The sequence below is a fragment of the Nitrospiraceae bacterium genome, from assembly GCA_035623075.1.
Classification (GTDB): Bacteria; Nitrospirota; Nitrospiria; order Nitrospirales; family Nitrospiraceae; genus DASPUC01.
On sequence record DASPUC010000052.1, the window covers coordinates 1 to 57,671 of the forward strand.

Consider the following 57,671-nt stretch of genomic DNA (forward strand, 5'->3'; position numbering starts at 1 on the left):
GAGTTCGACGAGCAAAGCGCGCAATTCTTATTCCCGGTTGATGTCGCTCTCTATCCTGGTCGCATGCGAGCGATGATGCGGCAAGGGGTGGCAGATCCGACACCAGCCGAACAGAAGGACCGGCTCGATCGATTGACCGCAAGCGGGCTGCGCGCCCAGATCAGGACGGGGAGTCTCCTGACCGGCCAGATGTATGTTGCACTCGCCTTTTTCCCACACGTCGCACCAGCAAAAATCGATTGGACGAAAAAACCGCCGGTGTTTCCGACCGAACCAGGTGCCTTGATGGAATTGCAAGCCACCGTCATGAATATTTCGAAGAAAATCGAAAGCATGCCGCTCGATCGCATCGGCGAGGATCTACGGACGACGCTTCAATCGCTGAACCGTACGCTGCTCAGTGCGGAGCAAGCCGTGAAACGGTTGGACAGAGATATCTCTCCAACGGCCAAAGCCACGTTGGAAGATGCGCGTCGCATGTTGAATACCGCGGAGCGGACCCTGGCTACTGACGCGCCGCTACAGCAGGACCTCAGAGTGTCACTGCGTGAGCTCACCAGAGCCTCACAGTCCCTCCGAACGTTGACGGAACTGCTCGAGCGTCAGCCAGAGTCCCTGATTCAAGGAAAGAAGGAGACCAAACGGTGAGCCGAAAACCCGTCCAATCAGCATTGATGCTGCTTGTTATCTCTGCCCTGGCAGGATGCGGCAGCTCACCCAGGGAAAGCTACTATACACTTAGCGCCGCAGCCGTCATGAACAGCGCAGCTCCCACTAATGGAGCAGCTACGTACAGCGTCGCCGTTGGACCCATTACCTTGCCAGAAGTGGTGGATCGCCCGCAGTTGGTCCTTCGAGTCGGTCCGAACGAGGTCACCTTTGTTGAGTTGCATCGTTGGGCCGGCCCGCTCAAAAGCGAAATTCCTCGAATAATTGCGGACAATCTGGCCGGCTACCTGAATATCAGACAAGTTTCGGCATATCCGCAGAGCGCCGGTGACAATGCAGATATTCGAATCCTTGTGGATGTCCAACGGTTCGACTCCACGATGAGTGAGTCGGCTATGATCGATGCGCTCTGGACGATCAAACGTCAGTCTGACGGAGTTGCACGAACGGGGCGCTCGACCGCCAGGGAATCCATCGGCGGTGGAAATTACGATGCTCTGGTCGCCGCACATAGCCGCGCACTGGCGACGATCAGTCGAGAAATCGCCGACGGCATTCGTTCACTCAGTGCCGGATCGCCGCGTTAAATCGCCGCTCAGTGTGCCAGTACTTCGCAAAGGCGCACATGCAGGAGAGCCTTCCTTGACTTGGGCTTAGGCCCAGCGTACGATTCAGTCCGGTGCGGGCGTAGCTCAGTGGTAGAGTCCTAGCTTCCCAAGCTAGTTGTCGTGGGTTCAAATCCCATCGCCCGCTCCAAATCCAATCTGGCGAACCCGCGACAGGGGTTCCGAAGGGACGGGCCCCCGAGGGGATAAAGATCTCCGGTGATCGTTCATCCGAATCTGCGTACTCCGCATCGCATTCAGAGCCAACGTACTCTCTTCAATCTCTCACTTGTCTTGATGTTCCTTATGCTGAGCGGTTGTCACTATTACGAAGAATACCGAGTCCTCAAGTCGACCGCGGATATCCAAGATGAGAAAGCGGAACTTCTCCGGGCCTACCGATTATGTCTGGAGAAGTATCAAGACGATCCTCCAAAGGCAAAGGAATTGTGCGGACCCTATACACAGGCGTTGAGAGAAATCGAGGTCAAGCAATCACATCAGCGTTAGCTGTGTGATGCTGGAAAGGATGAACCGTGAGTCGAAATCAATTTGGCGTGGTACTTCTCGTAACGTTAATCGGGAGTTTCATCGGTGGGGTATTGGGTGGTCGCTGGACCGCCCCTTCACCTGCCGGTGCGGAAAAGGCTAATAGCGTCAATGCTGAGGAGTTCCTCCTGGTCGATCCCTCAGGGAAAGCACGGGCTGGCTTAGGCCTCGATCAGAACGGAGAAGTGGGGTTGATATTAACGAGTCGCGACGGTAACCGAAAACTCTCCCTTACTCCGGACGAACGGACGGTTATCAAACTTACCGAGCGGAGCGGGCGGCTTCTCTGGGGCGCGCCATAGGCGCCGAAAAGGGATGAGCGCTAGACAGACTTCTTGACTTTTCCACTCCGGAGGCAGCGTGTACAGACTCGAATGCGCTTCGGCGTGCCTTCCACCAACGCCCGCACGGTTTGAAGATTCGGATTAAAAACCCGCTTCGTCTTGTTATTGGCGTGGCTGACGTTATGGCCGCTCTGGTGCCGCTTCCCACATAGATCACATGAAAATGCCACGGTCTTACTCCTTCATCTAGCTAATCGAAGACTTTGTGTTCCGGATGCTATCACATGACAGAAGGGTGTGACAAGCCTCTGCCGTTGGATGTGAAAAGGCTATGATCGCGTTCGGCCGGCAATTGTCGAGCGGGATGAGTCTTTGGTGTCTGTCGACGTGATGGTCACCATGGCGGGAAGACTGATGTCAAAGGTGGAATCCCCTCCGTCGTCGAACCGATCCTTTCCCACGCTGTAGATTTTCTTTTGAGTTGGGCTCCACAACATGGGCAAACCGGTAAAGGGATCGAAGTAATTCGCCCCTACTTCAGCCAGTCGATTTGGAACTGTTGTGTTGGCGCTAGGACGTCGAAGAACGATCTGCAAGAATGCCAGTCTCAGTCTTGTGTCGGTTTCAATTAATTGCTGATGGAACGGGTCCCATTCCGGTTCAAATGTCCCTGAGCTGAAGGCATTGTCGAGAAACCCTCGGCGTGAAGACCGGGAGACCTCACGAAAGGTCGGCAGGGAGCCGCGACCAGATTCGGAAGCCGTAATGATGGCATCATCATAACTCGCATAGGTATCCCACATACGCTGTGTCTGGAGGGGAAAACCAAGAAAAGAACTCGCGGCAGGGTGCTCCACTCGACGAAAACTCTGCGGCGGAAGTGCGGCCGCGTCAACCAACCATTGCTCAGTCGCTTCGTCAGTTCCTTCGCCCCCAACGACTGCCAGTCCGTTGAGACGATCTCTCTGGACTCCGAGACTGAGCTGATGCTTGATCGGCCATCGAAGCGAATACTCGCCCGGAGTTAGAGGAGTCGCAATGCTTGCTCCGATGGGGAGAAGGGCTTTGTCGATGGCTGGACGGGCAAACACTTTTGACATGAGCTTCAGGTCATCGGCAATCATGACTTGAGCGAACACCTTCATCGGCAGTGTTCTTGCGTCACGAAGAATGATTCTCCAGGCACTGATATCCCTCTGGAGCCGGTCCATGCCAGAGGTCACCCGTTGGGAAAAACCGTCCGCGAGATAGAGACGATGTACCAACAGAATATCTTCACACCGTGGGATCGCCCGGTGGGCGAATCCTCGGTCGTCGAATTTCATTCCTAACCAATGGTCGTAGCGTGTAAGGAACAGGTTGTATTGATTCACCGATGCCCGCAATGCCGAGTCGCGTCGTCGTAATTCTGCGAAGAGATCGTCTGAATCCCAGATAGGCGAGAGAAAACTCGACACGCCGGTCAAGCGGGCGTCTGACCGGCCGGGTTGATCGTAATCAAACGTCGCCGTGAGAGGTTTTGCATCGGTCTCGTGCCATATGTCATAGCCTACCCACGCCGGATCGAGCGAAGGAGCGACGGTTAAGCCGAGGAGGTAATAATATCCGTTTTGGCGGGGATCGGAAATGTAATGGGGGGGAGGTTCCAAAAGTCGTGCAAGCGTCTCACTCGGCGGTTGTCCTTTTGAGGACCAAATCAGCCCAGAGAGCTGAAGGAATATCCAGCAAACCCCAAGTCCTATGAGAAGATATTTTATCGGCATCTACGTACCAACTCCTAGTTGTCCCGCTTGAGTGGTAAACCGGTCTGTCTTGTTGAACAGCAGTCTTCTTTAATTTCAGCAAGGCTTATGCCGGGTGTAATCGCGGCAAGTTATCGTTATCTGGCCGATTTTGACTGTCTCACACGGTTGTTGGATTCACGAGTTGTGCAAGCACCAAGGAGGCGGACAATAATGAACTTGACAAATTTCGGCGCTGTCTCCTAGAGTGCCGGCACATTGTGACTCTTGGGTAAAGGGAAGAGGGTGCGATTCCCTCGCGGTCCCGCCGCTGTGAATGGGGACGAAACCCGTGAGAGCCACTGTCTGAGGAAGCTCCTAGCTATCAGCAGTTAGCAATGAGCTGAAAGCTGATCGCTGAAAAACTGAGTGCGGAGAGCTTCTGAGATGGGAAGGCACGGGGAGTAGGGTGAACCATAAGCCAGAAGACCTGCCCAAGCAGATGACTATCGTTCCCTCGTGGGCTGGGGAGCGGGTGAGGATGAAGAAGCGGGTGCAATCCTCAGGGTCTTTCCTAGGCCTTGGGGATTTTTTATTTTGAGGGCGTTGCAAACGCTTTCCAGCTGCGTTCTCGTGTCGCTCAACGCCTGCCACGTACAAAGGAAAGTACGTCTCGGCGTTTCGCTCCCTGTGGCCTTGCTCGGGAGAAGGCGAGTCTTGACGAGCCGGGGTCGGGTGGGTGAAGACGACAACCGTTGTGAGCGCGCTGACGGCCTGCGTTTGGTTATCGGATTGTGTTTCGTGTTGATTTTGTCCAACGTTCATGTAGCACTTTCAGAGGCTGACAGATCACCAATGAAACGACGGCAGCAAGGGATTTTGACGGGAATGCCGTTCATGGCGCACGTCTCCTCCCGGTCCTTTGTCGACGATGCCGGTCGCAAGATTTATCTCGCAAAGCCTCCCACCCGAATTATCTCACTGGCGCCTAGCGTGACCGAGGTGCTTTTTGCAATTGGTGCTGGCGATCAGGTCGTCGGTGTCACGCAGTTTTGCAACTATCCTCCCGAGGCATTGAACAAACAGAAGATCGGATATGCCAATCCGAATCTGGAATCGTTGGTGGCGCTTCATCCGGATCTCGTCGTGGGCCCAACCGACTTTCTCAAACCGGATGTGGTCTTGAAACTGGATCAGCTAAACATTCCTGTTTTTGCGCTCAATGAAAAGAACGTCGAAGACATCTTCATCCACATCCAAACGCTGGGACGCATGTTGGATCGAGCCACAGTGGCGAATGCCCTAGCCATGGAGCTTCGGCAACAAGTTACGCAAATCAAGCAGCGCACGGAGGAATTCCCTCCAGTCCGTGTTCTCTATGTGCTGAACAGTGAGCCGCTGATCACCGTTGGTCCCGGCAGCTACATCGATCAACTGATCGTCTTGGCCGGCGGTGTTAATGTGGCGGCAAAGAGCGGAACACCCTATCCTCGGCTGAGCATGGAAGCCGTGCTTCACGATAATCCGGAAGTCCTGGTGTTCCCGGTTGGAGAGAGTGAAGGCATCTCGGACAGCGAACAGCAAGCGTGGCGCCAATGGACAACCATAACGGCAGTGAAGCAAGGGCGGCTCCATCAGATTTCTGCTGATTTGCTGAATCGACCAGGCCCGCGAGTAGTGCGTGCGCTCGAGCTGTTGGCCGATATTCTTCACCCCAAAACCTCTTCGCATCGTGCGAATCAGTAGCGTGGATGCTGTGACACCCGTACTACCACCGTCGAGACAAGTCGAATCCGCAATGATTGATTCCCCTATGCTGCCACCAGCAACAGCACATGCCGTCTCACAGTGGACAAAGGCCGGAGCCATTGTGACTCTCCATCGGTGGCTGCTCGTCATAGGCGGGCTGATCGTGGCAAGTGTCGCCGTTCTTGTGATGTGCCTCCAATTCGGTGCAACCCGGGTCGAGATGAGGGCAGTGATGGAGGCCATCCTTACCGTATTCCACGGGGAGCACATTGATGCGGACGGGCTTGGAACGCCCGGCATCATCATGGTCCAGATTCGTTTGCCACGAGTCCTAATGGGTTTTCTTGTTGGGGGGAGCCTTGCGGGAATTGGGGTCACGTTACAGGCGCTGTTAAGAAATCCACTCGCCGATCCGTATGTCTTGGGTGTGTCAAGCGGGGCCGCATTGGGGGCGTCGGCGGCAATGCTGCTGGGAATTGGAACGGCGTTCAGTCTCGTGCCTGCTTTACCACTGTTTGGATTTTTAGGGGGGCTGCTCTCGTTAGTTCTGATCTATCGCCTCGCTCAATCACAGGGCCGACTTCCTGTCCATAGTTTGTTACTGGCTGGGGTGATTCTCAATGCCATTCTGACGGCGTTGATCATGTTCATTACTTCGATTATGGATCCCAATCGTTCCGCTGGACTTATGGCGTGGCTGATGGGTTCGTTGACAGCTCCCAGTTATCCCGCTCTTGGGGTGTTCGTACTCTATACAGTGGGGGTGTTGGCCATCCTGATGCACAAGGCGCAGACGCTGAACGTGCTGACGCTCGGTGAAGAGATTGCACGATCGTTGGGAATTGAAACCGAATGGGTCAAGAAGCAACTCTTTCTGCTGACGGCGCTCTTAACCGGGGCGGTCGTCTCGGTCAGTGGAATGATCGGGTTCGTCGGCATGGTGATCCCTCACGTCGTTCGCATGCTCATCGGATCAGACCATCGTCTGTTGCTTCCTGGGTCTGCGCTTATCGGCGGGATGTTCCTTGTCGTATCGGATACGATCGCCCGAACGCTATTGGCCCCATCGGAAATTCCCGTTGGAATTGTTACGGCATTGGCCGGGGGACCGTTCTTTTTGTATCTGCTGTTATGCCGAAAAGATCGGATGAATTGAGATGGGGAAGACAGCCGTTGAACTAGGTCATTCGGTGCTGGCTGAGGGAAATCCCGCTCTGCGAGTCGTCAATCTCTTCTTTCGATATTCTACAACATCGGAGCAAGGGAGGACCTGGACCCTTGAGCAGGTGTCGTTTCAGGTTGCGGCAGGAGAGATTCTTGGAATCGTCGGGCCCAACGGGTCGGGGAAGTCATCGCTTTTGAAAGTCCTGGCTGGACTGCTTCGTCCGCGCAACGGAATAGTCCTCCTAGGAGGGCAACCAACCAGACAGCTTTCCCAACACGACATCGCACGGGTTATGGCTGTGGTTCCCCAAGAATACGTACAGGTGTTTCCGTTCACCGTGGCTGAGACGGTGTTGATGGGACGATTCCCTCACCGGACACAACATTTCTGGAGCATCGGGCTTGGAAATGATACTGACAAGGACCTCGTCTGCGCTCACCAGGCCATGATTGAAACTGACGTGTTGTCTTTGGCCGATCGACTTGTGTCGGATCTGTCAGGAGGAGAGCGGCAACGGGTGGTCATTGCCAGAGCTTTGGCTCAGGAACCTCAGATTCTTCTCTTGGACGAACCAACCGCCTTTCTCGATATCAGCCATCAGATAGAAATCTGTTCGTTGATCGCTCGACTCAGGGCCGAACGCCAATTAACCGTCGTGTTGGTCTCGCACGACCTAAACATCGCGAGTCAATATTGTGATCGTGTGCTGATGTTGAAAGAGGGAAAACTATGCCGGATTGGGACGCCAGGCGAAACCATTAAGCCTGACGTCCTTCGATTTGTGTATGGGTGTGACGTGGTCGTTGATGCCCACCCGCAGACAGGGAGGCCCCGCGTCACCATGCCCATGGGCGTCAATCCAACAAGATAGTGTAGCATGGGTCACGTCCCTGGCCCGGGTGTCCTTCCGACAAAGGGACTGTGTCATTTTCATAGAAGAAAGGGCGTTTTGGAGAAACGACGCTGGTGACGGGGAAGATGGTGCAAATCCATCACGGTGCCGCCACTGTAAGCGGGGAGTGACTCTGCTTCATGCCACTGTCAGGAGATGCTGTTAGCCGTCAGCAATGAGCCAGGGGCTGATTGCTGAAAGCTGAGTGCTGATAGCTTCTGAGATGGGAAGGCGCAGGGGAACAAAAATCCGCAAGTCAGGAGACCCAGCCGGCTGTTCGTTCGACTCAACCCTTCGAGCACAAGGGAGGTAGTCATGCCGTTTCCACTCGCGTGGGGGGTTTGGTGCCTGTCGGTCCTGGGTTTGCTCCTTCCTGCCGGTACGGTTTTCGCCCAAGAGGTGGCTCTCGCCGACACGGATGAGGTTATCGAGACGCCGGAAGTCGTTGTAAGCGCAACCAAAACTGAGATTCCCGTCAAGCAAGTCACGAGTGCAGTAGAGGTGATTACCGGCGAGCAAATGCAACAACGAAAGATTAAGACCGTCGCCGAGGCTCTACGCTGGGCGCAGGGAATGGCCGTTTTTCAAAGTGGGGGACCTGGCACAGTTACCAGTGTGCAAATGCGCGGAGGCACGTCGACCCAAACCCTTGTGTTGATCGATGGCGCGATTGTGAACAATGGTGCGCTCGGCGGGTACGATTTTGCGAATTTGACGACCGACAATATCGACAAGATAGAAATTCTACGTGGGAACCAAAGCATGCTGTGGGGCGCGGATGCGATGGGCGGTGTGATCAACATCACGACGAAGCGTGGCGCTGGTACACCGAGCGTCGGTGCCTTCACAGAATACGGCTCATTTAATACCATCCGTGAAGGGGCCAACATGAGCGGAAAGAAGGGGCTCGTCGACTTCGCTGGGTCGATCTCGAAGTGGGACACGGCTGGTTTCTCGGCGATTAATTATCGGCGGGGGGCGTTCGAAGGGGATGGATATCACAACTGGCAAGGTTCGGTCAGGCTCGGGGTTGATCTCCCGAAAGACGGGCGATTGGAATTTAGTTTCCGCTGGCTTGATGGAACGGTGAGTTTTGATGGATTTTCGAACGCCGGCAATCCCGCCGATGTCTTCGGCGCCGGAAGCAAAGATCGACAGTACGTTTACGCCGGTAATTACACACAGCCGATCACGAACTGGTGGTCACAAAAACTGACCATGGCGCGGGCAACCGATACGTTATCGTCTCATTCAGGTCCGACCGAGTTCGATTTGGTAACCGGCATCATAGAACCGGTCGCCGCCTTCAATATGTTTAACAGCATTTTGAGCACGACCAGTAACCGCATTGAATGGCAGCACAATGTTCAAGTCGCGAAACCTCTATTGCTGACGGCCGGATATCAATTTCGTGAACAAATGGGTACAAATACAAATCTGCTCGATTCCACGCAAAGCATTCCCAACAAGATCATCAGCAGCAACGCAGGGTTTGCCGATGCTCAGCTGAATTTGTGGGATCGGGTGTTTGGAACGGCGGGCATTCGGCAGGATGAGTACAATGTGTTCGGGAGTGCTACGACCTATCGCGTAACGGGCGGCTATCTGCATCAGGAGACCGGTACGAAACTACGCGGAAGCTACGCGACAGGGTTTCGAGCGCCGACGTTTAATGACTTATATTTCCCGGGTTTTGGAAATCCCAATCTGCAACCGGAGAAGAGTCAAGGGCTGGATGTCGCCGTCGATCAAAGCTTGCCCAATGATCGAGGCACGTTGAGCCTGGGCTATTTCTGGACGAGGTATCGTGATCTAATTACAACAGTGTTTAATCCAGTTACGTGTAACGCTCCCGGTTCGTTCGGTTTCTGTGCTCAGAATGCGGGTCTTGCCAGAGCGCGGGGGGTCGAAGCCAGTGCCAAGGTAAAACTGTATCGTGATCAACCATGGATCAAGAGTTTAGACCTGCAGTTACAATACACCTATACAAGCACCAATAATCTGACAGGGGGCCAAGATACTCGCCTTGCGCAGTGGCCACTGAATAAATGGTCAACCATCCTTAGTTATCAACCGATCGAGCCCTTGCGAGTCAATCTGGAGGGCCGGTTCGTTGGCCAACGATATAACACTCAAGGGAATATTCAATCGCTCCCGTCCTTTTTAGTCTGGAATGTGTCTGCCACCTATGATGTGAACAAACGCATTCAAGTCTACACCCGCATCGACAATCTCTTTAATGAGAAATATGAGGAGGTTCTATTCTATGGCACTCCGATCCGATCAGTTTTCGGGGGCATGAGAATGAATTTTGATATGCCGATTTAGAAACGAACACAAAACCCTTTGATTCAGGAAGAAACGAGATCGAAGGAAACGTTGTGAAAGGCCCTATTCAAAAGATCTGTGAACGGTGCCGACGAGCATTTGAGTGCGGGCAATATGAGTGTTGGTGCGGGACAATCGGCATCACGGAACAGCAGATGGATTGGATTTCGGCTCGATTCGGAGACTGTCTTTGTCCTGACTGTTTGGGCCTGGTGCTTCGAGGAGAGGCAGGATCGTTCGAGTCATCGTCGATTCCTTGAGGAGGGTGTAGGGATGCGGATTACAAAGGTCTATACCAGAACGGGAGATGGCGGGAAAACCCGTCTCGCCGGAGGCCAACAGGTATGGAAGGACAGTTTACGCGTCGAAGCCTACGGCACGATCGATGAAGTCAATGCTTCAATTGGCCTGGTGCGGGTGATCAATGCCGAAATGATGACGAGATGCGTGCAGGCTCGGCAGCTTGAAGAAGAGTTGCGATGGGTCCAAAACAAGCTCTTTGACGTTGGGAGCATTCTTGCGACTACGCCAGGACAGATTTTTAAAAATATGCCGCAGGTGACTGCAAAAGACGTCACACGATTAGAAAAGCTGATTGATCGGTGCCAGGAAGATTTGGAACCCCTGAAGGAGTTTATCCTGCCAGGCGGAGGAAAAGTGTCCGGCTTTCTTCACTACGCACGGACGGTTTGCCGAAGAGCAGAGCGACTGTGCGTGCGACTTTCGCGTGAAGAGTCCGTGGATGCGACGATTGTCAAGTTCGTGAACCGACTTAGCGATTGCCTTTTCGTGTTGGCGCGGTGGGTCGCCAAGACTCAGCAGGAGCCCGAGTTCTTGTGGGAGCGGGATGTCCATTACACGGGCGCCTAACAGGATCAACCGTCGGAGGTTTGCAGGAAGGCTTGTCTTCGTGCTCGGCGGATCGTCATCGGGCAAGAGCGAGGCTGCGATTCGATTGGCTGGGCGAAAGAGACCGAGGGCGTTTGTTGCGACGGGGCAGGAACTGGATGGGGAAATGGCAGCGCGGATCGCGCATCATCGAGCGACACGTTCGCCGGACTGGACTACTGCTGAGGTGCCGGTCGAACTCGCAGGGTGGTTCAAGCGACAAGGAAACACCTATCGGACCATTGTCGTGGATTGCGTCACGCTCTGGTTGAGCAATCTCCATGGGCGAAAGGACAATCATGTAGCCATTACAAAACGAGTCACGGAATTGCTGCGAGCAATCAGGACCATTTCGGCCAGAGTTGTTATCGTCAGCAACGAACTGGGCCTGGGGCTTGTGCCGGTTGAGCGATCAATGCGTGCCTTTCGTGATCTCGCTGGGCGTGTGAATCAACAGATCGCGACAGAAGCAGATGAAGTGCATCTGGTTGTCAGTGGGATACCGCTTCAATTGAAATGAAAGGCAAGGTGTGCAATGTCGTTGTGTGAAACCCTCGGTCGGATTCAACCACCCAATCGCCGCTTGCTAGAACAGGCGCAGTCGCGCCTGGATCGTTTAACGAAGCCGCTGGGTAGCTTGGGACGACTGGAAGAATTGGCGGCTCAGTATGTCAGGATCAGCGGGGAGTTGAAGCCTTCTGTGCCACGGGGAATGGCGGTGACATTTGCGGCCGATCATGGGGTGACGATTGAAGGAGTCAGTGCCTACCCACGAGAGGTAACGGCACAGATGGTGTTAAACTTTCTCCGCGGTGGGGCTGGTGTCAATGTGTTGGCGCGCCACGCAGGCATCGCTGTACGAGTGGTGGACATCGGTGTGGCGTATGAGTTTGGACAGGTCCCCGAACTTATACAGAAGAAAATCATGTGGGGAACCAAGAATCTTCTGCTGGAACCGGCAATGAGTCGTGAACAGGCGGAACAGGCCGTAACGGTGGGCATGGAAATGGCGACGATCGCTTCGCAGGAAGGGATTGGACTGATTGGGACAGGCGACATGGGAATCGGCAACACGACCCCCAGTGCCGCGATTACTTCTGCGATGACAGGGTTACCGGTGGATGCAGTGACGGGGCGGGGAACCGGTATCGACGATGCCGGGCATGCTCGAAAGGTTTCTGTAATTCAGCGAGCGCTAGATCTTCACCGTCCGGATCGGGCTGATGCACTGGATGTGTTGAGGAAAGTCGGTGGCCTGGAAATCGGCGGTCTCGCCGGATTGATCCTCGGGGCGGCGGCGGCACGGATTCCAATCGTGTTGGATGGCTTTATCGCTGGCGCCGCGGCGTTGATTGCGGTGGGATTGCAGCCACTGTGCCGAGATTACCTGATCGCGTCGCATCGGTCCGTGGAGCGTGGCCATCAGGCAATCTTGGATCATCTGCACTTAAAGCCTCTGCTGGATCTTGGCCTTCGCCTTGGTGAGGGAACCGGAGCCTGTCTCGGGATGAGCCTTGTGAGTGCCGCCATCAAGATCTATATGGAAATGGCCACTTTCGGCGAGGCAGGTGTCTCAGAAAAAGGTTGAGCGTCATGATCACGATTGCCAGACCGTTTGTCTTTGCATGGCATTTTCTTACTGCCATCCCCTTGAGTCGTGCACTTCATGAACCGACGACGCAGGAACTCGCAATGTCGATGGCCTGGTACTCTACCGTCGGTCTCCTGATCGGCGGCGTGTTGGTCACAGCCGATTTTGTGATGGCGTCGCTGCTAGCGTCCGAGGTAGTCAATGCCCTCTTGATTGTGCTGCTGGTTCTGTTGACACGCGGGCTCCACCAAGATGGTTTGGCAGATACATTAAATGGATTGGCTGGTGGCCGAACACAGGCCGAGCGGTTATCGATCATGCGTGATCCACGGATTGGGGCCATCGGTGCCACCGGCCTCTTCGCGTCATTAATTCTTCGATATGCCGGACTCATCGCGCTGCCGGATGAATTCAGGTTCCCCGCCCTTCTCTGCATGCCGGCTGTTGGGCGTTGGGCGATGGTCGTAACGGCTTGGTCGTCTCCTTACGCGAGAACAGAGGGGGGGCTCGCTGCGCCTTTTCTCACGCACCTGTCCTGGCCACACATAGGAGTGTCGACTTGTATCCTTGCCCTAGCCCTTGGTCTTGGATTTGGTCTGAAGAGTACATTGATGATGTTCATGATCGGACTTGGTGTGGTACTCGTGGCGCGGGCTGGATGCCGTGTTTGGTTTGGTGGGATTACCGGAGACACACTTGGTGCGACGAATGAACTGATGGAAATCCTCTTTCTTCTGGCTCTTCCGTTACTTGTGTTGCTGCCATGACAGGAAGCGATCTTCTGTTAGCTGCCGGTTTAGACATTGGATTGGGCGATCCTCGCTGGCTTCCCCACCCAGTCCGCGGCATGGGCCGTGTGATCTCGTGGTGCGATAAATACGTCAGGTCCTTGTGCCATGGCACTTGCACTCTCCGTTTGGCCGGCATCAGCCTCGCCGTCGGTCTACCGATTTTGGTTTACGCCCTCGGAGCAGTTGTGATCGAACAGGCTGGGGCCCTTTCCACATGGCTTGGGAATCTCGTCACGGTTGGGTTGGCGTTCACGACGTTAGCGGGGCGAGATCTGTTGGAGCATGTGCGCACTGTCAATCAGGCACTACTTGGCAAGAACCTGGCGGGGGCGCGCGATGCTGTGTCTATGATTGTGGGAAGGGACACCGAACAGTTGTCGGAGTCTGAGGTTGTCCGTGCGACGGTCGAAACGATTGCGGAGAGCACCTCCGACGGAGTCATTGCTCCGCTTATCTACCTGACGGTTGGAGGAGCACCGCTTGCTTTGGCATATAAGGCTATCAATACACTCGACTCTATGGTTGGGCATCGCGACGCACAGTATGTAGATTTTGGTTGGGCTTCGGCCAGACTTGACGACCTCGCGAACTGGATTCCTGCACGTGTGACTGCCGGTCTGATCGTACTTGCCGCAGGGCTGGTGACAGGGCGGTGGACTCGGACCAAGACGAGTTGGCGGATTTTGTGTCGTGATGGTCATAAGCATGCGAGTCCGAACAGCGGAAGGCCTGAAGCGGCGATGGCAGGCGCGCTGGGCCTGCAACTGGGTGGGATCAATTTCTACGACGGTCTTCCTCTTGAGCATCCGACGATAGGTGAAGGATTCAGAGTGGCGATGCCGCACGATATCGATCTTGCCGTCCGTATCATGGTGGCGACAAGTGGACTCGGGTTATTCCTGGCCGTCATGTCTTTGTGGGTCGCATGAAGGCGAACGGTCATGGGGGAGATGTGTATGCGGCATCGCGTGAGCTGCATCGTGGTCTTAACCGTCTGATCGATTTTAGCGCCAGCATCAATCCGCTCGGGCCATCGCCCGCTGCATGGCGCGCAATCACCAAGTCTCCGCACCTGCTTCAACACTATCCTGATCCCACATGTTGGGCACTTCGCAATGTTCTTGCGTCTCGATGGCGACGACCTCCGGATCACATCGTTGTCGGCAATGGCTCGAGCGAGTTGATCTATGCGCTCCCGCAGGCGCTCGATCTTCATCATCTCCTCGTCATTGGTCCGACCTTTTCCGAGTATGCCAACGCCATGACACGCTGTGGTGGACGAGTTACGATGATCCTAGCCGAACGGCAACAGAACTATTCTCCGCCTTTGGCTGAGGCGCTACGGCTGCTGAAGGGCGTTGGTAGCAATAGCCCAAGACGTGAAAGAATCGATGGGGTCATCCTCTGCAATCCCAACAGTCCGACCGGGCAAGGCTGTGAAGCCGATGCTGTTATGCGAGTGGTTAGTGCCGCCGAGCGGCATCGACTATGGATGATCGTGGACGAAACCTTTGCCGAGTTTTATGAGAGTGGATCGATCCTCTTACGTGCGGCTGCGTCGAGACGCGTGATCGTCTTACGGAGTTTGACGAAGTTCTATGGACTGCCTGGGCTGCGAGTGGGGTACGCGGTAACACACGATCATGTCTCTCGTCAACTACGCCAGCAACTCCCACCATGGTCCGTCAATGCGGTCGCGCAAATTGCGGCTGTGGCGGCATTACAGGACGACGGCCATGCTCGAAATACCCTGTCGTTTGTGACAAAGGAACGGTCGCGATTCACGAGGTTACTCGCAGAATTGCCAGGGTGCGTGGTGTACCCTTCGGTCGCAAATTTCATTTTTATGGAACTACCCGTCGGATGTCATGCAAAGAAAGTCGCCGCTATGCTCCGAAAAGATGGTCTCTTGATTCGTGATTGTTCTCGCATATCGGGTCTCCATCCTCGTTCCATCCGAGTAGCCGTGACATCAATGCAGCAGAACGATCGCTTGGTGAAGGCACTCTCACGAGTGCTTATGCATCAGTAAGAGATGAGAACGGAGAATTCACTGAAACTACGTACGAACTTCCGAGTGACGAAGAACACACTCGTCATTGATCTTCACCGTTCCGTAAAAGTACTCTCATCTGCTCCGAAAGGCGGAGGACTTCGATCTGCCCGCTACATTTTGAATCATCAGGTTAAGGCACGTGCTGGTTCGGACTCTGGGAGAGCCACAGCCGCGAAAGGACGGCACCCCGAATGTGGTGATCCTGCGCGGTATCTTCGCCGACAGGCGACTATCGTGGGGGTCGACGATAATTGTGTTGCTCTCATGACCGCCGTACCCATGAACCAACTCGTGGTTCATCATGAGGAATCTCACGGGGTCTGGGTCGAGTGTTTCGCAACGGTCGGAATTACGAATGCGGTTCGCGCCGGAGAGTGGCCAGTCGTTGAATCTGATCCAAAGAGGGGGACTGATCTCGGGACGATTAATCTCATTCTCGTAACGAACGCTGCCCTTTCCACCGCGGCCATGGTTGGAGCGGTGCAGGTGGCGACGGAAAGCAAGGCCGGAATTTTACGCGACCATGCCATTCCGAGTTGGACAGGTGTGCCCGGGGCAACGGGAACTGGGACAGACGCGGTAGTCGTTGCCTGTGAGCTTCGAGGAAAGGGAGCCCGAGTGTCCTACAGCGGAACACATACCAGTATCGGCGCTATGATTGGTCGGGTTGTGGCCGCGTGCGTGACGCAAGGTTTAGCTCGTGCAGACCACTGGTTTGCACGAGCTGCTAGACACGCACGGTCCGCTTCAACAGAGAAATCGGGCGACACGCGCTCACAAACCAACGACAATATCGATTTCCAAGACTGGCTCTAACATCGACAGGAGTGCTATGGCTCATGGGTTTGGGCCGTTGTTGATTTCTACAAGGTAAAAGTAGGCATGATGCCGGTCAAAGGTATGACGGGCTCGACCCCTATGTTGGCCGCATTCACACCCACCTGAATATAGCGCCGTCTCTGAAAGATCTTCCGCGTCACTTTCTCTCACCCTATAAGATCCCCATGTCCTACCTCGAATCAATCACGAAAACTCGTGCAACTCGTGTGTGTGCTGGGTTTCCTGTGGAAATAGGCTTCTGTTGTCGCCAACGGCATGAAGTCCAAAATTCGGCTGAATCGCACATCTGTGCACAAATGGGAAGGTGATGGTCAGAGTTATGACAGTTAGCAGCGTTTCCGACAGTTGTTGTTGATTTGACAGCATTTGTGTATGGCTACCGGGCGAATGCTAAAACCTTCTTGTGGGCAGTACGTAGAGTCGGCACGTAAGTTGCTGGACTTGTGCGCGGAACATAGGGCGCGATGTGCGCCGCTGCGGAGATCGTCCGTGCGCTGCGAGGGTCGCGAGGTGGGAAGGGTTCGAGAAGGAGAGGACTGCAGATTCTGTTGATTCACTTGCCAATAGAGAATGAAACGCTACACTCAGGTTTACGCAACAATGTCGTGAGTTGCATCGCGGCTGTTGATCCGACGAAGGAGGAAGGGTTATGCGAAAACTCGTGGTGGGGCTGATAGGCATAGGAATGGTAGGGCTTTCGTTTGTGTGGGCGTCGTCGGCGACAGCTGGAGATGAGGCAGAAACCGCCGAACTGTTGATTACATTGTTGAAATCGGGACGCGCAGTCGTATCTGAGAATCAAGGACTGATCAACGATCCTTCCAAAGGCAATAAAGGGTTCACCGACGATTTCTTTGCGCAACAAGCCATGGAGAAATTCAAAGCTAAAACCAAAATTGATCTGGCTAAAGCGAATAATCTCCCGCAAGGCCCGCTGCTGAAGGCTCTTCTCGATTCGGGAAAAGAAGTTGTTGCAGAAGCGCAAATGGTAATCAACAAGCAGGGCATCGCATTCAAGGGATTCCTTCCGGCGGTCTTTGGCAGAAAAACCGGGGAGAAGTTTTATCAGAAAACCGGTGTGAAACTGAGACTTACCGGGTTGGACTATCGGAACCCGGGCAACAAGCCGGATGACTTTGAACAGGAAGTCCTCCGGATGTTTGCTGACCCTCGTCATCCGAAAGGCCAACAATATGTGAAGACCACAATGCTGGCCGGGAAACCTGTTTTGCGCGTGATGGATCCGGAATATGCAGGAGCCACCTGCCTATCGTGTCACGGATCGCCCAAAGGGGAGCGCGACATCACAGGTATGAAGAAGGAAGGGTGGAAGGAAGGGGATCTGGCGGGAGCGATCAGTCTGACGCTTCCGATCAAATAAATAACAGAACACTACATAGTTTCCTTACAACATCAATAATCATCAGGAGGACACCGGACATGAGCAAGATTCTAGTCGTCGACGATTCATATGCAGAATTGCAGATGATCGAGGGCTATCTGAAAGGAGCGAGCCACACAGTCGTTTCCTTTCCCAATACGGAGAAACTCGAGGATAAGGTCGTTGCTGAAAAGCCTGACCTGATCGTCATGGATGTTGTGATGCCGGGACGCAATGGTTTTCAGGCCTGTCGTGATCTTAAGAATGACGATCGAACAAAAAACGTACCGATCGTGCTATGTACGTCCAAGGGCAACGAAAGCGATAAGTTCTGGGGACAACAGCAAGGGGCGAACGGTTATGTGACAAAACCCTTTAAGGCAGAAGATTTGCTTGCCGCAGTCAAGCGCGCCTTAGGCTGACTCAACTCTGCTTTCGTCATCGGAGAGCAATGGACCATCAACAGGAACTCACAGCGCAGCGGTTGTTAGAGACGGACCACCAACCGACGGGAAGGAACGCCTCCCGTATGTGCCTCATCAGCCTGGGTGGTGAATTGTTCGCGATGGACCTCGGCCACGTGAGTGAGGTTTTTGAAGTCGACTCGATCACGCCGGTTCCCGGAGCCCCACCATCACTCGTTGGTGTCGCCAATCTTCGAGGAACGGTCATTCCGTTGGCCGATCTACGTCCCTCGTTGGGACTGTCGGCAACGGATTCGTCGCTCAAGTACGCCGTGGTCGTGCGACATGGGAATCAACAGATCGGTATTCTCGTGGACACAGTACCTGAGATCAGGACAGTCCGACAGGATGAATTTCTTGCTGCACCGGCGCAAGGATCTGCGAACGCGCAACCATTGGTCTCCGCTCTGTTGCGTGTCGAAGAGCGAATGGGTGGGGTGATGGAAGTCCCACGCTTATTGACCACAGTGGGGTTGGGGTAAAGACGGTAGCACCGATTGTTGAACATGTCGATAGCATAGTTAATCGAGAAGGATCCGGTTGCTCGCTGCGACAGCGAGACATACCTCGGGAGAAGGAGGAGTGCAATGGCTAAGGCAGATTCTAGGATCGAGTCCAAGGGATCACACTTCAAGGGGAGATTTTATAATCTCAATACCAGGACGAAGCTGATTTCAAGCTTCGGTGTTGTCAGTCTCATCATCCTCGTCATGTCGAGCGTCGGTGTGTTGACGCTTCGTCAGTTGAGCTCTCAGTCACAAACGGTCTACACGGACTATACGGTCATGCTGGCAGAATTCGCTGATATGGGGACCGCACTGACGACCCATCACCAAGTTTTAACCAGCATGGCCACCATCACGCGGCAAGCGGACTTCGCCGCCGAGGTTGCTAGATTACCGCAGTATCGGACGAAAGCGAAAAAGGTTCTTGCCGACTACGAAGCCACTGAGTTTCGAGTCTCTCGTTCGGGTCGCGACGAAGCAAAGGACTATGCGCTTCTCAAGTCGGCCCTGCAACAGTACTTTCAGGAGGCTGATGGCGCCTTGAGCGCCATGGCCGACAGCTTCGACAAATCACTGACCGCGGAACAGGCTGAAAACATGCGAGGTCTCGGTGTCTTGGCGTTAACAGTGAATTTGCAACCGACATTCGACAAGACCGTTAAGTATCATAGTCAACAGATCTTGGATATGCAGGATGTCGCCAAAGATCTGAACGACGATGCACAAAAGGTTTCTGAGAATGGAACGCTCATTCTTATTGGTGGCGGGTTCATCGCCGTTGTACTCGGACTCGGCATCGGTTATTGGATGGCAGGCTTCTTTTCAAAAGGCCTGACACACATTGCTCAAGTTGCATCGCAGGCCGCTGCGGGCAACTATCAGGCCCGTGCCAAGGTTTCTACAAAAGACGAACTCGGTCAGATGGCTACTTCGTTCAATGCCATGTTGGATCGTATTACCGCGCTTGTGACATCGGAAGAAGAGCGCGACCTGATGCAAAAGCGTCTCATGAATTTCTTGGTTTTGGTGTCGGATGTCGGTAAGGGCGACTTGACGAAGCGCGGCGAGGTGACGGCTGATATGTTCGGGAACTTGGCAGACGGATTCAACCTCATGATTCAGCGGTTCGGCCAACTGCTAAAACAAGTTCGAGAGGCTGCGGAAAGGGTCAATAAATCAGCCGGGACATTGAGAGAAAGCGCGGGTCAGATGGCTGGTACAGCAAAACATCAGGCCGATGAATCGGTCAAGACGCTGGGCGCGGTCGAGCAACTCGCGACGTCGATGCGTCAGGTCGCGGAAACAGCCGGCGCATCCTCAGAATCAGCCAAGCAAGTGTTGCAAGCCACCGAGCGCGGTCGCGTGGCCGTGCAAGAAACTGTGCAAGACATGCAGAGCATCCGGGCCGCGGTGCAACGGATGTCTAAACAGGTCAAGGCACTCGGCGATCGGTCGTTGGAAATTTCGCAAATCGTGTCGACGATTCGTGACATCGCCAATCAAACGAACCTGCTCGCGCTGAACGCCGCCATTGAGGCGGCCGGCGCAGGTGAAGCCGGGGCACGATTCGCGGTCGTCGCCGATCAGGTCAGAAAACTGGCTGAAAGCTCAACGCAGGCGACACGTGAAATCGCCGATCTTGTGAAAGTCATCCAAACCGAGACCCAGGATGCGGTCGTAGCGATGGAACATGAAACACAGGCCGTGGAAGCTGGGTCGGCCTCGGCACTCCGTACGGGCGACGTGTTTAACGAAATTTCAACAATCGCACAGCGATCTTCCGAGCTGGCCCAAATCATTGCGAGTTCCGCTGCGAACCAGACGGCATCGACAGACCAAGTGGGCCGCTCGATTAAGGATTTCACCGGCGGCGCAGTTGCCACACAGAAAGCAACGGATGCTGCCCGAGTGACCGTCGAAGACATGGCCAAGCTTGCGGAAGGTCTAACGTCATCGGTGTCGCAGTTCAAACTGGCCTAGGTCGGTGAGCCGGGACGCCGATACGGCATTCCGGGTATGAAAGGACGGCATGAGCTCTGAGCTGGACCGACAGGCCCTCATCGACATCTTTGTCACCGAAGCCTCGGAAGCGATGGCAGCCCTCACGTCCGCGCTGAATCCAAGCGACGGATCGATCCCACAACCCCAGCAACTTCAAGAACAGTACATGTGGGCCCACAAAATTCGTGGGGCGTCCGCTTTATATGGATTCAACGGACTTGCCGTATTGGGCGCCCTCCTTGAGAGCACCCTCGAACAGGCATCCTCCATTGATGAAGGGATATGGCCGAAAGTCGTGGGAGCTTTGCGAGGGATGGTGGAAACGTTTCAAGCTCAGTTAACGGCGATTAGGAATGGGGGAAACGAAGACACAGCTGCCTGCGAACATTGGCGAACCGAGACTGACGGATTCCTCCCACAATCCTCCGAGGTAGCGTCGTCGGCACCGTCGTTTGGGCGATTGTCACAAGATTACCTGGTTCCTACCATCGACCCGGACGTCCTTTCATATTTCTCTCCAGAGGCCGACGAATATCTACACGCCATGGAATCGTTCCTTCAAAGACTCCAGGAGAATGCCAACGACCCTGACAATATTCAGACCCTCGTCCGAACCGCTCATACGCTCAAAGGCTCAGCAAAAACCATCGGGTTCCACGCGATCGGCGATATTGCTCATCCGATCGAAGACTGCATGGTCGCCGTACGTGAAGGACGTCTTGCCGTAACGTCGGATCTCGTAGGCGCGATTCATCAAGCGGTGGCGGTTATCCGCCTCCTGATGAAGCGAGATCCGGCGAGAGTCGCGCAGCTTGAGCAAGATGTGCCGCATGTCACCCAGACCTTGGAACGGCTGCGTGATGGCAAGCCTGTCGACGCGACCCACTCGGTCGCCTTGGAGATGGCACCAGTAACTCAAGTGGCGACGGCCGTGATGGATCCTGCTTCCGTGCCTGAGCAGAGTGCTGAGCAAAGCGACGCGGATATCGTACGGCTGACCGACGCCTATTTGCTGCCTCACCTGGATCCCGAAGTGCTGTCCTACTTTTCACCGGAGGCTCAAGAATATCTGGAATCTTTAGAGGCGCAGCTGCTCCGCCTTGAGAAAGAGCCTCAGAACCCTGAACTGGTTAACCAGCTGTTCCGAACCGCGCACACCCTCAAGGGGTCTGCCTATACAGTCGGTTTCCAATCAATTGGCGATCTAACGCACTATGTCGAAGACTTTATGGGATCGGTGCGCGATGGGCGAGTGAAAATTCTTCCTGGTCATGCTGATGTGCTGCTACGAGCGGTCGACGTGGTTCGATTGCTGTTGCGGCGCGATCCCATGCTGCTCGGTACCGTTCGACAACGTTTCAGCGCCTCCATGGCTGAATTGAAGCGTCTCGAGAATCCCACGGCAATGGAAATTGCGCCCATGGCGCCGGTGTCACAGTCGGGCATGGCCTCTGCCGATGCGGAGAACACCAACCAACAAGATGCCGATGCGTCCAAAACGAATGAGGCCAGAGCAGCTGATGCGAAAACTGGAGAAGAGCGTGAGGTAATTCGCGTCAGCCGTGACCGGTTGGAGCGATTACTCAACCTGGTTGGTGAGCTGGTCATCGGTCGAGGCCGGCTCGAACAGCGGCTCTATGTCCTGGAACAACTGTCGCAGCAAGTGTTGGGTTGTAAAAATCGACTGGTGGATTCGGTTCGTTCTTTTGAGGACAAACACACTTTTACCTTCCAAGCGGCTCCCTCCGGACCCAACAATGCTCCGACAACGGCGGCCTTCACCGGTCTGAGCGATTTCGGCACTCTCGAGCTCGACAAATACGATGACTTTAATATCCTGGCCCGTCGTATCAGCGAAGTGACGGCAGACATCACCGAATCGATGACTCAGTTGAGCGGGTCGATCCGGCGCTCTCACGAAGATATGAGCCAATTGCAGCAACTCACGCTGAGTATGCGGGATGAAATTGCTCGTGCCCGCATGGTGCCGGTTGGAACCCCCTTTACACGATTTCGTCGTGCGACCAGAGAAATGGCCAGGGCAACCGGCAAGGAAGTCTCCTTGGTGACCTCCGGTGAGCACACCGAAGTCGATACCGGCGTCGTTGAACGGTTGGTCGATCCTTTGATTCATTTAGTCCGGAATGCCGTCTCTCATGGGATCGAACCAGCGGCGGTTCGAATAGCAAAAGGAAAACCAGCGGCTGGGACAATCTATTTGCACGCCGCTCATCGCGGAAGCTCCGTGCTCATTGAAGTAGAAGATGATGGTGCCGGTCTTGATATCGGAAAGATTCGTGCCAAAGCAATCGAACGAGGACTCGTCCGTGCCGATGTCGCCAAGACTTTGCCTGAAGCGGAGGTCATTAAGTTTATCTTCATGCCGGGCTTCTCGACGGCCGACCAAATCGGCGATCAGGCTGGACGAGGCGTCGGCATGGACGTGGTGAAACGTGTCATTGAAAGCATGAATGGGCATATCGACGTTGAATCGATTCGCGGCGTCGGGACGAAATTCACGCTGCATCTTCCACTCACCCTCTTGATCGCTACCGCGCTGATGGTCCGCGAGGGCGGTGACCGATATGCGATTCCGCTCCCGAGCGTTCGCGAGGTCACCATGGCGACGACCGGATCATTGCAACGGATGGTGGACCGAACAGTCCTGCATCTCGGCGATGAAGCCATTGAGGTGCATCCTCTGCAGGAGTTGCTGCATGGAAGCGGCGGGATTATTGAGAATGGGAAGCCGATCGTGATCGTGCGAACGGGGATCGGTCCATTTGGACTGGCTGTGGACGAATTGCTCGGGCGACAGGAAATTGTCATCAAGCCGATCGGATCATTGAAAACATTAAAGCGGTCCTATTTCAGCGGTGCAACCATCGACCCGGAAGGCCGTGTGATTCTTGTGTTGGATCCCGCGCGTGTCGTCATACGCGAAGCCCAGCCGGTAGAGGGCTTGCCTGAATCATCCGAGACGGCGCTCATTCCGGATTCGTCAGTTCCTCAAGATGGCGCACAGTCTGAACAGAGCGGGGATCAGCCGATTCTCCTGATCGATGATTCATTGAGCATTAGAAAATTTGTCGGTCGGATGCTGGAATCAGCCGGATATCGAGTCGATACAGCGGTTGACGGGGAAGAAGGGCTGCGCAAGGCATCGACGCACTCGTATCGATTGATTCTCACCGATTTGGAGATGCCCAAGCTGAACGGTTATGAAGTCATCCAGGCTTTGCGGAGTCGTCCTCAGACTCAAAAGACGCCCATTATTGTCATGACAACTCGAGCTGGGGATAAACACCGGCAAATGGCCATCAGCATCGGTGCCAGCTCTTATATTGCCAAACCTGTTGAAGAGCGGGCACTCATTCAGGAAATCGAGCGTTGGATTGGCCGAGAATCCGCTGTCCGCAGCGTGTAGCCGGCCGACGCAGGTGTCTTGGTTGATGTGATCGTATGCGGGGCGTAGACGAGGTATATGTTCGATGAGCCTGCGAGGCCACCACAGGACTGAGTCGACCCACGAGCAGGGAATCAGTTTCTTAGTCGTCCGGCTCGGAAAAACTCGCCTGGCGTTGCCGGCTGATGGCGTGCGAGGTGTGTTGACGCCTGCTGAGGCAGGAGTCGGCGACTCTATCAAAGCGGTCGGGATTACCTATCAACATCTCGACCTCGTCGGTTTTCTCATGATCTCGGCTGATTTCGATACGGCCGATACACGCGTTGTTCTGTATTCAAACGGGCGATCACACGCAGCAGTGAGAGTCGAACAGGTCTTTGGTCTGACAGAAGTCGAACCGGTCCAATGTATTCCCCTGCCAGCCCATTTTCGAGCCGACGAGCGAACATGGTTTTCAGGAATGATTCTTCATGGGGAAGGGCTCGCGCTTATCGTAAACCCGACGTGGCTCCTCGGAGAAGTCGCCGAGGTCGTGTCTATGACGCCGGGCGGCATGTTGCGATAGCATGCAGAGCGAACCGGTGGGAGTACCGCGTTATGCTGAGAGCTTCGAAGCAACAAGAAAAGTCCGTCGATATCAAACGATCGTGGAATCTTCTCATTTTTTCGATCGGGGGGGAACGATTAGCTGTTCGCACAGATGATATTGGCGGGATCGCCCACTGGACAGACAGTATTGCAGTGCCGAGTCGGACGCCATTTGTGCAGGCTATGCTCCGACGCGAGAAGGAGTTGATGCCGGTCTATGATCTGGCCGCGCGGTTGAATCGTACGTTGGTCGGAGATCCGTTGTTGTGCCTTGTCGCGAAGCATCTCGACGGGTTAATGGCAATCTGCATTGACGGCGACATGCCATCGCTTCACACCATCGATGCTGGTGCGCTGCAGTTCAGCACCAGGGCGGATATTGAAACGATTGGGAGTTTTAACGACGGCGACGGGGAGATTCCGGTTGTCGCACTGCAGACGCTCGGGGGATCGAGCGCGAGCCATAATGGACACGCGACCGGGTTGTAAAGGAGAAAGGAAGTTCGTATGCCGAAGGTGCTAGTGGCCGACGACAGTATCGCCGTTCGGAAAGTCGCAGAACGGCTGCTGACGGAAGCTGGTTTGGGAGTAACCCTCGCCGCGAATGGCGAAGAAGCTCTCACATCTCTGGCAAAAGAATGTCCAGATTTGATCGTGTCCGACGTGATTATGCCGGACAAGAGCGGGTATGAGGTCTGCGCATTTGTCCGGTCACAAGCTGCATTTGCCGCGATTCCCGTCCTGCTAATTTCTGGAATCGTGAACGATGAGGTCACCAAACAAGCCGAATCGTGCCGTGCGGACGGAGTTCTGAAAAAGCCTTTTCAAGGAACTTCGCTCAAGGATCGCGTGCTCGAGCTTTTGGCCAAACGCGAAAGCCCGGAGGCTGCGCCGCCGAAGGCGAAGGAAGAAAAAGCTCAACCTCCAAGTTCGGCGAAAATATCTCCACACCTGTCCGATGAGCAATTGGTTGCCAATCGGCAGGCGGTTACCAAGCTCAAGCAGATAGAGGATGAATTGCAGACCGAGCGGCAACGAACGGCACAACTCTCTCGTCGAGTGGCGGAATTGGAGGGCCAAGGGGGGCGCCTGAAGGAGCTGGAGTCGGCTTTGGCATCAGAGCGAGACCAGTCCGCCCAGTTTAAAAAGCACGCTGCCGATGCCGGAAATTTGGCGACCCGGGTGCAAGAATTGGAAGCGACCGTCACGGCGGAGCGGGAACGATCGGCTCAAGCCGCAAAAAAGCTGTCGGAAGCTGCCGGTCTATCCAGCCAAGTTCAGGAGCTGGAAGGCGCCTTGAAGAAAGAACGGGAGATGAATGGACAGTATGCCGTTCGGATAAGCGAGTTGCAAAAAGGTGCGGCCCGTGCTCAAGAGTTTGAAGCAGCTCTGAATGCTGAACGCCAAGCCGCAACGCAATTGGTACAACAAATGACGGGGCTGGAGAAAACGGCCAACAAGGTTCAGGAGATGACCCAGCAATTGAACAAGGAACAACAACAGGTAGCGGAGCTGACCCGTCGATTGAACGAGACCGAACGAGCAGCAACGCGAGCTGCTGCGCTCGAACAAGAAATTACGGAAGCCAAACGTAAAATTGGCGAGCTTACCGCCCGTCTTGGCGAATCTGAACGAACTCAAGTCAAGATTCAAGAATCGGAAACATTGCTACAAACGGAGCGGGATCGAAACGCTGTGCTGGCACGGCGAATTACTGAAGCAGAGCAAGCCACTATTCAAGCAACCAAGCGCTTTGAAGAGATGGCCAAAAAACTCGGCGAAATTGCCGGGTTGGCATCGCAGTTGGGGAATGGGACGCGGCGGTCCTGATCGCGAGCGATCCAGCTCCAGGTGGACCGCCGTCGCAAGGGACTGGCTTGATGTCTGTCGATGCAGAAGACGATTTTCAGAAAGAGCTGGTTGACCTCTTCGTCCAAGAGGCCCACGAGTGGTTACAAAACATTCATGTGGCGCTGGACGAGTTGCAGCAGGGACCGGGTCCAGATCGTCACCAGAAGCTCATTGAGATTATTAGAGGTGGCGTAAACAATCTCGGCGGCTCAGCCGCCACAATCAATCTTCCAGTCGTCGAGCAAGCGAGTTTCGCCGCGCTCCCATTCATCGACGCGATTCGAGACCCTCACAAGACCTTCTCCGTTCAGGATTTCCTTTCCCTGTGCAAACAACTCGGACAGATCCACACCGCATTGACGAAAACGACGGGTGTCTCGTTCGATGAGACAAGCGAGACGGCTGCTGAGACGATTCGACAGACGATCCCCATTCCAGACTTTGTTCAGGCGCTTCAACTTCTGCAACAGACGCATCAGCTCTCCGGTCGCAACCTTGTACAGGGACTGATCGACCAGATGGAGAGCCAGCTCCGTGCTGGCGTCGATCAGGTCGACGTGCGAGCGCTGCACGATTTCTTAGCCAGGGTTTCGGATGCGGAAGAGGCGTTTCTGCGAACAGTTCAACAATCCTTGCCCGCTCTGGCTGACAAGGTCCGCTCTCTTGTGACAGATGGGATTCCGGAGCGGCAGGATACGGAGATTATCGAGGCGTCGTTGCGCGATGTTTCTCAGCTTCGCACAGATGCGCAACAGGTCAATGCCGCTCCGGTGATGATCTTTCTGACCGGTCTGCAGAGTCTGCTTTCCGTGGTCAATCAGCACCGGGTGCTCGTGACGGCAAAGCGGCTGGCAGCGGTTGAAGGGCGTGTTCGCTCGATGGCCGGAATCATTCAGCAATGGGTTGAGCTTGGGCAGGTTGAACGTGCGGCAATCAACAAACTCCTTCCGAACACACAGTAGCACTGGTGGAATGATTCCGTGTAACGGACTCATCCCTTGACTTGTTCATGTGATGAACGCATGCTGAAGTAAACGATACGACACGGAGGAGAATATACGCCACCGAGCACAAACGGTTTTCCGTCATGGCAGGAATGAGGTGCCGAAGACAACGTTAATGAAGCATCACTTTTGATCGGGTCTATAGTGTGATCGACCAACATTCAACACAATGGTATCAGAGCGCAGTCGAACGGCTGACGCAGGTTGCTGCAGAAATTCAGCGGCAGGACGTCCTCGATCTGAAGGGCGTGTCAGTGCTCGCGTCGAACATCGTCGAGTCGCTTGGCAAGAGCGATCAATTGCTGGTCGAAGCCCTTGCCGGACCGAGCGGCCCACCACTTCTTACAAATCTGGTTAACGTCGGAATCCTGGCAACAAAGGTGGGAGTGGGGCTCGGCTATTACGGACGAGAACTAGAACGACTGGCTTTGGCTGGGCTTATGCACGACGTGGGCTTATTCGCTGTTCCGCAGTCTTTGGTCACCAAGTCTGGCCGTTTGACTCCTGAAGAGCGCATGCTGGTCGAACAACATCCAGAACTCGGGTACCAAGCGTTGCGCAAGCTCGGACCGACGCATGACTGGCTGGCCCAAGTCGTCCGCCAAGCCCACGAACGGTGGAACGGGCGAGGGTACCCTAACAAACTCAAAGGCCGCCAGATCACCGAGTTCGCTCAAATCATCGGTGTCGTGGACGTGTTTGACGCACTGGTCAGCCCGCGTCCGTATCGCCGACGTTTCTTTCCTCATGAGGCGGTACGCGAACTCATGGTGGTTGAGCGGACGGCGTTCCCGCGAGAAGTCATGAAGGCCTTGGTCGAACAACTCTCGGCGTATCCGATCGGTACGTCGGTTCGGCTCTCGACCGGTGAGTTGGGCACAGTAATTCGAGTCAATACACGCTATCCACTCCGCCCGGCCGTCATGATCAGGGAGACAGAACCGGAGGGCCTTGAATCACGACACGTTGATCTGAGTACGTTACCGCTCGTAACGATCATTGAGACCGTGGAACCTCCCGATATCGCAAGACTTTCATTTCCGACACAGGCCAAAAAGACTGAGCCTATGGCATCGGTTTCGGATCAATTTTCATCCTTGCTGGAAAGTCTTGATGCAATAGCGAGCGCGATTCAGGGTGTGGTTGAGTCGGCCGGACCTGGCCGCCATGAAAGCGATAACTCTGCTCGAGATGAATCATCGCGAGCGCAGGGACGAACCGCTTCCCGAGAACTTGTCGATGCGTCTTTTGAAAAAGAAGTGGTCGGATTATTTGCGCTCGAAGCGCATGAGTGGTTGGCGCAAATTCAGACGACGCTCAAAAAGTTGAGTGAAGGGGCCAACCAAACTGTTCGACCAAAGCTTTACGGGATCATCCTCCAGGGAATCACCAATCTCGCGAAATCAGCCGCAACGGTTCAGTTATCGGCGATTGAGCAGATGGCGTCGAATCTCTTGCCAATCTTGCAGGAGGTCGGACGACAAGAGCCACGGGCAGCGGCTGCGGCACTGAACTCACTTCATGAAGGGCTGGCACGTATCAGCATGGCCGTTCATCGTTTGACCGGCGGGCAGGGAGACGAATATCCCGCACCAGTTCCTGTCAGTGAAGGGCCAGCAGTTGAACCTGCATCGTCCAGTTCACCGGCCAACCATGAAAAAGTGGCTGCACCTCGGTCAGTGATCCAGGCATCGACGGCTGGTGGCCTCCCGCTTCTGACAGCTTTGCGGGAACTCCATCAGGCTAGGGCGAGGTCCGTCCAACCAACCAGAGACGTCTTGGAGGCCGTCATTCTCATGGCTGAACATGAGGGTGGCGATCTAGAAGCAACTTCAATTGATCGTATTCTCAATGAGTTAAACATCCTTGATGAAGAGTTTGTTGAAGAAGTTCGAAAAAGGGTTCCTGTCATTATACGAGAGCTTCACAACTTGCGCAGTCAGGAAACAACCGATTTTGTGACCGCCACTCAACTTGACCCGATTGTGCGAGAGGTTGACACACTGCACGACCTGGCAAGCCGAGTTCAGGCCTCAATGATGACGATGTTTCTCCAAGGACTACAATCGTTCTTACTCGTGACAGCCTACAGAAAGGCATCAACGCTGCCGCAACGACTAGAAATGGTCGAAGCACGGATGCAGGCCCTCATTCCAATGGCAGAACAATGGGTCAACATTGGGCGGCTTGAGCGGGCCGCCATCAGCGAAATTCTGCCTGCCTAACTCGTCGAATCTTTCTATCTACTCCTTACGTAGCGTTGCCGAACACGTCGTAATTCCAACTCGGTCGTCCCGACTGTATAATGTCCCGTCAACGTCTTCGCTATGCCAAAACTGGTTACCATCTGGCGCGAAAAGGAGATTCTAGAGCAGGCTCGTCACTACGTCCGGTCATATATCCTCCTTCCAGCCGGAGTCGTGGGACTTGTCTGTATGGTCGGTGCGCTTGGAGGCCTTGGTTATCAATTTATCGGCGCCGACGGTTACACAGGAGCAACCTTCTGGCAAAGTTCAGGGTTGATCATAGGTGGGGCCTTCTGGGGTTGGATTCAGACACGTTATCATCGATACCTTCTGACGAGGTTTCCTGAAATTTTTGCATCCCGCCTGCGCACCGCTGTGCGGCAGCAAGGAAAAAAGGCCAAGGGCGACCAATCCGCGCAGCCGACCACCACTCATCCCGGTCGGCAGCTGGTTCCAATCGTCTATAGTGCTGGTTTACTCATGTTATGGGGAGCGTCAGCCGTGACGTTACGGTATGGACATGTGGACACGCTCCCCGCGCTATTGATGCCTTGGGCTGGGTTCTACTGGGCGAAATTGTTCTTCTGGCGAGGAGTGGTTTCGTAGGGTTCTGACGGCTGATGTTAACGCGCGCGAGATTTTCTCTTCGCCCTCTTGACCGATGGTGCGGATGGCCTGGCTTCCTCTAGCCTGTTAATTCGTTCCTCCAAGGTACGGACCAAATGCCGGAGCTCCGGGAGGCGGGGGATCACTGCCTGAGCCTTCAGCCATGTGTCGTGCGGCATGATCGGAGCACCGGAGACGATTTGATTCGACGCCACATTCCGGTTCACTCCTGCTCGCGAAGCAATAATAACCTCATCTCCAATCTGAATGTGGTTTGCAAGTCCGGCCTGTCCTCCGATCGTTACATGATGACCGGTCGTGGTACTGCCAGCAATTCCAACCTGCGCGACAAGAATGGAATGTTCACCGATGGTGACGTTATGTGCAATCTGGACGAGATTGTCGACTTTGGTGCCTTGCTTGATAGTCGTATAATCACGCGGCATTGTTGCGCGATCAACAGTTACATTGGCGCCCAATTCGACGTCATCTTCAATAATCACGCCGCCGAGTTGCGGCCTTTTGTAATGCTTGCCCTGCTCTTGGACATAGCCAAACCCGTCACTACCGACGACTGTGCCGCTGTGGATGATCACCCGGGCACCGATTACACACCCTTCGCGAACGACGACGTTGGGATAGAGGACCGTGTGGTCACCGATTGCCGAATCATCGCCCACAAAAACTCCGGGATAAATGGTGACAGAAGAGCCGATTCTGACTCGGTCACCGAGGGTAACACCAGGCCAGATTGAGACGTCGAAGCCGATCTGCACGTCCGCTCCTTTGACTGTACTTGGCGCGACCCCACGCGAAGTAGTAGCCGGGCAGAAGAATGTTCGGGTAACACGGGCAAATTCAAGTGAGGGATTGGAGAGAATGATATGAGGGCAGCGCACTTCAGTCAGACGACGATGGGCGAGGAGTGCACCGGCTTGGATTGGTTCGTTGGTCTTGAGCCAGCGGTCTTCCGCGACAAATGCTAGGTCTGTGGATCGTGCCTTATTAAGACTTGCAACGCTCGTGATCGTCACATCAGGAGACCCAATAAGTTCTCCACCCGTTACCTGATGAATCTGGGAGAGGGAGATGGGGGTCTGTGGACGGGGAACAGCCATAAGCCGGTTACGATCGTTTCTTGCTGGATGCCTTGGAAGGTTTCCTTGATGCACTTGTGCTCTGCGTGTTGCCTAGTCGTTTATCAACATAAGCGATCACGTGCCCAACCGTGGTCAAGCCGACGAGGTCTTCATCTGGAATCTGAATATTGAATACCTCTTCAATGCGATAGAGCAGTTCGATCACGGCCATTGAATCAAGACCCAAATCATCCCGCAAATGATGGCTCTCGATGATCGAACTGGGATCGCGCTTGAGGTATTCGGCAAGAGCGGTGCTGATCTTGACCGCGGTCGTTGTCGAGGTGGCCATGGCGTCTTTTCTAAGTAGTAACTCGTTTCAATACTACAGCAGCGTTGTTGCTGCCAAATCCAAACGCGTTAAGGAGCGCTGTGTTCACACGACGTTCTTGCCCGGATCGTGAGATGCCTGGCAAGGCGCAGGCTGGATCTGGATCAGCATAATTGGCGGTTGGATGAATCCGTCCGGTGTGAACGGAGAGGATCGAAGCAATGGCACCGATCGCCCCTGCAGCTCCGAGGGTGTGGCCGATCAGCGACTTGGTGGCGTTGATGGCGATCTTCTCCACGCGGGCTTTAAATACGTGCCGGAGGGCCTTCGCCTCGACGGCATCACCGATCGGTGTCGAGGTGGCATGGGCATTAATGTAATCCACCTGGGCTGGTGTGATACCCGCGTCTGCAAGGGCCAATCGCATCGTGGTCGCCACCTCTTCTCCATCTTCTCGAGGAATGACCATATGATATGCCTCGCTGGTGGCGGCATATCCGGCGATCTCTGCATAGACGTGGGCCTTCCGCTTTTTCGCGTGAGCTGCCGACTCAAGAATCAGCGCTCCTGCCCCTTCGCCCATCACAAATCCGTCACGGCCCTTGTCAAATGGGCGGGAAGCCTGGTCAGGCCGGTCATTATATTTTGTCGAAAGAGCCCGGAGAGAACAGAAGCCGGCGAATACCAACGGCGTGATGCTGGCGTCGGCGCCGACTGTTATGACGACATCTGCACGGCCTTCTCGAATGCACTGAAGTGCCTGCCCGAGCGCATGGGCGCTCGAAGAGCAGGCGGTCGAAATAGTTAGATTGGGACCTTTGGCCCCGTAAGCCATCGCGATGATGCCAGAAGCAGAGTTCAGCGTAATCATCGGGATGAAATTCGGATGGACTCGGTGAGGTTTCTGTTGTTGATACAGTTGAGTGATTTCTCGTTCTCCCATCACCATGCCCCCCATGCCTGCTCCTACGATCACGCCGACACGATGAGCATTTTCCTGTTCCATCTGGAGATGAGAGTCTGCCAGCGCCTCTTTGGTAGCAACGAGCGCAAATTGCGCGTACCGGTCAACTCGTTCTGGAAGGACACCGGTTAAGAGCTGCTCAGGAACAAAATTGTGGATTTGGCCGGCCACACGTGAACGATAGCCGTCCATAGGGAATGGTTCAAACGAGCTGACCGCAGTGATTCCTGAGCGACCGGCCAACGCGGCTTTCCAGAATTCTGAGACGCCGATCCCGATCGGAGAGACGACCCCCAGTCCAGTAATGACTACGCGAGCTGGCATGAGAGACTAATCCTTCCTCAAAACCCCAGCCTCAGTACTTACCGGAAGCCGGCCATCCAGTCAACCGGCCCGGTGAGATACAGGACCATACGCTTTGCTAGTAGCGTACTTTGAACATCAGATAGAGCGCGAAGCTCAGAAAGAGGATATTGGCCGTCCAGCCGGCCATCATTGGCGCCAAGGCTCCGCCACGACCCAGAGCAATGGCGATCGAGTGAGCAGTCCAATAGCAAAATCCTACCGCGAGCGCTTGCCCGATGCCAATTGCCATGCTCCTCCCACGGACACCACTTCGCCTGAGGCTCATGGCAATGCCGATGAGCACCATGATGATTGTGACAAACGGAAACGCAATACGACCATGGTAATCCGTGAGCAATCGGGAGAGCTGTGCGCCTTCGTGGGACAGGCGGGCAGTATAGGAACGAATGTCGCGAATGGTCATGTTCTCAGACTCACTCCCAAAGCGCGATGTGAAATCCTCGGGAATCAACGGCAAGGCAATCGGCTGCCGATCAAACTCGACGACCGAAACGGAGCCATCAGGAAGAAACCGCCGGTGCCGTCCGCGGTAGAGGATCCATTCTTCACCACCGTAGCGAGCCTCTTCAGCTTCGGTCAAATCCACGAGACGAAATCCCCGCTCGAACTGAAAAAGGCGAACACCGCCGATCAATGTGCCGCCGACGGCTCCGCTGGTCACATTCAATAAGGTCTGAGGTCCTACTCTGATCCAGGGTTGTTGAATAGTTAACGTAACAGCCGGGGGTCTTTTTTCAATCTTTGTGACGCGAATGTCTTCAGCCTTGTTGACCGCTAAGGGAATGATCGTCGAGCTGAACCAGAGGAGAATCAAAGCGACGCCCACGGCAAGTGTCAGGAAGGGGGACGCGATCCAGGGTAAACTAATCCCGCAACTACGCATCGCCGTAATTTCGTGGCTGCGTGACAGGAGCCCCAAGGTCAGCAGCGTAGCCATTAAGATCGCCAACGGAGCAATTTGGAATGAAATGGCTGGAGTTTTGAGGGCAAAGTACGCGAGCACATCGATCAAGCTGGCATCATAACTCAGAAACCGGCGGACTTTTTCAAAAAAATCGATGACGAGATAAATCGTCATGAGACCGGTGAAGCACATCAAAAATATCCTGGCAAACTCTCGCAGAATATATCGAAAAAGGATCGTCATAACCTATCGGCGGCTGATGGTATGAAACCACCACAACGTGATAAGGGCAAACATACCGTTGGGGATCCACGCTCCCGCAAAGGGCGTGATAACCAAGGTCGTCACTAAGAATTCGCATCCCACGTTCAGGACATAATAGATGATCACGACGAATACGCCGACAGCGAACCCGCCGATCCGTCCCGACCGTTTCGACACGATGCCGACCGGTACTCCGAGGATGCAAAAGATAAGCGAGGCAGTCGGAAATGCCAGATCTTTGTAGTATTCGATCAAGCGCCGCAAGGCGGTAGAATCGCGCCAGGCAGATTGATCCAGTCGAGCCACGATGGAGTCATAGGATGGGCGCTCTTCTGTGGTCGAATACCCGCTTTGGTTCAGTGACAGCTTGAGGTCATAGCTGGCAAAGGATGTTTCTTGGTATTGATCCGCTTCATCGGGACGGCTGTGGATGACTCCATTTTGCAGGCGCAGCGCGACCTGGTTGTTCGAAGGCTCCAGAAGCACTTGATACTGTGTGGCGACTATAATTCTGGGGTCCTCGACATTACGTTCATCTGAGATGAAAATGCTGGGCGTAGCGCCAGGATCTTGAGCATCGGTAACAAAGATCACCAATCGCGGGATAGGTTCATTGAACGTACCCCGTTCCAACGCCAATACCAATTGGTCCCTCAAAAGGTTGAGTGCCACCTTCTTTAAGTTAACGGAACTCCAGGGCTGTCCCCATTGGGCCAATAAAAGAGTCAGGCTGAAAACGAACACCGCAAAGAGAAAGACCGAACGGGAGAGTCGGAACAGGCTTAAACCGGCGGCCCGCATCGCAACCAGTTCTCTGTCAAAGGACAACCGTCCAAACGCCGTAATGGACGCGATGAGACCGGCAATGGGCAACGTGAGGACGAGGAATGAAGGCAGGAGATGGACGAAAACTTTTATGACCGCGAGCAAGCCAACCCCTTTTGCGACAAGCAGTTCGACCAGACGAAGTAACTCTTTGGTTAGCATCACAAAACAGAGCACCCCGAGGCTGAGCCCGAAAGGAGCGAAAAGCTCAGAAAAGATATAACGATCGAGCAGCGTGCGCAGAAACATCAGAGGGGTTACTCTCCTATCGATCGATGCCACTATAGGCGAGTGAGCGGGCCTTGTCTAGAAAACTGCTGCCTGGAGATAGGCCACAAAGAATTGCTTGACAGGTGTGAATCGCTATGTTACATGCTCCGCGATTTTTAATTGAGATGGGTTTTGTGAACGCTTCACGTCTCCTCCAGCGAGCCCGTCCTCAGGTCTTTTTCATCAGCTGTCATTCTGTCTTTATTGTTAGTCAACGTCAGGGGTTTGGGCCGGTCACGTAACATCGCGTGACCGTTGAGGAAAGGAGGGTTTTTGTGAAGACGAAAGGCACTGTGAAGTGGTTCAATGATCGAAAGGGGTTCGGGTTTATTCGTCTTGACAGCGGAGAGGACGTGTTTGTCCATTACTCCGCGCTCCAGGGCGATGGATTCAAGACACTCAAGGAAGGAGAGAACGTCGAGTTTGATATCGTCCAAGGGGCGAAGGGACCCCAGGCCGCGAATGTGATGAAGATGTCCGTCTCCGCGTCATAAAGGACGAAGTTTTCTTCAAGTTGCTGACGAAGGTCTGCTGCACTCTCTGTGGAGCAGACCTTCGTCGTTTCTCAGGGTTTCTGTTTACCCATTTCGTTGACAAAACCCATTGATACTGTTAGCGTTTGTTCGTTATGGAGGTCTGCTTTGGGCACTGACCGCGGGAAGGTGCTGCATAACGCCCAACTCTTTGCTTCACGAGGCCAATTTGATGCGGCCATTGCCGAATGGAAGAAGCTCATAACGGACTCTCCGGCCGACGGGAGCCTGCATAATTCCATCGGAGAGTTGCATCTCAAGCGGAACGCAAACGCGGAGGCGGTGGCGGCCTTTCTGCAGGCTGCGAACGCGTTCCGTGCAGAAGGCGCCACCCTCAAAGCCATCGCGACCTACAAGAAAATCCTCAAGATTGATCCCTCTCGTTACGAAGTGTATCGGCATCTTGGGGATCTCAACGCCGAACGGGGCTTGTTAAGCAGCGCAGTCCAGGATTATCTGACATTGGGCAAGCATTACCTGAAGGAGCGGAAGACCAAAGAAGCGCTCGACATCTACAAGAAGATAGTCAGCCAAGATCCGTCGAACCTGGATGCCCAGCAACGAGTGGCAGAGCTATGCCTGCAGCAGAACATGCAGGACGAAGCCACCAAAGTGTATTTACAGTTGGGACGGGAGCGGTCGGCTCAGCAACGGTATGCTGAAGCGAAAGATGCCTATCAGGCGGTGTTACGGATCGATCCGTCCAATAGCGAAGCGACCCAGTTTATCGAAAACCTTGAGAAGGGTGGAGGCACGCCGGCAACGGTCAAACCGAAAGCAGGTCAGGTAACCAGTTCGTCCAAGGGCTCAGAATTGCCCGATATGCTGGCTGAAGCCACCCGCCGCATTGAGCAGAAACAGTTTGCCGGAGCCGAGGCGATTCTCAATCAGCTGTTGACAAGGGAACCGGGGAATCCGCAGGTCTGTCAGCTGCTGGCGCGGATGCATCTGCATCGCGGGGATCTCCAAGTCGCATTGGGCGAATATCGATTCCTTGCCGGCGCAGCCCTCCGCGCGCATGACCTCTCGTCGGCCGAAGCCTTGATCAATGAATACCTTGCCGTAGAGCCGAGCTCGGTGCCGATTCTTGAGCTCTATGGCGAGTTACACGAAGCAAAGGGGAACATGGCTGCTGCCGTGGCGCAATACGCAAAGGCCGTTGAAGCCTTATTGAAGCATCCAGAACCTGGGTTGCCGACGCTACACCAGGAGATCTTCGACAAAATCAAAACATTGGCTCCCGACAGTCCGACAGTGAATCGACTTGAAATGCTCATGCAGGGGGGAACGGTCACGGAAGTACCATCCGTGGAGCCGGTCGCAGAGTCGCCGGTTCCCACCGCAGAGTCGAAGGTAAGCAGTGAAGGAACCCTACCGAAACAATCGTTGTGGACAGGGACAGAATCTGATGATGTCTGGAAGCGAGCCTCAACGAGTCGTGCCTCGCAGAATCGGCATGTCGACTCCCAAGAGGCTACGGCTTCCGCACAGAATACATCGGCCGCTGCTGGTCCGGCAGAACCATTGGCGGTCAACGCGGCCCCTGATGCCGTCAGAGCACCTCATTCGGCAGGAATGACCCCTCCGACGGAGGAACAATTCCAAATCTTCATGCGGGATGGGAAACAAGCGGAAGCAGAGCAATGGCTTGGACGTCTGGCTAATGAACGGCCGACGGACGTCGAGGCGCGGGAACTCTTGGGCTCCTTGTTTGAACGGAAAGGCGACGGGCCTGGAGCTGCGCTGCACTATGCCCGTGCGCTCGAACTGCTGCTGGAACACCCTGATGACAAAAAACCGGAACGACCGCGTGCTCTTTACCACAAGGTGAAGGAACTGGCTCCGGCCAGTCCCATTGTAACTAAACTTGCGCCAATGTTTGCGCCAAAATCGGAAGAGCCAGAGATGGCGAGCACCACAGCCGACGATTCGAGCACGGTCGCCAATGGACTCGATCCGGACATTCATTACACGCTGGGCGTTGCTTTCAAAAACATGGGATTGCTCGATGAAGCCAAAGAAGAATTTGCTCAATCAATGGCAGGAAGTGATCTCTTCCTCGATTCCTGTCTGATGACAGCGGTCTGCTTGAAAGAGCAGGGACAGGGGAAGGCCGCAAGCGAGCAGCTCGAACAACTTTTAAACGACGCGCGGTGTCAGGGTGCCAAGGCTCAGGCCATTCGCTACGAACTGGGATTGCTTTACGAGACACAAGAACAATGGCAGAAAGCGACCGCGATTTTTGAATCCATCCCCACCTTTCACGACGTGCCTAAACGTCTCGACGCGCTGCGACATACTCAAAAACCAAAGCCAGCCGCCGGAGCCTTTCGCTACGCCCCATAGGAACTCAAGCCACCCGATTCGGCGCCGGTCTACCTTCCAGGACAGCCTGAATATTCTGTAAACAGATCAATCCCATCTGGACCCTCGTCTGCATCGTAGCAGAACCAAGATGCGGCAAGAGGACTACCTGTTTCAACGAAGGCAGTACTGGATGGACCATCGGTTCCTCTTCATACACGTCGAGGCCGGCGCCGGAGATCGTGCCGGATTGCAGAGCGTGGACCAGCGCAGCTTCATCCACAACAGCCCCGCGACTGGTGTTGATCAGTATCGCTGCGGGACGCATGAGCGAAAGTTCGCGCGTTCCAATCAAGTGACGGGTCTCGGAATTCAACGGAACGTGCAGCGTCACGAAATCCGACTCCTGTAACAATGCGTCAAGAGAACGCCGCGCCCAGGCTTCGGGCAGTGCCGGATTCACTCGGTGATTGTAGTAGCGGATCACCATGTGAAATCCCTCGGCTCGTTGTGCCACCGCGTGGCCGATACGTCCCATCCCGATGATGCCCAGCGTTTTCCCCGATACTTCACTGCCTAATAATTGAGTCGGCGTCCAGCCGGTCCAACGATTCGAACGAATCAACGTGTCGCCCTCGATCACCCGACGCGCGGCCGCCAACAGAAGCGCCCAAGCCAGGTCAGCCGTGGCGTCCGTCAGGACATCGGGCGTATTCGTAACGACAATCTGGTAGCGTCGAGCGGCGTCGAGGTCGATGTTGTTGTAGCCTACCGCAAAGTTGGCCAGGATCTTTAAGTGCGCGGCGGATGACAACAGATCGCCATCTACTATGTCCGTCAGTGTACAGATGGCGGCCTCAGCTCGGGCAAATCCTTCACGGAAAGCAGCCGGAGTGGGGGAGGTCTCAGTGGGATCCTGCACCAATCGAAACCGTTCCTCAATCAGTGCCATCACGGCGTGAGGCATGAGACGTGACACATAGAGCAGGGGACGAGTCGTGGACATCGCGCGAGTCCTGTATACCATCTTACTGTGTCCCGGATCATGGCTCAACCGAAGCCAGGAGCCTGCCCGAGCAATGCCATTCAACGGCGGTATGCGATCCGCTGGCGTTGCACCGAGGGATTGCGAGACAGGCTCCTAGCGGACTTTTCCAACATCCTGCTAGAATGCGGAAGCCATGACATTGATACTTCCCGACCGCTCTCGCGCAGTCGCACGTGATCTTCGCCATCTCCTTGGGTCTGATCTTGTGAAAGACGATGATCCGACAAAAACGGCCTACGCGGTGGACGCGAGCATCTATCGCATGGAACCCCAGGCGGTCGTGCTCGTTGAGTCCGAACACGACATCGCCGCCACGGTGACCTATGCGGTACAGCGAGGGATCCCGCTCACGCCGCGTGCAGCCGGCACGAACCTTACCGGTTCTGCCATCGGCTCCGGCATCATCTTGGATGTATCGCGTCTCAATCGAATCCTTGAACTGAATCGGGAAGAACGCTGGGCTCGAGTCCAACCGGGCATCGTGTTGGCCGAGCTCAATAAACAAGTGGGGCGTGACGGACTGTTGTTCGGCCCCGATCCTTCCAGTGGCGACATGTGCAAGCTGGGCGGGATGGTAGCGAATAATTCCGCCGGGCCCCACACGATCCGGTATGGAGCGGTCAAAGACAATGTGGAAGCCCTGCGGGTGTGTTTGTCTTCCGGGGAATGGCTGGATGCCCGAGTCTATGGGTTAGATGATCCTCAACTCACGGGACTGCTCGATACCCATGACTCGGTGAAGGCCGTGCTTTCGCTGGTCCAGAACCAAACAGCACTTATCGCGCGCAAGCGACCGACCGTCAGCAAGAACAGTTGTGGTTACAATCTGTTCGGTTTGGTTGACGGGCTAGCTCAAGGACGATTCGATCTTCCCAAGTTGTTCGTCGGCAGCGAAGGTACACTGGGTGTCGTGGCCGAAGCCAGGTTACGGCTTGTCGATAAACCAAAAGCGACCGTGACTGCACTCATGCATTTTCTTCGCTTGGAAGATGTAGGGGAGGCCGTCCCCAAGTTGCTCGAGCTGAAGCCTAGTGCCTTGGAAGTCATGGATGGGAATACGCTCGATCTCATCGGGCGATCCAAACACGGCATTCCTCAGGACGCGGCTGCAACACTCTTAGCTGAACTCGATAGCGATACGGAGGACGATGACTTACATGATCAGGCGGCGCGCATGGCAGCCATCTGTCGCCGATATCGGCTAGCGGCCGATCCCGTTGTCGCCTTCAACCAAGAGCAGCGAGATCAGCTCTGGAAGGCCCGCAAGGCCCTCTATCCGACCCTCTATCGGTTCGATGCGAGGAAGAAACCCATCAACTACGTCGACGACGTCGTGGTTTCGGCAGACCATATCAGCGAGTTGATTCGCTATTTGGAGGAATTTTTTCAAGGGCAGCGTGTGCCGGTCGCCATCTTTGGTCATATCGGGAATGGTAATGCCCACATTGTGCCGCTTCTTGATGTGAACGATCGGCAGGATTTCGACAAGATGGTCCTGGGCTATCACGAAATCCATCAAACGGTCCTAGAGCGATTCAACGGGTCTATCTGCGGTGAGCATGGCGATGGGCGCGTACGGGCGGAGTATGTCCGCAAGATGTTCGGTCCCGAACTCTATGGCATGTTCGAGCAAGTAAAGCGGCTTTTTGATCCATCCGGTGTCCTGAATCCTGGGGTCAAAATCAGCAACCGTCCTTTTACCGAACACATCGATTACACAAGGCTCTCGAAATCCTGTGCAACCTGTGCGAAGTGTAACTCCGTCTGTCCGGTTTACGACGTGTTTCAATCTGAAGACATGAGTTCGCGCGGCTGGTTTGAAATTGTCACGGCCAAAGACTACAGCTATGTGAGTTCGAAGCGGGTGGTAGAGGCCTGTTTGAATTGCAAATCCTGTCGGACGATCTGCCCCGCCGGTGTCGACGTGTCGGAGTTGATTCTCCGGAAGCGAGAGGAATGTCCGAATAGGATCGCTGGGTTGATATTTAAATTACATGCAAGGCCCGCCATATTTGAGCTAATCTTAAAGCTTTTCGCGAAGTTACAATGGGTCTGGGATCGCCCCACCATTCGTCGCATGATCGAGCATCTCGCGCGACCGATTCTCCGAGGCCTCGCGGAATCCGCTCAGCTGCCGTTTGACATGGTGTTGCCTCGGTTAGCTGGGCGGCACCTTCGCGATCGCCATGCAAGATTAGTCACGAAGGAGGGGGACCGTAGATCCTCAGTGGCCTATTTCCACGGATGCGCCGCGAACTATTTCGACGACGGTGTAGGGGATGCGGTCATTGCGGTGCTGCGCAGGCATGGCGTCACCCCGGACCTGCCACCTCAGCGCTGTTCTGGGACACCGATTGACACTTATGGCCACCGTGGATTAGCCAAAGAAGGAGCGAGGGTCAATCTGAAGTCGCTGGGCGGATATGAGACCATCGTCACTGGTTGCGCTTCCTGCACCCTTATGCTCAAAGATTATCCGATGCTCTTTGCCGGGGAACCGGAAGAGGGAGCAGCAGCGGCCATCGCAAAGCGAGTGCAACATGTCTCAGAGTTTGTGGCCCGATCAATGGTTCACCCGCCGGCTTCAGCGGGACAGGGCGGAAACAGGAAAGTGACGTACCATTCCTCGTGTCACCTACGGGCCGCGGGGGTGACCAAGGAACCACGACTGGTACTGAGGGACATCCCCGGAGTCGAATTTGTCGAGATGCAGGATGCTGATCGCTGTGCCGGCGGAGCAGGGACGTATCTCGTGAAGGATTACGACACATCCCAAAAGATCTTCGATCGCAAACGGAGGGCGATTCATCAGAGCGGAGCAGAGGTTGTGGCAACCAGTTGCCCTGCCTGTATGATTCAACTCCGAAATGGCTTGCGGGATAAGGTGGACGTCAAGCATGTTGCCCAGGTACTTCAAGAGGCCTATGAGGCGGCTGAGGAGAAGGACATCCGCACCCGATGAGCTTGCGCAAGGTCGATTGGCTCTTTGTCCTATTCGCCGCGGCGGTAGTGATCGGGGTTTCGCTGCTGCCGACCCCCAAAGATCGGAATCCGTTGATCCCGATGGATGCCGACCACCAGGCGGTCAAAATCGAGAAGGACTGTCTTCAGTGCCATGCTCAAATAGGGAGAAAACCCTTGCCTGAGCGGCATCCCAAGCGGCCAGATTGTTTCCGTTGCCATGCACGCCAGACGTGAAGCGTGATTGGTGATGCGTGACGAGGTAAAGAGTCGGGAGTTAGGAGAAGGAATTCAGAAGCAACTCGTCAGTCCTAAATGTGAACGCTGAGTGCTGATTGCTAACCGCTTGTTGGCGAGATACGAGCGACGAACAGCGAAGAACGAAACAAATGGTCACCGTGTTGCTGTTTGGAATAATGTTGCGGGATGCCGTTGGGGAATCTGAAGTACAAGTGGAGAGTGTCACCCAGACGACCGTCAAGAAACTTATCGAGGCCAATCAGGATCGTCTCGGTGCGGTGCTTCCGTTTCTAGAGAAAAGTGAGGTGCTGATTATGGTGAATAAGAAAGTCGGGACGCAGGATTCAGCCGTGAAGGATGGCGACACCATTAAACTTACACACCAATTCAACCCCGTGTTCGAAGGCGCCCGCTGGCACAACCCGTAACGTGCAACATCCCCGCAACCGCGTGGCCTTCATGGGATCGTTCAGACGAGGAGCCAGGCGACCGATCTTCCCAGACGCAGACTAAGAGAAGATCATTCTCCAGAGAGATCCGATCCACCCTTTGAAGGTCGAAAACCAGGACTCATCCTGCGGTTCCGGAACCGGTTTCTGACGAGTGGGTGCCGGAACTGGTTCCGGTTGAGGTGGCGGTGGAGCTGGGGAAACAGCTTGCGGAGACACAGGAATAGGTGGTGTGATCGCAGTCGGCTGACTCGCGGTTGGGCCCAGGTCTCTCGGTATCGGTGAGATAACAGGCTCCGGGGGCAGAACCGAATCTTGTAATTGACCCTTATACTTGGCGACCATCGCTTCAAGTGTCTCTTGCTCTTTCACAGCGCGTTCGGTCTCGCGGGCCAGCCAGCGATGTTGGCTCTGCAAGACGTTGAGCCTGGCTACCAATACGTCCGTTCTCTCACGAATCTGTTTCTGCCAGAGAGCCTCAGCATCTTTTTCCTTCTGAAGAGCCTCCAGCAATTCCATGGCGTTGTGTTCTTGCTCTAGCTTTACCTCTTGCAGCCTCGCCGCCTGCGCCGTCAATTGATTCACCTCGTCCCTGGTCGTCGTGAGAGCACTCCTGTGTTCCGCGGTTTCCATTTGAACTGCTCGATATGTGCTCTCCTGTACACAGCCGGTCATCGCGATAAGACCGGCACCACACAGGATAATCAGCATTCGTTGGTTGACGTGGCGTCGAACGCGTCGGACGCGTCGGAGCGGTCTACTCAAGCAGATCATGAAGTCGAGTCTGGAGTGGTGATCCCGACCAACGTGATTCTTACGGTGACCGTAAGAGGTCGGGCCCTGTGGGGCGGTACTGTGGCAGAAAGCTTACGAGGATTCAAGCAGGGAGGTCGAGAAGACATTAATTGAGGCTGTCTGTTCTTGCTCGACGTGGGCTCGGCTGTGATACTCGACCGTCAGCTTGCTGTGGCGATTACCGGTCAGTGTGATCGTAATCGTCCCTTCGAGGGTTTCCCAGGTGGCAACATAGTGCAGGTAGCCGATCATCACCGCTACACCCCAGTAATCGGGAAGTGGTTGATAGAGGTCATTTTCCCAGAGGATCTGATCTTGGATCGGCGTCCCGTATGAATCGGTGAGGGCCTGTTTCACCGCGGCATAATAGTCGATAAATTCATTGAGTCGGTTGATCGGACGTTGCAGAAACAGATACTGGCCACGGACGAGTGAGCCGTCGCGGAAATCATAACCTTCCAAGACGCCATGGTCCGCAAGGGTGCGGCTGTAAACCATGGTGCCACTATCGTCCCGCACGAGGTCACCCGTCACCACTCCACGGAGTGCTGTCTGATTCTGGCCTCGGTAGGACTGCGCCGTCATCAAGAAGGTCAAGACTTCTTGGGCTACCAGCACCTGTGTGGTCGCTTCATCGTGGTCATCGAACGGAATGTCGTAGGTGGGAGGAGGCAAAGTGGTAATGGGTTCTGCCAGTCCTTCGTGAGCCAATCCTGGCAGGAGGAGCAACAGGATGACGGCAAGAGAGTCTCGCATCGTGCGTTACCATACGTGCCCCAGTAATTTTAGTTCTATCCTACGAAAGGGCGGGATGTTCTACCTCACGCTGCACCTAACGCCGTCGTTGAGCCTTGGCTGTCGGCAGTGCGGTCAGGGGATTATCAGGCCAGTGGTGCTTGGGATAACGGCCGCGCAGTTCTTTCTTTATCGCGTAATAGGCGTGGGCCCAAAAGCTCACGAGGTCTTTCGTGATTTGGACTGGCCGGCGAGCGGGCGACAGCAAGTGCAACATGACCGGAACCTTACCATCCACCACCCGTGGCGTATCTCGGCAGCCGAACATTTCCTGGAGTCGCACGGCCAGGATAGGGAGCTCGTCTGTCGCGTAGTCAAGACGAACGCTGGATCCGCTCGGTACAATCAGATGTGTAGGGGCCAGCCGCTCCAATTCCCGTTGTTGATCCCAAGAAAGCAGGGCACGCAACGCCGGCGCGATATCGATTCGCTGAATCATGTCGAGAGAGGTCATGCCCTCGAGGTACGGGCCGAGCCACTGTTCCAGCGTACGCAGTAACGACTCATCGGATACATCGGGCCATTGTGAATCGATCCCTTGCGTTCTGCGCAGCAAACGCACGCGCGCACGCCATTGACGAAGCTCTGGTGTCCAGGCGAGCGCGTCGAGCCCCTCTTGACGAATGCCTTCCAACAAAGCGCGAACAATCGAGGAAGGATCCGGCTTCGACAAGGCCTGTTCAGATAGAACCAGTGCGCCCAGGCGACTCTGCTTGATTGCCCGAACGGTGTGTGTCTGCACATCCCACTTCACCGTCTCGATGTGATCGATTTCCTCGGCATACAAGGATTCAATGTCGGCTAATGACAGCGGAATTGCCAGATCGATACGAGCCCACTGCGGGCTATCGTCCAGATCAGTGATCACCAAAAACTTTTCAGAGCCGAGCGGATCGGGTTTCGCGAAGGCTGCACCCCGGCCGTTGGCCAGGAGGTAGCGGGCGTCGTCTCCAGACTGTCGACGGGCGATTCGATCGGGATAGGCCAGGGCGAGCAGTTTGCCAGCGTCATCTGGACCGTCCTTACTGTCAGCTACTTGAAGTGGTGCCAATCGTGAAAGCTGTTGTCGCCACAAGGTTGCTACCTGCTTCACACGTTGGCAGGCCATGACATCGACTATTCCACTGTCCAGGCGACCAGCCTCTCCCTGAAGGATGTCCAGACGGAATCGGAGGTCGGCGTTCTGTCGACCAGCTGTCCGTCGCACTATGTCACGTTCGCTCAATAATGCCGCAACCTTGCAGGCGAGACCGGTGAGGTGCAGCAGGATGGCTTTGATCAGCATGTGGGATAGACGCGGGTGGAGAGGCAATTCAGCCATCTGTTTGCCGTGTAGCGTGATGTGACCGGCTGCGTCCAACGCTCCCAATCGCACTAATAACTCTCTGGCTTGAGCGACCGCACTCGGCGGGGGAGGCGTGAGCCATGAGAGTTCGGAAGGATTGGTCGTTCCCCACAGAGCCAGGTCGAGCAACAACGGCACGAGGTCGGCATCCAGCATCTCCGGGGGTCTCCTCTGTGCCAACGAACGATGTTCGATAGCAGTCCAGAGGCGGTAGCACACGCCTGGTCCGAGCCGGCCCGCTCGTCCCTGTCGTTGCTCGGCGGAGTCCTGTGTCACGCGAATCGTTTCCAGTCTAGACAGACCTGTCCGTGGATCGAATCGAGGCAGGCGGAGCAGACCGGCATCGATCACGACGCGGATTCCCTCAATCGTTAGGCTTGTTTCAGCGATGGACGTCGCCAGCACGATCTTGCGCTGGCCGGCCTGCGTCGGTGCAAGGGCGCGATCCTGCGCCTCCGGCGAGAGATCACCGTGGAGCGGCGCGATCAGGACGGCTGGGCCAAATTCCGCATGGATGAGCCTTCGTTCGACTCGCCGGATTTCTGCCATTCCCGGGAGAAAAACCAGGAGACTGCCATCATCGCGGGCGAGGGATTGCCGGATTGCCCGCTCAACGGCGATCTCAAGAGGGCCTGACAGCGGTTGATCAAGATACCGGATCTCGACGGGAAAAAGCCGGCCCTCGCTCGAAATAACCGGCGCTTTGTTCAACAGATCTGCAACCGGAACCACATCCAACGTGGCCGACATCACCAGGAGCCGGAGATCCGGACGAAAAAGTCGCTGTGCCTCGAGACAGAGTGCGAGTCCTGTGTCCGCCTGCAAGCTCCTCTCGTGAAACTCATCAAAGAGCACAATGCCGTATGCCTGGAGTGAGGGATCCTGCTGCAGCAGGCGCGTCAGAATGCCTTCTGTGACGACTTCTATCCGCGTCTTCGCCCCCACGTTCGTATCCAGCCGCATCCGATACCCGACCGTTGCCCCGACCGGTTCGCCCAGTGTACTAGCCATGCGACGAGCCGCCGCACGGGTGGCGAGTCGGCGCGGTTCGAGCAAAAGGATCCTTCTGCCGTTTAACCAGGGAGCATCGAGCAGAGCTAACGGGACACGAGTTGTTTTTCCTGCGCCGGGTGGGGCCGTGAGGAGCGCACTGGTGCCCTGAGTCAACGCATTGAGGAGGGCGGGCAGCACGTCTTTTATTGGCAATCGCGACATGGTAGGTTTCATACTTGCAGCGCCGACTGTAACAGACCATACCCAACGACGAAAAGGACTGTCAGGCATGCCGGCTTATCACTGGACGAAGACGAAACCCACCGAAGCTGGCTGGTATTGGTTCCGGGGACCAGCACATGAAGCAGATCCGTTCATCGTGCAGGTGGACGAGGCGGGACAGTTTCAGTGGCCGGATGGGGGGTATCAGGAAGTGATGCTGGCAAACGGCGAGTGGGCAGGACCGATCGAACTACCGGAAGAAGAATGAAAGGAGACAGGGAATGATCTTTTGATTTCCTGTGCGACCGAACACTCAGCCAATCAGGATCGGGTGTGATGCCCAGAAGATGCCGCTTTGGGGCTCGGCAGCCGAATCATATAGCGGCCTCCGCTCCCAAACGTCACCAGCACTTGTCCCTGTCGGCTCAGTCGATCGATCTCGAGGAAGACCTGGTTCCAGGTGAGATCGGGGAGACTATTCGCGAGCGTATCGAGATCGCAGCCATGCATCCGTTTCACTTCCCCGAGAATGCGATGGGTGACGGGTGATTGGGAAACCATGTGTGTGCCCTCCCTTTCTTGTCCCGAAGATCACTGCGAAGTCATGCACCAATCCGTACAAATTGTGACTCAACCATCGATCCAGGATAGACGATGGCAAACTCATCGGCTGGCATCGTCTGCTGTGCAAGGTCCCTCAAGTCTTCAGCTGCATCGTCCCCCAGGCCATATGCTCGGCTCGCCAACATTTTCAGGAACACTCCCATTTCGTGTTTGACGGCCCAGCGGTCATGCCGGCTGAGGGCGCCTCGTAATCGATCCAACTCTTCGATATACGGTGTGAAATCGTAGGAGGGATATTTCTTTTTGAGATAGGTCGACAGTCGATGGTCGAGATCATCTGCCCACGTCGGAGGGGAGGACGGTCGTTCAGCTGGTGCCCCTGGAGCGAGCAAAATTATAGGATGGTCAGCGGCCCACCCATGAGCCGCCGGGAGAAGGCAACACAAGACGACTACCAGGACGGAGATCGATATTGGGATGAGAACCAATCGACTGGCGGCGTTCATTGGGACCCCTGTTCCAAAGGATCCACATCAATGAGCTGGTCGCTCGTGATAAAAACCCTGGCGTAGGAGCGTCGGAAACTGCGCTGAGATCCACACACAGGGTGACAGGCAGGAGCGTGTGGAGGAGATCGCAGTCACCGTCACTGGAACGTCAGGCGCCCATGCTACGCCCATCTGTGCCTTTGGTCAACTGCCGCGAAAGGGCCGGGGAAAGCCGGTTCGAAGAGTCTGCTCGTTAGATCGGTCCGAACCTTCAGTCGCGACACGACCATCGATATCTTTGTCGTTCACCGCTCTCTCCGTTGACAGTCTCGTTCTTCACCGCTACCCTGTCGATCGTTATTCTCGACACGTGAACACCACATGGGAATTGACAGTCCATCAGAATAATGAGGACCACCGCAATGTTCAGAAGGATTAACCATGTCAGAACACAAGGCTACGGTTGAGTGGAAGAGGGGAACTGAAACTTTCTCCTACGAGTCCTATAGTCGAGACCATGTTGTGATGTTCGACAGCGGTATTCGAATACCTGGTTCAGCTGCGCCTGCCTACAGGGGAAACCCCGCTCGTGTGGACCCCGAATCGGCGCTCGTTGCGGCCCTCTCTAGCTGTCATATGCTGACGTTTCTGGCCATTGCTGCTAAGAAGCAGCTGGTCGTAGATAGCTATATCGATCAGGCAGTCGGGTTTCTGGAAAAGAACGCCAAGGGCAAACTGGCGGTCACACGGGTCATTCTCCGGCCAAAGGTGACATTTGGTGGAACCATTCTTCCAACCGCGGAACAGCTTGCAGCGCTCCATGAACGAGCTCATGCTGAGTGTTTTATCGCAAATTCCGTGATGACAGAGGTAACGGTCGAAGCTGGGTAAAGCTTCGGATTCTGGCGATGCCCAACTACAGACGCGATTGTGCATCATCGCGCGCGGCTTGACAGATGTCTACGAGGGGGATAGCCTTTTTTGATGAAGATGCGACGATTGACGGCCTCGTGATCTTTCATCTTTTTGGGAGGGCTCCTCATGAATCACAAAAGACGTCTTCATGGCGCCATCGTCGGAATCGTCATCACGGCTGGGATTGCGCTGGGGTACTACGTGAGTATGTATTGGTTGTGGATTCCAGCTGTAATCGGAGTACCGTTAATTCAGAGCGGCTTCACGGGGTTTTGTCCTGTGTACTTTCTGCTCGATCGGCTCCTGCCTTCCGAAGGCGCGATCGATGCGTCTAGCTGCTGCGCAAAATAGGCTTCTAGGACCCAATCTGTCTATTGCAGCCCACCTTTGCTCTGTTGCTATGCACCGGCACGAGTGGCAGGTCAGCCGCATGCCTTCCATGTACCACCGTAACTCGAAAATCCCGCTTGACTCCGCCTTTCTCCACGCTTAGCATCGGGGCGAAATTCGTTCATTTGAGCCGGTACTTCGATGAGGCTTCTGCTCTTCATCTCCTTCTTCTCCATTGGGTTGACCATCACGTCACTGTCGTTCTCTGGGCAAGAGGCCCCAAGCCTTCCCGGAGCGACCGGGTTTCATCAAGAACGCATCATCTATTTGGTTGTTGAATCCAGGACGTGGCGGCCACGCGGAAGGGTGTCATTCGACATCGTTCCGTTGCTGAAGATGAAATTGGCCTCGGCGGGTTTTGTCGTGACGCAGGATCCCGAGGGTCCGCACGAGTTGACATTCAAAGTGGAGTATCGAGAGGAACGTGGGAAGCAGATATCTCTTAACCTCTGGGGCACAGAGATCACCTGCATCATGCTTCTCGATCATCCTGAACAAGGGCGGCTCTTCACGACGAAGATCCATGAATCACCACGGTATGCCGAATTGGTGACGGCTCCTTATGTAGAAGTCGTGGAGCAATTCCAGACAAATCCGTATTTTTATTATATCGGCGACTTAGTTCGAGGACGGATCGACGCTCATCTTGACACCACCGCTGCTCTGATTCAGGCTGTGGAACGACACTTCAATCGTGAACGACACCCTCGCGTCGCGACTCCATTGGACACACTGGAGTCACCGGCTGAGACCTTTCCTGACCTCGACCTCCATTTTGCTACATTGGCGCAGGAGAACGCGATTGACGAACTGGGTCGAATGAAGGACGGCCAGGCGATCGGTCTCCTCAAGACGCTGATGTTCCATTCGGATCCCCGAATGAGGCTCCGTGCCGTCCGTGCGCTTGGAGAATTCAACTGGCCATCGCTTGCGCCGGCCATGACTCGCGTGGTGCGAGCGGATTCCGATGCTGACGTACGTAACGCTGCGGCCGCTGTGCTCACACGGTACGAAGAGCAGTAAACAACCGTTTAGTGTGCTCTACCTAATATTGTTGGTCGTGTTCTGCGTGAACACTTGCGTTCAGAAGCGTGACTTTCTAGAATGGGACATGCTGAACGGGCGGTCGGGCCATTGTTCGGAAGCTCTCACGTCGTGTGCGTTATGCCTGTTTATGTTCTGTCTGATCCCATATCTCCTCGATGTCGCCACCTGTGACGAATTTGATACCGCTCCGTTGCATCAACCGGCTCTAGTGGATGGAGAAAAAGTCGACCTCTCCAAAACCACCACAAGCCCTTCCTCGCATGATCATCAGCTCTCTAGACATATGCCCCTACCCCATCCTGGTGGAGATCGGGAGGGTGGGTTCACTCTTGCTTCATTTGAACCGACGTGTGATTGTTCCATCCCTCTTCTGACCTCTCGACCGCCGCCTGTTTCCTGATCGATCACACTCGTTCCAACAATCGCCGGAGCATTACCCAGGTCTGTTGGGAACGTGTACCGGAGGCAGTCACAAGAGGGACGGTCAAGTTGATCGAACGGGTTAGGGGAGAGCATCCGAGAGGAGCTGCAATTCTTGTCGTCGACGATGCTATCGATAGCTAGAATCGCGAAGTACGATTTTACGCGCTCATCGTTATCGACCCATGTGAGCCGCTGATGGTGTTCAGGCTGTGAGTAAAGCCCGAGAGCATCAGCCCGACACCATCCTCTTGGACCTTGGTTTGCCGGGCAGGGATGGCGTTGTCGTGCTTGAACGATTTAAGGGCAACAAACGGCTGGCGGACATTCCTTGTTGTCGCGGTAACCATTCGAGACTATGAAGTAACGGAGCAATCATCGCGAGAGTATGGAGCGCTCGCGTACCTCCAGAACCCCGTCGAACCAGACAAATTGATCGCCACCATTCGCGGAGTCCTTGAGAAGAAAGAGTAGGTGATGGAGAAGGAGGCACAATGGCTGGGTTTTCGGTGCGGAAGAATCAGCGATTCAAAGAATTAATTCCCATCACGTACCGTGGGAACAGCATCGCCGGTGAAGGGATGCTCAAAGAGCTTTCGTTGAGCGGAGGTTCCATCAAAGGAAACGAGCCTGTATCGGTTGGAATGGCGCTGCGCCTGCGAATATTTGTTCCGGGAGATCCGGAGCCACTAGAGATTGATCGCGCCATTGTGAAATGGGTCAAGGGCATGGAATTCGGGGTGGAACTCAATCCCGAGAACCGGGACGCTGAGCGCATCACAAAACTCGTCGCAGAAAGAGCAAAGAAGCAACACGGCTCACCTTCTCGCCGATCATAAAGAACACGACGTTCGATTACCCAGACACCTGCGGTCTTTTCGTTGGCTGGTATAGGTTTCAACGGTAGCCTCTGGGGACTGGAATGGTAAGGATCGTCACTGTGGGACCACAGGGGAGGCCGTATGCCTATTACTGGCGTGCCTTGCTCCGATCTTCCCGAGCGGTCTGTCTTGGCATGCTGGTAGTGCCGTGGCTCGTCGCGACGGTGGCGTTTCCACAAGGTCGTTTTACCGATGTGTTGGTGTCGGTAATTGATAACAAGGTGGTCGCAGTCACAGGGATTGGGCAATCTGAGATCGACTTGTCGGTAGGGGAGACGGTAGTTAGCATGAAGGGAAATGGATTGACTGCGCTGGTCATCACGACGACCAGGCTATTGGGATTCTCTTCTCAACTCCGGCGCTGGAGTGAACAGCCACTCACGACAGATGAGCATGTCAACAAATCACACGTTCTTCGAGAACTGTCCCTTGTTGCCACGGATCAGCATGTATATGGATTTCAGGAAACCATGGCTCATTGGACCGGGGAAGCCCTCAGCGGGTCTGAGCGAGTTCAGGAGGTACGTGGACAGGGCCATGTGGCGCTGGCCGTGACGACGGACCGGTTGATCGGATTTTCTGCCTTCATGAGCGGGTTTCACACGATGTCGCTTGAGGCGGACGAACGGGTACAGGGAATTGAACACACCGGGGATGCCTACGTTGTGAGGACAAGCCGCCGCACGGTGATCTTACGGAGCAGGATCGCTGGCTGGGCCGATATGAACTAGCAAACGGCGTTAGCGCTTGTGCTGGTGCTCCGGTACCAGTGAGCGGGTCACTGGTACCGGCGTCCCGAGCTGAATGACTTCAGCGTGTGCGCTTGTTATGCTTCTCGCGGAAGATTCTTTGGCTCTGATTGTTTTCTCGATTCTGGATGCGCGCTTGTTCACGTGCGCTCACATGACCATTAGCTCCGGCGCGCGCTTCAGCCCGATCGACGCGGGCTTGACCCCGTTCCAGATTCGAGGCTTCTTTGTTGGTCAGCTGGCCTGATTGAACGCCTTGCTCGATGCGGTTCTGTTGATTGATATTGCGCTGGACGTCGGCCTGCATGCGCTGTGAAGAGGCTGAGTTGGGATTGCCGGTCACGGCGTTGTGCTTTGCCCGATTAATGGCTTCCGACTCCTGATTCTGCGCCCGCTGAATTCTGGCGGCTTCTTGTGGCGACAAGTTTCCATTCTTCAGAGCATTGGATTCCATCTTGTCGATTCGAGTCTCTCCCCTCTCCAATCGCGCCGCCTCACCGGTGGACAACTGGCCCGATTTCAATCCCTGCTCAATGCGATTTTCCTGGTTAATGTCGCGCTGTACCTCCGTGCCCGTAGTCTGGGCAAGGACGCCAGTAGCGAATGGGGCAGACAAGATGACTGCGATGGCGGTCAGACGGACTGTCATGGGTACCTCCTCCTCTGGTTAAGAGCTCTCCATAGGCATCGTGATAGCTCTGAAAATTCTACAACGTAACCTCTGTTGAGGCTATTACTATTTGTTACTCTACTCAACGGGCAGACATGCGGGGCGTTGACAAGGATATGATCTGAAACCCCAACGACTTAGATGAGGAGAACGGGAAGGGGATATTCCCCCGGGATTTTCCCATTGATAGAATAGACTACCGGTGTGGGCCCCCCGCTAGGGGGAGTCGGTGACATCTGAAATCGCGGGTTCGTTGGATTATGTTAAGGAGCATTTTGGCATGAAGGCGGCAGAGCTGCTGGTTCGTTGTCTGGAGAACGAAGGTGTCCAACTGGTTTTCGGGCTGCCAGGCGAGGAAACGCTCGAACTGATGGATGCGCTGCAAGCTTCTCGCATTCGCTTCATCGAGACTCGGCATGAACAGGGGGCATCGTTCATGGCCGACGTTTATGGACGACTTAGCGGAAAGGCCGGAGTCTGCCTCTCTACATTGGGACCCGGTGCGACCAATCTCTTGACCGGTGTCGTCGATGCCAACTTGGATCGCGCCCCGCTGGTTGCGATTACCGGGCAAGCTTCGTTGAACCGGCGCCACAAGGAGTCCCACCAATCCATCGATGTCATCTCGATGTTTAAACCCGTCACCAAATGGAATGCCTCGCTTCCGAAGGCAGAAGTCATTCCTGAAGCGGTTCGGAAGGCGTTCAAAATTGCTCAGGCAGAAAAACCGGGTGCAACCCATCTGGAGTTGCCGGAAGACGTGGCGGACGAACCGATCGGCGGCAATGAGAAATTGGAACCCTTGTTCGTCCAGGGACCTATCCTGCCGGAACCCTCACCCAATCAAGTTGCTCGTGCCGTTGAAACGATCGAGAGAGCGCAGCATCCTGTGCTGTTGGTCGGGAACGGCGTAATTCGAGGAAGGGCACACGAGGAAGTCCGACGGTTCGCCCGGCGATTGCAGATTCCCGTCCTGCACACGTTTATGGCTAAGGGTGCTCTGCCGGATAGTGATCCCCTCTCTCTGTACACCATCGGTCTCCAAGCCCGCGATTACGCAGCGGTCGTCATGGACCAGGCCGACGTGGTCGTCGCGCTCGGCTATGATTTTGTAGAGTATGCACCCTGTTTCTGGAATTCCAATCGCACCAAGCGTATCGTGCACGTCGATGTGTCGCCTGCCGAAGTCGACGAACACTATATCGTCGAGGTAGGCGTATTGGGAGATATTCGACTGTCGTTAGACCACATTGCAGAGGGTTTAACGCCGTTCCCCTCCGCATGGGCACAAAGCGCCAGGAGAATCGTCCTAGACGGATTTGAAGCGGAATCGAGCGGTGAGGCATCCTGGCCGGTGAAGCCGCAATATCTTATGAGAGAGCTGCGCGCAGTACTCCAGCCTGACGATCAGGTCATCTGCGATGTCGGGGCTCATAAGCTATGGATGGCCCGAATGTTTTCCTGCGAGGTTCCCAACTCTTGCATCATTTCGAACGGCTTTGCCGCGATGGGGATTGGCGTGCCAGGTGCCATTGCGGCGAAATTGCTCCATCCCGAGCGGCGCGTGGTCGCAGTGACGGGAGACGGCGGGTTTCTCATGAACTCGCAGGAGTTAGAGACGGCCGTGCGGTTGCGTCTGCCACTGGTCATTTTGGTGTGGCGGGATGATGGGTATGGCGTGATCCGTTGGAAACAGATGGTCCGCTTCGGCCGGACTGCCTCCGTGGACTTCGGCAACCCTGATTTTGTTCGCTATGCGCAAAGCTTTGGGGCCGCTGGGTATCGGGTGACAGAACCATCCGAGCTTCGACCTATCCTCATCGAAGCGCTAAAAAGCGCAGTGACGGCAATCATCGATTGTCCGGTTGACTATGGAGAGAATCTCCGGCTGACGGAGCGCTTACATTCCCTTCCACATTAAATCAGAACGGTCTCCGGCCCCGATCTGTCGCTTGACTCAGAGGAACACACACCATTGATCGGTTAGTCGACCACCAACCGAAGACCGCGAGAATACCGGGCGCTTCTCCCAGGGCCGCTCGGATCGCCAGGGTCAGCCCGGTGGCAAGAGAAGATAGATACCGATTGCCAGGATCGGAGCTCCTACGTACATGGCTTTTTTCCCGAACACGTCGTACAAGCCATAACAGAGGATCACCCATATCAACGTGTAATAAATCTGGGCGATGCCCCGGTAAGTGCCTCCCGCCCCTTCTGCAAGGGCGAAGGTGGGGAACCACACGGTGAGTGCGACCAGGAGACTGAACACGAGTTTCATCACGCTCCTCCTTTGAACGGGTGGGAATGCTTTCTTCAGCAAAGAAGGGTGATTCCATGCAGATACGCCCTCACGGCAAGACCGTACCGTGAGGGCGTCATGGTGTTCCTGAACGACTCAAACGTATAGGGTGAAGGAAGGCTACCCCGGCTGCATTCGCGGCCTCGCTCTAAGGCAATACCGCGTATCCTGCACTTTCTCGACTTATCTGTCAACACGAGGCACTGCCTGATCAGACTTGACGGCGTCTATTATTTTGACAAGGCCCCCTCATGATGCACATGCCAGAAAGACTTCGGTTGTAGCGTACCTAGGATGGAGGTGCGCCCTGCCACAGCATATCGTATCCCAGCTCTTTTGTATCGGAGCACATAGCCGCCAACGCAGCGAACTTCTTACGAAAGACTTCATTGGCATGAGATCGTTCGTGATCCTCGAACGACCGCCAATAGGTGGCAATGACATAATGGTCGTCAGCGGTTCTGGAAGCCGAGAGCGAGCCTTCATTCGACACGAAGCCGGAAAATTTGAATACCTGCCCGGCAAGGAATCCACCTTTGTTGCCCCCATAGGTTTCTTTGACAACACTGCATAACTCCCCGACGGCTAGTTCGACATCTTCGAACGTGACTCCGGGCTTGAGCGTCACGGTGTTGAAGAGCATTTTGGCACCGAAGGGCACGGTAATTGGACCGAACATGTCATCCTCCTGGAAGGAGCGCCCAGCCAAGGCAGGAGCGCGGCATCGATCAACCAATGCGTGTCAACAGTACACACTATACCATTGAAAACCGAAGGGAGGGACCTTTACCTTGATCGAGACAATCCGGGACAGGAGGCAAAGGGACTGCGTCGTCGTTTCGCCAGCCGAGGAAAGGAGCTTCCCCCATGGAATTTAAGACGGTGACAATGAACGCACAGAAAGCCATCGCCCTTGTGGCACACGATAACAAAAAGCCGGATCTGCTCGCGTGGGCCAAGTTCAATCACCATCTCTTGGCCCAACACCGTCTGATGGCGACCGGTACAACCGGCCTGCTACTCGAATCGGAATTGAAGCTACCAGTCATTCGCCTGCAGAGTGGTCCGTTGGGAGGAGACCAACAGATCGGCGCGAAAATCACGGAGGGGGAAATCGAATTTCTGATTTTCTTCTGGGACCCCCTTGAACCGCAGCCCCACGATCCTGACGTGAAGGCGTTGCTGCGCATTGCCGTCGTCTGGAATATTCCCATCGCTTGCAATCGCGCCTCGGCAGACTTCATGATCTCCTCATCGCTGATGCCGACGGAATATGTCCGTCTGGTACCAGACTATGAAGGGTATCGCTCGCGCCGCTTGCCACCTCCGTCCGCTTAATCGCTGTCGCATGTTCCGTCACCGACCCGGCCGGGGCCCAGGTCTTTCTCTGTCGTCATCATGGCAACTGGTTGGAGGCAGGAGACGTCCCCGGCTGCAATCCAGTGTTGAGGGTATATGCGACCGCAAATGAGACGGCCGCGCAGAAGCTCAGGTAGAAGCTGGGAGCGTGGGTGTTACCACTCCACCCGATCAAAACGGTCGCTACAAGCGGCGCCGTTCCTCCGAAGAGGGCTGAGGCGATGTTATAGCCAAGCGAGAGACCAGTATAGCGGTGTCGTGTGGGGAACAGCTCAGCGGTTGCAGCAAAGAATGGTCCCATGTAACACGAGACCATGATGGTTAACAGGACCTGCGCCGCGGCCATGTAGGGTAGGTCAGCGCTCGTCAACCAGAGGAACAGCGGGTAGGAGAAGATCGTGAGCCCGCCAGCTCCACCGAGCAGTAGCGGTTTGTGTCCGACCATGTCTGAACACCGGCCTGCCACCGGAATCAACAGGGCCAGAAGAGTCATGCAGCCTGTATTAAGGGCGAGGACTGCGCCGAGTGAGATTGTCGTCACCGTTACGAGATATGTCGTCAGAAAAACATACAGCAAGTAAAAGGCCACGCCGTGAAGCCAGACAAGACCGATCAGTTTCCCGAGCGGAGCACGATGATCTACGACCACGTCTCGGAGAGGAGAAGTCGAGAGGACCCCAGACTGACGAACTAACTCGAAGGCGGGCGACTCCTTCGCTCTTGTGCGTAAGTACCACCCCGCCACGGCAATCAGGCCACCCAGAACGAAGGGGACCCGCCACCCCCAGTGATGGAGGGAATCTTGTGGAAGGCTCAAGGCGAACAAGGCACCAATCCCGGACCCCAAGAGGGCACCGACCTGGGCACTGAACCCCGCCCAGCTTCCGACATAGCCTCGTTGCGATGGTCCGGCATGTTCCACGAGGAAGGTGACCGAGCCGGTAAACTCTCCGCCGACGGACAGTCCCTGAAGAAACCGGCAGAGCGTCAAGGCCAGCGGCGCAGCGATGCCGATCATCT

57 protein-coding genes, 1 tRNA gene and 2 riboswitches (1 of these 60 running past the window's edge) are annotated in these 57,671 nt (G+C 55.1%); of the genes, 40 read left to right on the plus strand and 18 right to left on the minus strand.

The features are described from left to right. The 5 genes from VEI50_15265 to VEI50_15285 form a co-directional block, all read left to right on the plus strand. On the plus strand, window positions 1-648 hold a 648-nt coding region (locus VEI50_15265; GenBank protein ID HXX76489.1), incomplete at its 5' end, for a hypothetical protein. Continuing rightward, window positions 645-1,256 carry a PqiC family protein gene (locus tag VEI50_15270; protein ID HXX76490.1) on the plus strand — a complete coding sequence of 204 codons (612 nt, stop codon included), beginning with the start codon at window positions 645-647 and terminating at the stop codon, window positions 1,254-1,256. The genes VEI50_15265 and VEI50_15270, both read left to right, overlap by 4 nt. 94 nt (window positions 1,257-1,350) lie before the next feature. Next, window positions 1,351-1,425: transfer RNA gene (locus VEI50_15275), tRNA-Gly, on the plus strand. 68 nt (window positions 1,426-1,493) lie between these two features. Then, window positions 1,494-1,784, plus strand: coding sequence for a hypothetical protein (locus tag VEI50_15280; protein ID HXX76491.1), 291 nt, complete (start codon window positions 1,494-1,496; stop codon window positions 1,782-1,784). Window positions 1,785-1,810: 26 nt separating this feature from the next. Beyond that, window positions 1,811-2,125: a hypothetical protein gene (locus VEI50_15285; protein ID HXX76492.1), complete on the plus strand. Its 315-nt coding sequence runs from the start codon at window positions 1,811-1,813 to the stop codon at window positions 2,123-2,125. A 20-nt stretch (window positions 2,126-2,145) separates the two neighbouring features. On the opposite strand, the gene rpmB is transcribed toward VEI50_15285, so the two are convergent. Continuing rightward, window positions 2,146-2,337: a 50S ribosomal protein L28 gene (gene rpmB, locus VEI50_15290; protein HXX76493.1), complete on the minus strand. Its 192-nt coding sequence runs from the start codon at window positions 2,335-2,337 to the stop codon at window positions 2,146-2,148. 99 nt (window positions 2,338-2,436) lie between these two features. After that, entirely contained in the window at window positions 2,437-3,870 is a 1,434-nt protein-coding gene (locus VEI50_15295) for a hypothetical protein (protein ID HXX76494.1), read from the minus strand. A gap of 207 nt (window positions 3,871-4,077) precedes the next feature. After that, window positions 4,078-4,341, plus strand: a riboswitch (cobalamin riboswitch). A 342-nt stretch (window positions 4,342-4,683) separates the two neighbouring features. On the opposite strand from VEI50_15295, the gene VEI50_15300 reads away from it, so the two are divergent. From VEI50_15300 to VEI50_15405, 22 genes are all read left to right on the plus strand, one after another. After that, complete coding sequence (locus VEI50_15300) at window positions 4,684-5,574, plus strand: cobalamin-binding protein (protein ID HXX76495.1); 891 nt, start codon at window positions 4,684-4,686, stop codon at window positions 5,572-5,574. A 67-nt stretch (window positions 5,575-5,641) separates the two neighbouring features. Beyond that, window positions 5,642-6,733 carry an iron ABC transporter permease gene (locus tag VEI50_15305; protein ID HXX76496.1) on the plus strand — a complete coding sequence of 364 codons (1,092 nt, stop codon included), beginning with the start codon at window positions 5,642-5,644 and terminating at the stop codon, window positions 6,731-6,733. A gap of 1 nt (window position 6,734) precedes the next feature. Continuing rightward, entirely contained in the window at window positions 6,735-7,613 is an 879-nt protein-coding gene (locus tag VEI50_15310) for an ABC transporter ATP-binding protein (protein HXX76497.1), read from the plus strand. A 76-nt stretch (window positions 7,614-7,689) separates the two neighbouring features. Then, window positions 7,690-7,923: riboswitch (cobalamin riboswitch) on the plus strand. A gap of 26 nt (window positions 7,924-7,949) precedes the next feature. Beyond that, entirely contained in the window at window positions 7,950-9,962 is a 2,013-nt protein-coding gene (locus VEI50_15315; protein ID HXX76498.1) for a TonB-dependent receptor, read from the plus strand. A 273-nt stretch (window positions 9,963-10,235) separates the two neighbouring features. Next, window positions 10,236-10,832, plus strand: coding sequence for a cob(I)yrinic acid a,c-diamide adenosyltransferase (locus VEI50_15320; protein ID HXX76499.1), 597 nt, complete (start codon window positions 10,236-10,238; stop codon window positions 10,830-10,832). Beyond that, entirely contained in the window at window positions 10,810-11,370 is a 561-nt protein-coding gene (gene cobU / locus VEI50_15325; GenBank protein ID HXX76500.1) for a bifunctional adenosylcobinamide kinase/adenosylcobinamide-phosphate guanylyltransferase, read from the plus strand. Before VEI50_15320 ends, cobU begins: the two co-directional genes overlap by 23 nt. 15 nt (window positions 11,371-11,385) lie before the next feature. Further along, window positions 11,386-12,438 (plus strand): nicotinate-nucleotide--dimethylbenzimidazole phosphoribosyltransferase, encoded by a 1,053-nt coding sequence (gene cobT / locus VEI50_15330; GenBank protein HXX76501.1) that lies wholly within the window; start codon window positions 11,386-11,388, stop codon window positions 12,436-12,438. A gap of 5 nt (window positions 12,439-12,443) precedes the next feature. Next, on the plus strand, window positions 12,444-13,208 hold the full coding sequence (locus VEI50_15335) for an adenosylcobinamide-GDP ribazoletransferase (GenBank protein HXX76502.1): 765 nt from the start codon (window positions 12,444-12,446) through the stop codon (window positions 13,206-13,208). Then, a complete protein-coding gene (cbiB, locus tag VEI50_15340) occupies window positions 13,205-14,161 on the plus strand; it encodes an adenosylcobinamide-phosphate synthase CbiB (GenBank protein ID HXX76503.1) in 957 nt (318 codons plus the stop codon). Before VEI50_15335 ends, cbiB begins: the two co-directional genes overlap by 4 nt. Continuing rightward, window positions 14,158-15,264 (plus strand): threonine-phosphate decarboxylase CobD, encoded by a 1,107-nt coding sequence (cobD, locus tag VEI50_15345; protein HXX76504.1) that lies wholly within the window; start codon window positions 14,158-14,160, stop codon window positions 15,262-15,264. Before cbiB ends, cobD begins: the two co-directional genes overlap by 4 nt. A gap of 45 nt (window positions 15,265-15,309) precedes the next feature. Beyond that, window positions 15,310-16,104, plus strand: coding sequence for an adenosylcobinamide amidohydrolase (locus VEI50_15350; protein HXX76505.1), 795 nt, complete (start codon window positions 15,310-15,312; stop codon window positions 16,102-16,104). Between the two features lie 673 nt (window positions 16,105-16,777). Then, a complete protein-coding gene (locus VEI50_15355; GenBank protein ID HXX76506.1) occupies window positions 16,778-17,509 on the plus strand; it encodes a DUF3365 domain-containing protein in 732 nt (243 codons plus the stop codon). Window positions 17,510-17,568: 59 nt separating this feature from the next. Further along, window positions 17,569-17,931 (plus strand): response regulator, encoded by a 363-nt coding sequence (locus tag VEI50_15360; GenBank protein ID HXX76507.1) that lies wholly within the window; start codon window positions 17,569-17,571, stop codon window positions 17,929-17,931. Window positions 17,932-17,960: 29 nt separating this feature from the next. Further along, a complete protein-coding gene (locus VEI50_15365) occupies window positions 17,961-18,455 on the plus strand; it encodes a chemotaxis protein CheW (GenBank protein ID HXX76508.1) in 495 nt (164 codons plus the stop codon). 105 nt (window positions 18,456-18,560) lie between these two features. Beyond that, entirely contained in the window at window positions 18,561-20,459 is a 1,899-nt protein-coding gene (locus VEI50_15370) for a methyl-accepting chemotaxis protein (protein HXX76509.1), read from the plus strand. A 49-nt stretch (window positions 20,460-20,508) separates the two neighbouring features. Beyond that, a complete protein-coding gene (locus VEI50_15375) occupies window positions 20,509-23,907 on the plus strand; it encodes an Hpt domain-containing protein (protein ID HXX76510.1) in 3,399 nt (1,132 codons plus the stop codon). 64 nt (window positions 23,908-23,971) lie between these two features. Next, entirely contained in the window at window positions 23,972-24,451 is a 480-nt protein-coding gene (locus VEI50_15380) for a chemotaxis protein CheW (protein HXX76511.1), read from the plus strand. 32 nt (window positions 24,452-24,483) lie between these two features. Next, window positions 24,484-24,963: a chemotaxis protein CheW gene (locus VEI50_15385; GenBank protein ID HXX76512.1), complete on the plus strand. Its 480-nt coding sequence runs from the start codon at window positions 24,484-24,486 to the stop codon at window positions 24,961-24,963. 18 nt (window positions 24,964-24,981) lie between these two features. Continuing rightward, window positions 24,982-26,304, plus strand: a complete 1,323-nt coding sequence (locus VEI50_15390; GenBank protein HXX76513.1) for a response regulator — start codon at window positions 24,982-24,984, stop codon at window positions 26,302-26,304. 50 nt (window positions 26,305-26,354) lie between these two features. Next, window positions 26,355-27,287 carry a hypothetical protein gene (locus VEI50_15395; protein ID HXX76514.1) on the plus strand — a complete coding sequence of 311 codons (933 nt, stop codon included), beginning with the start codon at window positions 26,355-26,357 and terminating at the stop codon, window positions 27,285-27,287. Between the two features lie 188 nt (window positions 27,288-27,475). Then, complete coding sequence (locus VEI50_15400) at window positions 27,476-29,554, plus strand: HD-GYP domain-containing protein (GenBank protein ID HXX76515.1); 2,079 nt, start codon at window positions 27,476-27,478, stop codon at window positions 29,552-29,554. 102 nt (window positions 29,555-29,656) lie between these two features. Next, window positions 29,657-30,181: a hypothetical protein gene (locus VEI50_15405; GenBank protein HXX76516.1), complete on the plus strand. Its 525-nt coding sequence runs from the start codon at window positions 29,657-29,659 to the stop codon at window positions 30,179-30,181. 17 nt (window positions 30,182-30,198) lie between these two features. On the opposite strand, the gene lpxD is transcribed toward VEI50_15405, so the two are convergent. The 5 genes from lpxD to VEI50_15430 all read right to left on the minus strand — a co-directional run bounded on the left by lpxD (window position 30,199) and on the right by VEI50_15430 (window position 35,163). Next, complete coding sequence (gene lpxD / locus VEI50_15410; protein ID HXX76517.1) at window positions 30,199-31,299, minus strand: UDP-3-O-(3-hydroxymyristoyl)glucosamine N-acyltransferase; 1,101 nt, start codon at window positions 31,297-31,299, stop codon at window positions 30,199-30,201. 7 nt (window positions 31,300-31,306) lie between these two features. Beyond that, window positions 31,307-31,612: an acyl carrier protein gene (locus VEI50_15415; GenBank protein HXX76518.1), complete on the minus strand. Its 306-nt coding sequence runs from the start codon at window positions 31,610-31,612 to the stop codon at window positions 31,307-31,309. Between the two features lie 10 nt (window positions 31,613-31,622). Next, window positions 31,623-32,879, minus strand: coding sequence for a beta-ketoacyl-ACP synthase II (fabF, locus tag VEI50_15420; GenBank protein HXX76519.1), 1,257 nt, complete (start codon window positions 32,877-32,879; stop codon window positions 31,623-31,625). 97 nt (window positions 32,880-32,976) lie between these two features. Continuing rightward, window positions 32,977-34,068: an LPS export ABC transporter permease LptG gene (gene lptG / locus VEI50_15425; GenBank protein HXX76520.1), complete on the minus strand. Its 1,092-nt coding sequence runs from the start codon at window positions 34,066-34,068 to the stop codon at window positions 32,977-32,979. 3 nt (window positions 34,069-34,071) lie between these two features. Next, the gene (locus VEI50_15430; protein HXX76521.1) at window positions 34,072-35,163 is read right to left on the minus strand and encodes an LptF/LptG family permease; all 1,092 of its coding nucleotides are present in this window, start codon (window positions 35,161-35,163) and stop codon (window positions 34,072-34,074) included. A gap of 296 nt (window positions 35,164-35,459) precedes the next feature. Between VEI50_15430 and VEI50_15435 the strand changes: the two genes are divergently transcribed. Next, complete coding sequence (locus VEI50_15435; GenBank protein HXX76522.1) at window positions 35,460-35,678, plus strand: cold shock domain-containing protein; 219 nt, start codon at window positions 35,460-35,462, stop codon at window positions 35,676-35,678. Window positions 35,679-35,825: 147 nt separating this feature from the next. After that, window positions 35,826-38,063, plus strand: a complete 2,238-nt coding sequence (locus VEI50_15440; protein ID HXX76523.1) for a tetratricopeptide repeat protein — start codon at window positions 35,826-35,828, stop codon at window positions 38,061-38,063. A gap of 4 nt (window positions 38,064-38,067) precedes the next feature. Here the strand turns inward: VEI50_15440 and VEI50_15445 are convergent, their stop codons facing one another. Further along, window positions 38,068-39,027 (minus strand): D-glycerate dehydrogenase, encoded by a 960-nt coding sequence (locus tag VEI50_15445; GenBank protein HXX76524.1) that lies wholly within the window; start codon window positions 39,025-39,027, stop codon window positions 38,068-38,070. Between the two features lie 175 nt (window positions 39,028-39,202). On the opposite strand from VEI50_15445, the gene VEI50_15450 reads away from it, so the two are divergent. Beyond that, a complete protein-coding gene (locus tag VEI50_15450) occupies window positions 39,203-42,031 on the plus strand; it encodes an FAD-binding and (Fe-S)-binding domain-containing protein (GenBank protein HXX76525.1) in 2,829 nt (942 codons plus the stop codon). Window positions 42,032-42,060: 29 nt separating this feature from the next. Here VEI50_15450 and VEI50_15455 read toward each other — a convergent pair whose 3' ends face one another. Then, a complete protein-coding gene (locus VEI50_15455; GenBank protein ID HXX76526.1) occupies window positions 42,061-42,252 on the minus strand; it encodes a hypothetical protein in 192 nt (63 codons plus the stop codon). 167 nt (window positions 42,253-42,419) lie between these two features. Between VEI50_15455 and VEI50_15460 the strand changes: the two genes are divergently transcribed. Further along, window positions 42,420-42,698 carry a MoaD/ThiS family protein gene (locus tag VEI50_15460; protein ID HXX76527.1) on the plus strand — a complete coding sequence of 93 codons (279 nt, stop codon included), beginning with the start codon at window positions 42,420-42,422 and terminating at the stop codon, window positions 42,696-42,698. Window positions 42,699-42,779: 81 nt separating this feature from the next. On the opposite strand, the gene VEI50_15465 is transcribed toward VEI50_15460, so the two are convergent. The 3 genes from VEI50_15465 to hrpB form a co-directional block, all read right to left on the minus strand. Then, window positions 42,780-43,493 carry a hypothetical protein gene (locus VEI50_15465; protein HXX76528.1) on the minus strand — a complete coding sequence of 238 codons (714 nt, stop codon included), beginning with the start codon at window positions 43,491-43,493 and terminating at the stop codon, window positions 42,780-42,782. A gap of 93 nt (window positions 43,494-43,586) precedes the next feature. Next, window positions 43,587-44,270, minus strand: coding sequence for a hypothetical protein (locus tag VEI50_15470; GenBank protein HXX76529.1), 684 nt, complete (start codon window positions 44,268-44,270; stop codon window positions 43,587-43,589). Window positions 44,271-44,346: 76 nt separating this feature from the next. Further along, window positions 44,347-46,869 (minus strand): ATP-dependent helicase HrpB, encoded by a 2,523-nt coding sequence (gene hrpB, locus VEI50_15475; GenBank protein HXX76530.1) that lies wholly within the window; start codon window positions 46,867-46,869, stop codon window positions 44,347-44,349. 67 nt (window positions 46,870-46,936) lie between these two features. On the opposite strand from hrpB, the gene VEI50_15480 reads away from it, so the two are divergent. Beyond that, window positions 46,937-47,137 (plus strand): hypothetical protein, encoded by a 201-nt coding sequence (locus VEI50_15480; GenBank protein HXX76531.1) that lies wholly within the window; start codon window positions 46,937-46,939, stop codon window positions 47,135-47,137. A 53-nt stretch (window positions 47,138-47,190) separates the two neighbouring features. Here the strand turns inward: VEI50_15480 and VEI50_15485 are convergent, their stop codons facing one another. Then, a complete protein-coding gene (locus VEI50_15485) occupies window positions 47,191-47,430 on the minus strand; it encodes a hypothetical protein (protein HXX76532.1) in 240 nt (79 codons plus the stop codon). Between the two features lie 41 nt (window positions 47,431-47,471). Beyond that, window positions 47,472-47,939 carry a hypothetical protein gene (locus tag VEI50_15490; protein HXX76533.1) on the minus strand — a complete coding sequence of 156 codons (468 nt, stop codon included), beginning with the start codon at window positions 47,937-47,939 and terminating at the stop codon, window positions 47,472-47,474. 423 nt (window positions 47,940-48,362) lie between these two features. On the opposite strand from VEI50_15490, the gene VEI50_15495 reads away from it, so the two are divergent. The 6 genes from VEI50_15495 to VEI50_15520 all read left to right on the plus strand — a co-directional run bounded on the left by VEI50_15495 (window position 48,363) and on the right by VEI50_15520 (window position 52,305). Beyond that, complete coding sequence (locus VEI50_15495; protein ID HXX76534.1) at window positions 48,363-48,812, plus strand: OsmC family protein; 450 nt, start codon at window positions 48,363-48,365, stop codon at window positions 48,810-48,812. A 150-nt stretch (window positions 48,813-48,962) separates the two neighbouring features. After that, entirely contained in the window at window positions 48,963-49,187 is a 225-nt protein-coding gene (locus VEI50_15500; GenBank protein HXX76535.1) for a DUF2892 domain-containing protein, read from the plus strand. Window positions 49,188-49,367: 180 nt separating this feature from the next. Further along, window positions 49,368-50,249 carry a HEAT repeat domain-containing protein gene (locus VEI50_15505; protein HXX76536.1) on the plus strand — a complete coding sequence of 294 codons (882 nt, stop codon included), beginning with the start codon at window positions 49,368-49,370 and terminating at the stop codon, window positions 50,247-50,249. Between the two features lie 720 nt (window positions 50,250-50,969). Next, window positions 50,970-51,167, plus strand: coding sequence for a hypothetical protein (locus tag VEI50_15510; GenBank protein HXX76537.1), 198 nt, complete (start codon window positions 50,970-50,972; stop codon window positions 51,165-51,167). Between the two features lie 20 nt (window positions 51,168-51,187). Continuing rightward, complete coding sequence (locus VEI50_15515) at window positions 51,188-51,532, plus strand: PilZ domain-containing protein (protein ID HXX76538.1); 345 nt, start codon at window positions 51,188-51,190, stop codon at window positions 51,530-51,532. An 83-nt stretch (window positions 51,533-51,615) separates the two neighbouring features. Beyond that, window positions 51,616-52,305, plus strand: a complete 690-nt coding sequence (locus tag VEI50_15520; GenBank protein ID HXX76539.1) for a hypothetical protein — start codon at window positions 51,616-51,618, stop codon at window positions 52,303-52,305. A gap of 79 nt (window positions 52,306-52,384) precedes the next feature. On the opposite strand, the gene VEI50_15525 is transcribed toward VEI50_15520, so the two are convergent. Continuing rightward, window positions 52,385-52,972, minus strand: coding sequence for a hypothetical protein (locus VEI50_15525; GenBank protein HXX76540.1), 588 nt, complete (start codon window positions 52,970-52,972; stop codon window positions 52,385-52,387). 250 nt (window positions 52,973-53,222) lie between these two features. Between VEI50_15525 and VEI50_15530 the strand changes: the two genes are divergently transcribed. Next, window positions 53,223-54,914: an acetolactate synthase large subunit gene (locus tag VEI50_15530; protein HXX76541.1), complete on the plus strand. Its 1,692-nt coding sequence runs from the start codon at window positions 53,223-53,225 to the stop codon at window positions 54,912-54,914. Between the two features lie 132 nt (window positions 54,915-55,046). On the opposite strand, the gene VEI50_15535 is transcribed toward VEI50_15530, so the two are convergent. Together VEI50_15535 and VEI50_15540 are read right to left on the minus strand one after the other, a co-directional pair. Continuing rightward, entirely contained in the window at window positions 55,047-55,271 is a 225-nt protein-coding gene (locus VEI50_15535) for a hypothetical protein (GenBank protein ID HXX76542.1), read from the minus strand. 310 nt (window positions 55,272-55,581) lie between these two features. Then, window positions 55,582-55,971 carry a hypothetical protein gene (locus tag VEI50_15540; GenBank protein ID HXX76543.1) on the minus strand — a complete coding sequence of 130 codons (390 nt, stop codon included), beginning with the start codon at window positions 55,969-55,971 and terminating at the stop codon, window positions 55,582-55,584. Window positions 55,972-56,159: 188 nt separating this feature from the next. On the opposite strand from VEI50_15540, the gene VEI50_15545 reads away from it, so the two are divergent. After that, window positions 56,160-56,630, plus strand: coding sequence for a methylglyoxal synthase (locus VEI50_15545; GenBank protein ID HXX76544.1), 471 nt, complete (start codon window positions 56,160-56,162; stop codon window positions 56,628-56,630). A gap of 58 nt (window positions 56,631-56,688) precedes the next feature. On the opposite strand, the gene VEI50_15550 is transcribed toward VEI50_15545, so the two are convergent. Then, a protein-coding gene (locus VEI50_15550) for an MFS transporter (GenBank protein ID HXX76545.1) crosses the window boundary here: on the minus strand, window positions 56,689-57,671 show its 3' portion. Its footprint extends 316 nt past the window's final position; the window shows 983 of its 1,299 coding nt (coding positions 317-1,299); its start codon lies off the right edge, out of view; the stop codon is at window positions 56,689-56,691.

Bases quoted from the DNA above. Each gene is read 5' to 3' on its own strand.
- VEI50_15460 (HXX76527.1), top strand. From the start codon at position 42,420: ATGGTCACCGTGTTGCTGTTTGGAATAATGTTGCGGGATGCCGTTGGG.
- VEI50_15490 (HXX76533.1), bottom strand. From the start codon at position 47,939: ATGAACGCCGCCAGTCGATTGGTTCTCATCCCAATATCGATCTCCGTC.
- cobT (HXX76501.1), top strand. From the start codon at position 11,386: ATGTCGTTGTGTGAAACCCTCGGTCGGATTCAACCACCCAATCGCCGC.
- VEI50_15500 (HXX76535.1), top strand. From the start codon at position 48,963: ATGAATCACAAAAGACGTCTTCATGGCGCCATCGTCGGAATCGTCATC.
- VEI50_15300 (HXX76495.1), top strand. From the start codon at position 4,684: ATGAAACGACGGCAGCAAGGGATTTTGACGGGAATGCCGTTCATGGCG.
- VEI50_15505 (HXX76536.1), top strand. From the start codon at position 49,368: ATGAGGCTTCTGCTCTTCATCTCCTTCTTCTCCATTGGGTTGACCATC.
- VEI50_15310 (HXX76497.1), top strand. From the start codon at position 6,735: ATGGGGAAGACAGCCGTTGAACTAGGTCATTCGGTGCTGGCTGAGGGA.
- VEI50_15545 (HXX76544.1), top strand. From the start codon at position 56,160: ATGGAATTTAAGACGGTGACAATGAACGCACAGAAAGCCATCGCCCTT.
- VEI50_15395 (HXX76514.1), top strand. From the start codon at position 26,355: ATGTCTGTCGATGCAGAAGACGATTTTCAGAAAGAGCTGGTTGACCTC.
- VEI50_15335 (HXX76502.1), top strand. From the start codon at position 12,444: ATGATCACGATTGCCAGACCGTTTGTCTTTGCATGGCATTTTCTTACT.
- VEI50_15365 (HXX76508.1), top strand. From the start codon at position 17,961: ATGGACCATCAACAGGAACTCACAGCGCAGCGGTTGTTAGAGACGGAC.
- cbiB (HXX76503.1), top strand. From the start codon at position 13,205: ATGACAGGAAGCGATCTTCTGTTAGCTGCCGGTTTAGACATTGGATTG.
- VEI50_15320 (HXX76499.1), top strand. From the start codon at position 10,236: ATGCGGATTACAAAGGTCTATACCAGAACGGGAGATGGCGGGAAAACC.
- cobD (HXX76504.1), top strand. From the start codon at position 14,158: ATGAAGGCGAACGGTCATGGGGGAGATGTGTATGCGGCATCGCGTGAG.
- VEI50_15445 (HXX76524.1), bottom strand. From the start codon at position 39,027: ATGTCCACGACTCGTCCCCTGCTCTATGTGTCACGTCTCATGCCTCAC.
- VEI50_15415 (HXX76518.1), bottom strand. From the start codon at position 31,612: ATGGCCACCTCGACAACGACCGCGGTCAAGATCAGCACCGCTCTTGCC.
- VEI50_15455 (HXX76526.1), bottom strand. From the start codon at position 42,252: ATGGCAACGGAAACAATCTGGCCGCTTGGGATGCCGCTCAGGCAAGGG.
- VEI50_15450 (HXX76525.1), top strand. From the start codon at position 39,203: ATGACATTGATACTTCCCGACCGCTCTCGCGCAGTCGCACGTGATCTT.
- VEI50_15305 (HXX76496.1), top strand. From the start codon at position 5,642: ATGCTGCCACCAGCAACAGCACATGCCGTCTCACAGTGGACAAAGGCC.
- VEI50_15495 (HXX76534.1), top strand. From the start codon at position 48,363: ATGTCAGAACACAAGGCTACGGTTGAGTGGAAGAGGGGAACTGAAACT.
- VEI50_15465 (HXX76528.1), bottom strand. From the start codon at position 43,493: ATGATCTGCTTGAGTAGACCGCTCCGACGCGTCCGACGCGTTCGACGC.
- VEI50_15540 (HXX76543.1), bottom strand. From the start codon at position 55,971: ATGTTCGGTCCAATTACCGTGCCCTTCGGTGCCAAAATGCTCTTCAAC.
- VEI50_15390 (HXX76513.1), top strand. From the start codon at position 24,982: ATGCCGAAGGTGCTAGTGGCCGACGACAGTATCGCCGTTCGGAAAGTC.
- lpxD (HXX76517.1), bottom strand. From the start codon at position 31,299: ATGGCTGTTCCCCGTCCACAGACCCCCATCTCCCTCTCCCAGATTCAT.
- VEI50_15430 (HXX76521.1), bottom strand. From the start codon at position 35,163: ATGTTTCTGCGCACGCTGCTCGATCGTTATATCTTTTCTGAGCTTTTC.
- VEI50_15380 (HXX76511.1), top strand. From the start codon at position 23,972: ATGAGCCTGCGAGGCCACCACAGGACTGAGTCGACCCACGAGCAGGGA.
- VEI50_15405 (HXX76516.1), top strand. From the start codon at position 29,657: ATGCCAAAACTGGTTACCATCTGGCGCGAAAAGGAGATTCTAGAGCAG.
- VEI50_15315 (HXX76498.1), top strand. From the start codon at position 7,950: ATGCCGTTTCCACTCGCGTGGGGGGTTTGGTGCCTGTCGGTCCTGGGT.
- fabF (HXX76519.1), bottom strand. From the start codon at position 32,879: ATGCCAGCTCGCGTAGTCATTACTGGACTGGGGGTCGTCTCTCCGATC.
- VEI50_15525 (HXX76540.1), bottom strand. From the start codon at position 52,972: ATGACAGTCCGTCTGACCGCCATCGCAGTCATCTTGTCTGCCCCATTC.
- VEI50_15485 (HXX76532.1), bottom strand. From the start codon at position 47,430: ATGGTTTCCCAATCACCCGTCACCCATCGCATTCTCGGGGAAGTGAAA.
- VEI50_15295 (HXX76494.1), bottom strand. From the start codon at position 3,870: ATGCCGATAAAATATCTTCTCATAGGACTTGGGGTTTGCTGGATATTC.
- VEI50_15385 (HXX76512.1), top strand. From the start codon at position 24,484: ATGCTGAGAGCTTCGAAGCAACAAGAAAAGTCCGTCGATATCAAACGA.
- VEI50_15470 (HXX76529.1), bottom strand. From the start codon at position 44,270: ATGCGAGACTCTCTTGCCGTCATCCTGTTGCTCCTCCTGCCAGGATTG.
- VEI50_15480 (HXX76531.1), top strand. From the start codon at position 46,937: ATGCCGGCTTATCACTGGACGAAGACGAAACCCACCGAAGCTGGCTGG.
- lptG (HXX76520.1), bottom strand. From the start codon at position 34,068: ATGACGATCCTTTTTCGATATATTCTGCGAGAGTTTGCCAGGATATTT.
- VEI50_15355 (HXX76506.1), top strand. From the start codon at position 16,778: ATGCGAAAACTCGTGGTGGGGCTGATAGGCATAGGAATGGTAGGGCTT.
- VEI50_15515 (HXX76538.1), top strand. From the start codon at position 51,188: ATGGCTGGGTTTTCGGTGCGGAAGAATCAGCGATTCAAAGAATTAATT.
- VEI50_15370 (HXX76509.1), top strand. From the start codon at position 18,561: ATGGCTAAGGCAGATTCTAGGATCGAGTCCAAGGGATCACACTTCAAG.
- VEI50_15535 (HXX76542.1), bottom strand. From the start codon at position 55,271: ATGAAACTCGTGTTCAGTCTCCTGGTCGCACTCACCGTGTGGTTCCCC.
- VEI50_15520 (HXX76539.1), top strand. From the start codon at position 51,616: ATGGTAAGGATCGTCACTGTGGGACCACAGGGGAGGCCGTATGCCTAT.
- cobU (HXX76500.1), top strand. From the start codon at position 10,810: ATGTCCATTACACGGGCGCCTAACAGGATCAACCGTCGGAGGTTTGCA.
- VEI50_15375 (HXX76510.1), top strand. From the start codon at position 20,509: ATGAGCTCTGAGCTGGACCGACAGGCCCTCATCGACATCTTTGTCACC.
- hrpB (HXX76530.1), bottom strand. From the start codon at position 46,869: ATGTCGCGATTGCCAATAAAAGACGTGCTGCCCGCCCTCCTCAATGCG.
- VEI50_15510 (HXX76537.1), top strand. From the start codon at position 50,970: ATGGCGTTGTCGTGCTTGAACGATTTAAGGGCAACAAACGGCTGGCGG.
- VEI50_15360 (HXX76507.1), top strand. From the start codon at position 17,569: ATGAGCAAGATTCTAGTCGTCGACGATTCATATGCAGAATTGCAGATG.